Origin of the sequence: Nocardia anaemiae NBRC 100462, assembly GCF_001612725.1 — a bacterium.
In the GTDB taxonomy this organism is placed as follows: domain Bacteria; phylum Actinomycetota; class Actinomycetes; order Mycobacteriales; family Mycobacteriaceae; genus Nocardia; species Nocardia anaemiae.
Genome location: NZ_BDAZ01000081.1, coordinates 1 through 45,299, shown reverse-complemented (window position 1 = coordinate 45,299; position 45,299 = coordinate 1). Strand labels below are relative to the sequence as shown.

Below are 45,299 nucleotides of genomic sequence, written 5' to 3'. Positions count from 1 at the left end.
AAGGATTGCACCGAGGGCGCCCGGATCGCCAACAGCACGTCTTCGCCACCGCGACGGACCGCATCGAATCCCTCGACCTGCTCTGCTCGGGCTGGAACGCCGAAAGCCGCTAACCTTCGCACCTTACCGTTGCGATCGCAACGATTAGATGCACTTCACTGTATATACCTGGATAAGACCGGTGCTATCGTTGCTATAGCGTTGTTAATGACCCGCCGTCGGTGGCTAGCTCGATCGACCTCGCAAGTGTGGTCGTTAACGCTGCGATGGCAACGATAGGAGGGCCTGGTGACACGGCGGAAACCCCGTCGGCGATCTCGGGACGAGACTGGTCCGCTCGCATCCTTCGCAGCCTTCATCGCAGAGCGGCGGCGCACCCTCGGTCTGACTCAACTCGATCTTGCCGACCTAGCCGATGTCGGGATTTCCTCGGTGCGCACCCTGGAGACCGGGCAAACATCACCAACCCTCGCGATCACCCTGCGGATCCTGGACGCCCTCGGACTGACGCTGGTCAGCATGCCGCACACGGATGCTCGCGCCTTAACCGGCAGCGTCGTCGAGCTGCGCACCGCGAAGGCCGATCACCAGTGACCGAACCCCGCGACCTCACCGAACTTCGCACTGTCACCGAAGCCGATGTCTACAAGGCTGGTCGGCTGGCCGGACAATTGCGCCGCGAACGCGATGATGTCGTGTTCACCTATGCCGAGCCCTACCTCGACGACCCGACTACACCACCGCTTGCGTTCAGCTTGCCGAAACCGGCACGGATGGCTCGGGCGACCGGAGGCTCGGTCCCGGCGTTCTTCGCCGGGTTGCTGCCCGAAGGACTGCGCCTGACGGCAATCACGACGGCTGCCCGAACCAGCGAGGACGACCACTTCAGCATTCTGCTGGCAGTCGGCGCCGACACCATTGGCGACGTCCAAGTGCTGCCCGCCGGAACAGCACACACCGACCCACCACCATTGTTCGACCAGACCGACGCCACCACCGCGGATTTCACGACACTGTTCACTCGCGCCACCTCCGCCGACGGCAGCGCCCTCGACCGCACCGCGCTACCCGGAGTCCAGATCAAGGTCTCCGCACAAATGATTTCGACTCCGATTTCCACCACGGGCGGCCCGGCCATTCTCAAACTCAATCCGCCGGAATACCCGCTCATGGTCGAGAACGAGAACTTCTTTCTCGACATGGCCGACGCGTGCGGGATCCGAGTTCCTGACCATCAGCTCGCCACCGACGCAAACGGTCATACAGCACTGTTCATCAACCGGTTCGACCGCACACTCGAGCATGGCGAGATTCGCCGCCTCGCCCAAGAGGATGCCTGCCAGATCCTGGGCCGATACCCCGCCGCCAAGTATCGGATCACCTTGCAGGAAGCCATCGAAGCCCTTGCCGACGCCGTCACCATGGGCCGTGGCTCATCTCGCCTCGCCACCCTGCAAATGCTCGAAATCGCGGCATTCAGCTACCTCATCGGCAACGGCGACCTGCACGGCAAGAACCTGTCGATCCGCCAGAATTCCGACGGCATCTGGGAAGTCACCCCCGCCTACGACCTGCTCTGCACCCAGCCTTACCTGGGCTGGCAGGACCCCATGGCCATTTCGCTATACGGACGCGACGCAAAACTCGCGTACCGCTGGTGGGCGGAAGCGGCCACCCGCCTCGGTGTCACCACGCGGGCCATCAACCGCAGCCTGGCACGGATCGTCGACGCATCGGAATCGTGGACCAACCGGGTCGCAGAAATCGGCTTCGACGACAAAACCACCCGCCACCTGGCAACTCTCATCACGGAACGACGCAAAGAACTCCGACAATCACAGGCGTGATCCTATTGCCTTGCGCCCCAATAAGATCCGGTTCCAAGGCTAGGCTGTTCCGCTCGAGACCGCGAGGAACAGCCTAGCCTTCTGCGGCCAACTGCCCGCAGGCGGCTGCGATCTCCTGACCACGGGTATCACGCACCGTGCACGGAACACCCTGCGCGTTGACGCGCCGAACAAATTCCTGCTCAACGGGTTTCGGGCTGGCATCCCACTTGCTGCCCGGCGTCGGGTTCAGCGGGATGACATTGACGTGCACGCGGGAGCCGAGCGCCTTGTGCAGCTTGGCGCCGAGCATATCGGCACGCCACGGCTGGTCGTTGATATCGCGGATCAGCGCGTACTCGATGGACACTCGACGGCCGCTCTTGTCGGCGTAGTAGCGGGCGGCATCGAGGACCTCGGCGACCGGCCAGCGGTTGTTCACCGGCACCAGAGTGTCGCGCAGTTCGTCATCGGGGGTGTGCAGCGATACCGCGAGGGTGACCGAGAGGTCCTCGTCGGCGAGCTTACGAATGGCCGGAGCCAAGCCGACCGTGGAAACGACCACGTTGCGCTGAGAAATACCGAAGCCGTCGGGCGCGGGTGAGGTGATGCGACGAACCGCGGCGACCACCCGCTTGTAGTTGGCCAGCGGCTCACCCATGCCCATGAAGACAATGTTGGACAGGCGGCCAGGACCGCCGGAGACCTCGCCATCACGCATGGCGGCGGCCGCGGCACGAACCTGGTCGACGATCTCGGCGGTGGAGAGATTGCGATTGAGGCCGCCCTGGCCGGTGGCACAGAACGGGCACGCCATCCCGCAGCCCGCCTGGCTGGAGATGCACAGGGTGGCGCGGTCCGGATAGCGCATCAGCACGCTCTCGAGCAAGGTGCCATCGCCCGCGCGCCACAGGGTCTTTCGCGTCTCGCCGCCGTCACAGGCGACATGCTTGACCACCGACATCAACGGCGGGAACAGTGCCGCGCCGATCTTTTCGCGCACCGCGGCGGGCAGGTCGGTCATCTGGTCCGGATCGGCCTGCAACCTGCCGTAGTACTGGCGCGCGATTTGATCGGCACGGAACTTGGGCAAACCGAGTTCCTCGACCGCGGCCTTGCGCCCGTCGGCATCGAGGTCGGCGAGGTGCCGCGGCGGCATGCCACGGCGCGGAGCATCGAAGACGAGGGGCAGGGAGACGGTCATAGTGTCTCCAGTGTCCCATCTCCCGCTAGTGGCTCTGACCGAAGGTAACCATCACAACCTCCGACGCGACGAAGGTCACGCTCGATCGAACGAACGGCCGCCCTGCGGCCAGATCACGACATGCCGGTCACCGTACCCAAACGCCTGCATCGACGATAGCGATCGGCAATGATCGGAGTATGACCAGCCATGCCGAGTCGCCCGAGCCGGAGCGCACCGGGGAGGTCACACCTCCGGCGTCGACCGGCCGCGAGACGCAGGAGCCGATCGAGCGCCAGACCGTGCAGCCGACCGAGCGCCAAATCGTCGAGCCGAACGGCCGCAAGTCAGTCGCGAAGTCACGCACCGGCGACACCTGGGTCGCCTTGGTGGCCGCCGCGCTGATCGGGATGGTGGTCCTGATCTTCATCCTGCAGAATCTCGAACAGCAGCGGGTCGATCTGTTCTTCTGGGACTTCTCCCTGCCGGTCGGAATCCTGGTGCTGCTGTCGGTGATCGCGGGCGCGCTGGTGATGGCGCTGGTCGGCGGGGTGCGCATCATTCAGCTGCGGCGAGCCGCGAAGCGATAGGTGCATTATTTTTCGCGGCGATCCGCAGATTCCGCACGGGCGCTGAGATGACCTCAGATCAAGGTGGACAGCACCAACCAGGACACGAAAGCCGACGGCAGCATCGAGTCGAGACGGTCCATGATGCCGCCGTGGCCGGGCAGCAGCGTGCCCATATCCTTGATGCCCAATTCCCGCTTGACCTGGGATTCGATCAGATCGCCCACGGTCGCGACGAGCACCAGGCCGACGCCGAGCACCACGCCGATCATCGAATTGGCGTCCAACAGCAGGGTGACCGTCAGCAGACCGCCGATCACGCTGAACACCAGCGAACCGCAGAAGCCCTCCCAGGACTTCTTCGGGCTGATCGCGGGCACCATCGGATGCCGCCCGAACAGCACACCCGCGACGTAACCGCCGACATCGGAGCAGACCACCAGGATCATGAAGGTCAGCACCCGCAGATTGCCGTCGGGCTCGAGCAGCAGCAGCGTCGCGAACGAAGCGAGCAGCGGGATCCAGGCCAGGGTGAAGATGGTGATCGCGGTGTCGCGCAAGAAGTTTCGCGGCGCGGTCTGCAAGCCGTGATCGAAAAGCCGCCACACCATACAGATCAGCGTGGTCGCGGCGAAAGCACCCGCCACGCCGCTGGCCCCCCACGGCCAGCCGAGCCAGAACACCGCCTGACCACCGACGATGAGCGGGATCCTCGGGACAAGGACATCCGCCTCCCGCAGCCGCTTGGCGACCTCCCAGGTGGCGACACCGACTCCGGCGGCCGCGACGCCGATGAATACCTTCGGCACGAACAGCAGGATCGCGATGAGCGAGAGACCGAGGCCGAAGCCGACCGCCAAGGCGGCGGGCAGATTGCGGCCAGCGCGGGAGGCGGGAGTCGCCGGTTCCTCCGAGTTCGCTTGCGGGACGGCGGGATTCATCGGGGCGGTCGAAGATTCCTGGGTCGCCGATCGGTCGCTTTCGGAGCCCGGCGTCGCCGGTCCCCAGGTCGAGGGCGCACCGCTCGCGAGCCCTCGGGTCGCGGGATCACTAGTTGCGGGTTCTGAAGTCGCGGGTCCGTCGGTCGCGGGGCCACCGCTCGCCGGGCCGTCGGTCGCGGGGCTACCGCTCGCCGGGCCGTCGGTCGCGGAGCCGTCGGTGGCGGGTCCGGATGTCGCGGGTCCACCGCTCGCGGGACCGGGTGTCACATATCCACCAGTCGCAGGGCTGGGTGTCACAAATCCACCAGTCGCAGGACCTGGTGTCGCGTCTCCAACTGTCGCAGGGCCGGGTGTCGCGACTCCGGCTGCCGCAGGTCCACCGCTCGGGGGTTCGGGTGTCGTCTGTCCTGAGGGTACGGCGGTCACATCCGCCGGAGTCGCGGGCCGCCCGGTCGCCGCCACCGGCGTCGAAGATCCCCGACGCGCATCGGGCGTCGCGGACTCGGTGCGCACGGGTTCAGGAGGTGCGACTTCGGGAATCGCGGCATTGACCGCGCGCCCGTCCGTCGCATCAACTGTGCCGTTGGCCGGTGTCGGCTCCTCGGCCGCACCGGTCGCGGCGGCGTTCTCGGCCACGATTGTCCCGTCGCTCAACTCGTCGTTCCGTTCGTCCCCCGCCCGGGCGGGCCCGAAAGATCCGGCCTCGGACCTCAGACCTCGAGCAGTTCAGCTTCCTTGTGCTTGACCAGTTCATCGACCTGGCCGACATATTTCGCGGTGGTCTTGTCGAGCTCCTTCTCGGCGCGCCCGACCTCGTCCTCACCCGCCTCGCCATCCTTCTGGATCCGCGACAGTTCGTCCATGGCCTTGCGGCGGACATTTCGAATCGAGACCTTGGCGTCCTCGCCCTTGCCCTTGGCCTGCTTGGCCAGTTCACGGCGCCGCTCCTCGGTGAGCTGCGGGACCGAGATCCGAATGATGTCACCGTTGTTGGTCGGGTTGACACCGAGATCCGAATTGCGGATCGCGGTTTCGATCGCGCCGAGCGTCGACTGCTCGTACGGCTTGATCACCACCATCCGCGGCTCGGGCACGGTAATGCTCGACACCTGCGTAATCGGGGTCGGCGAACCGTAGTAGTCGATGACAATCCGCTGGAACATACCCGGATTCGCTCGACCGGTACGGATGGACCCGAGATCGTCCTTCGCCACCGAGACGGCCTTCTCCATCTTCTCCTCGGCGTCGAAGAGCGCTTCTTCAATCACGACCGTTTCCTCCACAGCGTCGTCATCGTCATGATCCGCGGGCGCGGGGTCAGGACCGAACCAATGTGCCGATCTTCTCACCGGCGACCGCACGGGCGATATTGCCCTTCGTCAACAAATTGAACACCAGGATGGGCATCTGGTTGTCCATACACAGGCTGAAGGCCGTCGCGTCGGCGACCTTCAGGTCACGCTCGATCACCTCTTTATGCGTGATCTCGGTGTACATGGTGGCGCTCTCGTCGACCCTGGGATCCGCGGTGAAGACGCCGTCGACGGCCTTGGCCATCAGCACCACATCGGCGCCGATCTCCAGCGCGCGCTGGGCGGCGGTGGTGTCGGTGGAGAAGTAGGGCATGCCCATACCCGCACCGAAGATGACAACACGGCCCTTCTCCAGATGCCGCTTGGCGCGCAGTGGCAGATACGGCTCGGCGACCTGGCCCATGGTGATCGCGGTCTGCACCCGGGTGTCGATGCCCTGCTGCTGTAAAAAGTCTTGCAGCGCAAGGCTGTTCATCACGGTGCCGAGCATGCCCATATAGTCCGAGCGGGCGCGTTCCATACCGCGCTCCTCGAGTTCGGCGCCACGGAAGAAATTGCCGCCGCCGATCACCACGGCCACCTGGACACCGCTGGAGACGACCTCGGCGATCTGCTCCGCGACCGTCTGCACCACATCGGGGTCGAGCCCGACCTTGCCGCCGCCGAACATCTCCCCGCCCAATTTGAGGAGCACCCGGCGATATCCTGGGCGGTCGGTCCCGGGGTCCGTCATGGGTGTTCGTCTCCTTCGGCGATAGATTTCGGTCTGTCGACACAGCACGTGGGCCGGATGGCAACGCGGAGGCTCAATACCGGAGCGCCCTTATCCTGCCCTACTCGGATTCGATGTAGGTAGAAGACCCCCTCGGACGCAACGAACTCGCCCGGTCAGGCTCGGGAATTGCGGATGAACGGACAACGTCCGGACAGCCGAAACCCCTCGTACACCGTAGCCGGAGCACGAGGGGTTTCACGGTCGTTATCAGGCCTGGCCGACCTCGAAGCGGGCGAAGCGGGTCACGGTGACACCGGCCTCGTCCAGCAGCGCCTTGACGGTCTTCTTCGAATCGGTGACCGACGCCTGCTCCAGCAGGACCACGTCCTTGAAGAAGCCGTTGACGCGGCCCTCGGTGATCTTCGGCAGCGCGGCCTCGGGCTTGCCTTCTTCCTTGGCGGTCTGCTCGGCGATGCGGCGCTCGTTCTCCACCACGTCGGCCGGAACATCTTCGCGGGTCAGGTACTTGGCCTTGAGCGCGGCGACCTGCATGCCGACCGCACGCGCGGCCTCGGCGGCGGCGTCGCCCTCGCCCTGGTACTCGACCAGCACGCCGACGGCGGGCGGCAGGTCGGTGGCACGCTTGTGCAGGTAGACGGCGACAGGGCCGTCGAAGGACGCGACCCGACGCAGCTCGAGCTTCTCGCCGATCTTGGCGGCCAGCGCCTGCAGCGCGTCATCGGCGGTCTGACCGCCCAGGTCCAACGCCTTGAGGGCGTCCAGATCGGCGGGCTTGGCGGCCGCGGCGGCGGTCACGATCTTGTCCGCCAGACCCTGGAATTCGGCGTTCTTGGCGACGAAGTCGGTCTCGGAGTTGATCTCGATCAGCACGCCGTCCTTGGCGGCGACCAGACCCTCGGCGGTGGCGCGCTCGGCGCGCTTGCCAACATCCTTGGCACCCTTGATGCGCAGCACCTCGACGGCCTTGTCGAAATCGCCGTCGGTCTCGACCAGCGCGTTCTTGCAGTCCATCATCCCGGAGCCGGTGAGCTCCCGCAGCCGCTTCACGTCAGCGGCGGTGTATGTCGCCATGGGTGGCGATCCTCCTGTGTGTTGTTTCGGGTGGTAACACCACCTTGCCGACCGCTCCTGTGCAGGAGAGGTCGGCAAGGTGAACAGACGCTCCGCGATGACGGCGACGGGGCCGCAGGCAGTAGCTTGCGTAACCACGCAGGCCCCCGCCGCCATCGCCGTCGAGCACTGCGACGATCAGGCGTCGGCCGGGGTGGCGGGGGCCTCGGCGGCAGCCTCGGCCTCGGCCTCGGACGCGGCGGGGGCAGCCTGCGCGAGCAGCTCCTGCTCCCACTCGGCGAGCGGCTCGCCCGCTCCGGCTTCCGGCTTCTCGTCACCGGAGGAGATACCGGCCCGCGCCTGCACGCCCTCGGCCACCGCGGAGGCGACGACCTTGGTCAGCAGAGCGGCGGAACGGATCGCGTCGTCGTTACCCGGGATCGGGTAGTCGACCAGATCGGGATCGCAGTTGGTGTCCAGGATCGCGATGACCGGGATGTTCAGCTTGCGCGCCTCGCCGACGGCGATGTGCTCCTTGTTGGTGTCGACGACCCAGATGGCCGAGGGCACCTTGGCCATATCGCGGATACCGCCGAGGGTGCGCTCCAGCTTGTTCATCTCACGCGTGAGCATGAGGATTTCCTTCTTGGTGCGACCCTCGAAGCCACCGGTCTGCTCCATCGCCTCGAGCTCCTTGAGGCGCTGCAGGCGCTTGTGCACGGTGGAGAAGTTGGTGAGCATGCCACCCAGCCAACGCTGGTTGACGTAGGGCATCCCGACGCGAGTCGCCTCGGCCGCGATCGACTCCTGGGCCTGCTTCTTGGTGCCGACGAAGAGGACGGTGCCACCGTGGGCGACGGTCTCCTTGACGAACTCGTAGGCCTTGTCGATGTATGTCAGCGTCTGCTGCAGGTCGATGATGTAGATGCCGTTGCGGTCGGTGAAGATGAACCGCTTCATCTTCGGGTTCCAGCGCCGGGTCTGGTGTCCGAAGTGTGCGCCGCTGTCGAGCAGCTGCTTCATTGTTACGACAGCCATGGTGGGCGTATCTCTCTTTCGTTGCCGGTTGCCGCGGCGAATCGGTGATCCGCCGCCCTGGCGCCTCCGAATCATCGGACCCGATCACGAGGATCAGGACCAGCCGATGATTCCCTGCTCCGCATGCACTGCCGATCCACGGAGTCGAGCTCCGGTTCGAACAGCGCCGTTACGAACAAGCACGGGGTGGCGCGCGAAGTCGGTCCGTGCAGGCACAGACCGCTCGACCAGTCTACGGGCTGAGCGGGTGAGTTCCTAAATCGCCCTGTCATGGGTCGAAACGAGCAATCTCCACAACTAAGCAAGTTGTCCACACTCGCCGAAGCGAGGGTACTGCGGGTGCCGCGCGCGACCGACGCTTGAAGCATGAATCGCATAGCAATCTCGATGACGATGCTCATCCCACCGTTGTTCCTGCTGTCACTCGCTCTGGCACAGCCGGTTTCGGCCGCACCGCCGAATGGCGGGGCTGCTGTGGCGCTGCCATGGGGTCCGCTGGCACCCGCCGGGCCTGATGGCGCTGCCCCTGGATCGGAAGTCGTGTTCGGGGAGTGCACGGGTTCGGCTTGTTCGACTCCGCGGCCAGGCAATGGGCTGGCGCGGGTGCCGGATCCGCTCCGGGTTGCACCGCTCGCCACCGACATCGCCCGTGTCGGCGGGTCAGGATCGGCGAGTTCGTTGCCGCGGGTTTTCGGTGATCTGCTGTCGCGGCTGCTGGACCTGGTTCAGCAGGCTCCGCTCCCGTTGCTGCGCTGATCTCGGATGACTCGCCTCGATAGGGTCGACGGGCGCTATCGTCGGCGACTGATTTCGATCGTCCTGGGCGTCATCGCTCTGCTGGAACTCGCTGCGGAACAGTCTGGTTCGGCTGCTCCGCACGGGGAGTTCAGCTGGCCGCTGCAACCACAACCCGCGGTCGTGCGGCAATTCGACAAACCGGCGCAGGACTGGCTACCCGGGCATCGCGGGGTCGATCTGGCAGGCGCGCCCGGGCAAGCGGTCTTCGCGGCCGGAGACGGAATTGTGGTATTCGCCGGAACGGTCGCAGGCAAACCGGTTGTATCGATCGATCACCCCGGTGGGCTCCGAACCACGTACGAGCCGGTACAAGCAGAGGTTTCGGTGGGCCTGCGGGTTGCACGCGGAACGCGAATCGGCAACTTGGCGGCGGGACATGAGGGTTGCGCAGCTGCGGCGTGCCTGCATTGGGGTGCGAGACGAGATGCGAGCGGGCACAGCCGACGTGAGTACATCGATCCACTCGGACTACTGCACCCAACTCCACTACGACTGAAACCGGTGACATGAATCCGCGGCCGAGCAGGAGCTTCGGAGGATGCTCTTCCGTCGTGACGGATCCGGGACGAGGATCGGGTTATGGGATACGCGCTTGGGGATCCGCCGTTCACCTATACCGAGGTCGGCGCGACCAGGGAGGTGCTGCCTGCGGGATATCACCAGTTTCGACTGCGCCGCCGCATCGGATCCGGGCGGGCGCTGTTCGAGCGCGCGGGTGCGGAGATCCTGGCGTATCGAATGCAGAAGGGCACCGGCATCTTTCGGGAGGCAGACACACCGACCGCGGAGCCGGGGACACGGCTGACGGTGCGGTTGGGCATCGGTCCGGTCGGCATCACCGCACCGTGTCGGATCGTGTATGTCCTCGCCGAACCCGACCGGCGCGGCTTCGCCTACGGCACGCTGCCCGGACATCCGGAAATCGGCGAGGAACTGTTCGCCGTCGAATACGACCCCACCGATGACTCCGTCTACGGCATGGTCACGGCCTTCTCCCGCCCCGGGGCCTGGTACGTCCGGCTCGGCGGCCCCGTGGTTCGAACAATCCAGCGCATCATCGCCGGAAAGTACATCGATACGCTCCCGACCTCCACCTAGTTCTGTGTGTCCAGGTAGCTTCTGCCGTATCGCTGCTCGTGCGCCGTGCCGCGGGTTCCGGGTTCCGGGTTCCGGGTTCCGGGTTCCGTCGAAGGTAGCCGAATGGTGATCGCCCACAATGAGTTCGAACGCCATATGACTACGCTCGGCGAGCTGCCGGAAGCGGATAGCGCGGCAAGCAATCCGGACGTGGCACCAGAGCCGCATAGCGCCCGGCTCGGACAGCGGATTCGACTGCAGCACGGCCGAATTCGCCGTACGCAACTCCACTGCGCACCCAGTCAAGCGCGCCGTCGTATGCCGAGGTGCGAGATTCAGACCGGTCAGCACGATTGCCTCGATGGGCGACAATACGAAGCGGTGCGACGATGAATTGCTCGGCGGCAACCAGTGTCGCGCTCCCCCGCACGGGAGAGCTTTCGACGTCGGGTATCGGTGTGTCGGATCTCAACCACCATCCAGGCCCGCTCCAATCTCGGTACGCGCGAGCGCTTTCGGCGTCAGCTCCCACGTGCGACGATGACGCGCACTCGGCCAACCAAGCGGCCCACACCCGTCACGGCACGCGCGAGAGCGCCCGACGACAGGCACCGCGTGCGACTATGACGCGCGCACGACCAGCAACCACGGCGTCCGCACCATCACCGCACGCCCGACGACGGACACCGCGTGCGACGATGACGCGCGCACGACCACCGGCGAGGGCGTCCCGCACCATCACCGCACGCGCAGGAGCGCCCGACGTCGGATACCTAGAGCAGCGCCTCGAGCGCGGCGGCTTCGGCGCGCAACAGGTCGCCATGCTCGGAGCGGCCGAGAGTGTCGTATTCGGCGGCGACCTGCTGCCGGTCGGTGATTTCGGCGCGGACGATCTGTTCGATATCGGCCTCGGTGAGATCGCGGCGGCGAGCTTCGGCGGCGCCGAGGCCGACCGCGCTGGTCTCGATGGCACCGGCCTCGATGTCCACGGTGTCGATGGCTTCGGCGTTATCGATGGCACCGAGGGCCGAGCGCAGTCCGGAGATCGCGCTGCGGTCGCGGGTCTTCATCGCGGCGGACAGCGCCGTGCGCAGGCGCTCGCGCAAAGGTACGGACTTGTCGATGGCTTCAGTGGACATGGTCGCCGACCATACGTGCCAGGACATCACGGGGTCGAGCGATTTAGCCGAGCGCCCTCGCGGCGATATCTCACGGAGTGACGATGGCGAAGTTCGGGTCCGGCGCGTCGATCACACCGACCACCGCGTTCAGCCTGCTGGGATTCCCGGTAATGGCGATATCACCCGCGGCGACCAGTGCGCCGAGATTCTCGCCTGTCAACAAGGCTCGAATCAGGATCGGCCTCGTCAAAGTGAAAGATGCGTCAGGATCGGGTAACTCGGCGCCGTCTGGCTTGTCGTAGTGAACCATCAGGCCGTTGCGCAGTTCGAGACGGTAGGTGCGTTTTTCATCGGTAATGTGCCAGTCGATCATCACGCGCAGATTCCACGCCTTGGGTCCGTCGATGCGCAGCGCTATCGCATCGAAGATCTGCTCGATGGTCAAGGCCTCGAGCATCGTGGGCGCATTGGTCGACGTCGGCGTCCCGAATGAGCCGTTGCGCAGCTCGTAGGCGCCGCTGAGGTAGAAGTTGCGCCAGGTAGCGTTCTCCGCGCCATAGCCGAGCTGCTCGAAGGTTTTGGCCTGCAATGCTTTCGCCGCCTCGTTCGACGGGTCGGCGAAAATGACGTAGTTGACCACCTGCGCGACCCAGCGGTAATCCCCTGCGTCATAGGCGGTTTGCGCCTTACGCAGCACCTCGTCGGCACCGCCCATGAATTCCACATGGCGTCTTGCGGATTCGACCGGCGGATGCTCCCACAGATGCGCAGGATTGCCGTCGAACCACCCCATGTAACGCTGATAGATAGCCTTGACATTGTGGCTGACCGACCCGTAGTACCCGTGCGTATGCCACGCATCGCAGATGGCCGGTGGCAACTCCAGCATCTCCGCGATCTCACTGCCGAGATACCCCTGATTGAGCCTGCGCACCGTCTGGTCGTGCAGGTATCCATACAGGTCCCGTTGCAGCGAAAGGTATTCCACCAGCCGATCGGTACCCCAGGTCGGCCAATGGTGCGAGGCGAAGACCACATCGGAATTGCGGGCGAACAGATTGATCGACTCGGTCAAATACTTGGCCCACACCCGCGGGTCACGCACCAGCGCGCCACGCAGCGTCAGCAGGTTGTGCATCGTGTGCGTTGCGTTTTCGGCCATGCACAGCGCACGCATATCCGGGAAGTAGAAGTTCATCTCGGCGGGCGCCTCGGTACCAGGGGTGAGCTGGAAGACGATCCGAATCCCGTCGACCGTCTCTTCCTGACCGGTGGTGGTGATATCCACTGTCGGTGGAATCAAGGTGACCGTGCCGAGTGACGTGGTCTGTCCGAGCCCGGCCCCGACCTGCCCCTTCGGACCTCGCGGCAGCACCGCGCCGTACATATAGGCCGACCGACGCGCCATCGCCGTTCCGGCATAGATGTTTTCGGCAACCGCATGCTCGAGGAATCCGGCCGGTGCGAGCACCGGGCAGCGGCCCGCGGCAACATCGTCGACCGTCGTCACACCCATCGCACCGCCGAAATGGTCGGCGTGGGAATGGGTATAGATCAATCCGGTCACCGGTCGATCGCCCCGGTGCGCGCGATAGAGCGCCAGGCCCGCCGCTGCGGTCTCGGCCGAGATCAGCGGATCGATCACGAGCACACCGGTGTCGCCCTCGATCAGCGTCATATTCGAAAGGTCGAGCCCGCGAATCTGATAGATACCCGCGGCGACCTCGTACAGTCCCTGCTTGACGACCAGACCGGACTGCCGCCACAGGCTCGGATTGACCGAGGCCGGGCAGCTGCCCTGCAGGAATGCGTAGGAGTCGTTGTCCCACACCAGCTTTCCGTTCGACGCGCGCACCTCACCGGGCTCGAGTGCCGCGATGAACCCGCGGTCCGCATCCGCTAGGTCGTCCATATCGGTGGGCAGTGTGGCAGCCGCTCGTTGCTGCTCGGCGACGATGAATTCGCTCGGCTCGGTCGCTGTGCTCATATCCATCCTCCTGTGCTTGTCAGCCGAACATGTCGGGCCCGCAAAGCATTAGGGCCGTGGATCCGTAAACCCGATTGCGGCCGCGACGCATGCGACGGCCAGCACCGCCAGCACCGTCGCGGCAATGGCTCCCCCGCCGTGGCCGTAGCGTCCATGATGCAAGGCGCGATTGCGCGAAAAGGACAGGGCCGCAACGGCTGCCATGGTGATCGCCGCGCCGGTCGGTGCGATGGCGACGGCCCGCCACCCGTTGCTCGCGGCATGATTGACGAAAAGCGCTGCGACGACCATCGCGGCAATGGCCGTGCGCCGCCACGCCAATGCGGTGCGTTCGGCCGCCAGACTCTTGGCGGTCATCGGAACAACACCACTACGCACGCGAATACCGACACGACGGCGATACCTGCCGACAGAATCGGCACCATGATCGTGTCGGGTAGCGGTTCACCGTTTCGCATGGCCCGACCGACGCGTCGCCAATGTCCGTACGCGCCGACCGCGATGATCACCGCGAGCACGATGCAGCTCATCGCGAGCGTGCGACGCAACCCCGACATCCGCAACGGCTGCACCAGCGTGTGCACCGCGACACCGCCCGCGAGTAGGCCGAGCGAGGTACGCATCCAGGCCAGGAAGGTGCGTTCGTTGGCGAGGGTGAAGCGGTAATCGATCTCCTCTTCACCCTCCGCGGATTCCTCGGCGGGGTTGGGGAGGGTCATGCCGCCTCGGCTCCGGTCGTGGATTCCCTCGCTCGGGGCGATGCCGGTTCGGTCGATGAGACGGTGCCGAAGGTTCGCACTACACCGTGGTCGTCGTCGGAATTCACGGACACCTCTCCATCGCTGGTCGGTTTCCTGCCGCATGCGAACGCTCCGCTAGGTCAGGTTAACGACCGGCGTTGTCGTCGTCACGGAGATCACGATCTCGGGAGGCGGGCGCCCGGTCAGAGGGCGGTGGCGTCGTGGAAGGTCATCGCGAGCCGATCGACGGTCGAGGCCATGAGTGCGCGCTTGGGTAATCCGAGGGAGCGCAATTCGTCGGCCCAGGCGTGCTCGCCGAGGGACAGTTCGGCGCCACCGGGGCGAGCACGCATGCCGGACGGCTCCATCTGCCACTGCGTGCAGCGGGTGATCCCGTCGATATGGGAGTACGCGTCGAAGGAGGAGCCGCCGCGACGCTGCGGGACCGCGAGGCCGGGACGGATGGTGAGATCGACGATCAACTGCCTGTTCTGATGGAGTACGCCACGTCGCAGGCCGCCCTCGTGCTGCGCGTCGAAATCGGCGATTTCCTTGGGGAAACCCCAGATGCCGCGTCCAGCGGCCAAGGTGAATTCACCGTCGACCGGGAGGCGATGGATGAAGACACCCGCGCCCCCGGTGGACAGCGCGCGCAGATCACCGAGCGTGCTTGCGGGCCCAGCAGTGTGGTGGCGGACCATGAACGACACACCGAACTCGTTATACGGCCCCAGATCGCCATCGATGTAGTCGACGAAAACGAGCGTGCACATGGCGCGACCGCCCGGCAGCCGCAGAATCTCCAGCCCGGAGTAGTCGATGAGTCGCTGCGTGGCAGCCGCCGGTACCGAATAGGTCGCCATGAAGGCATGCGCAAGCCGAATCCGCACCGGCATCCGCACTTCTTTGCCCAGCACCGTATGAGTACTCATCGGACCCACCTCGAAGTGGTGGTGCAGCATGTGCCGCCGCCCTCGAACCCGTCGACAAAACGTGCGGCGTTCACTAATCCTCCAAACTAGAACTTGTACCAGAATAGCGGCCATTCCGTGATTGATACAGCACTTACAGCCATGAGAACGCGTTTCAAATTCTCCTCGGCCACGGGCGATGGAGACAATCGATGTCGAGTTCGCACACCACTTGTTTTGCTGCGCCACCCACACAGCGAGGTACAGCCGCACCCAGCGGGCAGGCGATTTCAGCCGATTGCGCCCGGAGACACGTGCGCCCTGACGGCCTCGCACGGCTTGCCGATGATTCCGGCCCGGGCAGCGCACCTCGCTCAGATCGGGCGCTGATCCTCGTCCGCCGATCTGGAGACCGTCAAGCACGCGGGTGGGCTTGGTCGTGCACCTTTTTCAAGCGCTCGATGGAGACGTGGGTGTAGAGCTGGGTGGTTGCCATGCTGGCGTGGCCGAGGAGTTCCTGCACCACGCGCAGGTCGGCCCCGCCCTCGAGCAGATGGGTTGCGGCCGAATGGCGCAGGCCGTGCGGACCCATATCCGGTGCGCCCGGAATTGCGGAAACGACCTCGTGGACAACCGTCCTGGCCTGACGCTGATCGAGCCGTTTGCCGCGACGGCCGAGCAGCAGCGCGCGCCCGGAGTCGGCTGTTGCGAATGCGGGGCGGCCGTATCGCAGCCAATTCGCGATCGCCTCGTCGGCCGGAACTCCGAAGGGCACCGAGCGCTCCTTATTACCCTTGCCGATAACGCGGACCAGCCGCCGTTCCCGATCGATATCGTCGAGATCCAGACCGCACAACTCGCTCACCCGAATGCCGGTCGAGTACAGCAGCTCCACGATCAGCCGATCCCGCAATGCCATCGGATCACGTTGTACCGCACCGGATTCCGCCGCATCCATAGCCGCTACCGCCTGCTGCGTACCGAGTACCGCAGGCAACACCCGATGCGCCTTCGGCGACCCGAGTCGCAACCCCGGATCGATCGACAGCCGCCCGGTACTGGTCAACCACGCGGTGAACGTCCTCGCCGAGGATGCCCGCCGCGCCATGGTCGTACGCGCCGCCCCACCGGCCGACTGCGCCGCCAACCACGACCGCAGCAATGCCAAATCCATTTCCCGCACCGCCGAATCCGACGACCGCGCAACCAAATGCCCCAGCAACGACCGCGCGTCACCCACATACGCCCGCGCCGTGTGCACCGACCGATTCCGCCCGAGCCGCAAATGCCGCTCATACTCCGCCAGCAATGCCTCGAGATCCTCCGGCAACTCCATCCCCCCACCGTCACCGCCCCCACCCCCCTTGGCAAGTAAGCACGCCGCAACGCCGCCGCTTTCCCCGCCGTAGCCATGGCTCTGACGCGTCACTCCATCTCGACGAACGAATACATGTTGCGAAAGCCCCGGTCGCCGAGCGAGCTGGGTCGGCTCGGGGCGTGAGTCGTTCATCGGCTCGGGGGATTTGCGGTTCGGTGCCAACCGTTTTCGTCCATGCCGACCAGGCCCGCGAGTTCGAGGGCGGGGAGAATGGCGCGGACGGTGGGCAGGTCCAGGCCGGAGTTTTCGGCTATGGCGCGGGGTTGGCGGGAGCCGACTTCGGGGAGGACAGCGTAGACCGATGCTTCGTCGCCTTGTAATCGGTCACTGGGGTCGGACGGCTGGGCGGTCGGTAGTGAAAGGCGTAGTGGGCCTGCTTCATCGATGACCTCTTCGGCGCGGGTGACCAGGAGGGCCTCGCCTTCGCGGATCATCCGGTGACAGCCCGCCGAGGCGGCGGCGGTGACCGGGCCGGGGATGGCGAGAGCCGGGCGACCGAGGCGGCGGGCCCATTTGACGGTATTTCGAGCGCCGCTGCGTAGTCCGGCTTCTACGACGAGGACGCCGTCCGCCAGCGCCGCGATCAGGCGATTGCGGGCCAGGAATTGGTTCTTGTGGGCAACCGTGCCCGGCGGGTATTCGCTGATCACCAAACCGGTTTCGGCGATCTCGGCCAGCAGTCGCTCATGCTGGGCCGGGTACGGGCGATCGACGCCGCACGCAAGGACGGCAATCGTCGGAGCACCGACGGCGAGGGCGGCTCGATGCGCCATACCGTCGATACCGAATGCGGCACCGGAGACGATCGTCCAGCCCTTGGCGGCGAGATCGCCGACGATCTCCCCGGTGACATGCTCTCCATATCCGCTGCTGCATCGGGCCCCGACCACCGCGATCGCCCGCTCGCTCGACTCCGACAACGACCGAGGCCCGCGCACCCACAACGCCAACGGCACCGCCCCGTCACGGTCGCGTCCGGGCTCGAGTTGGCGCAGCCCGAGCATCCGCCAGGCAGGCCACTCGGGATCGTCCGGCGTCACCAACCGCCCACCGAGCCGCTCGATCCGCTCGAGATCGCTTGCCGCACTATCGATATCGCGCCGCAGAGCGGTCGGCGCGAGCAACGACTCCGGCAGCTCACACTCCCGCACCGCCCGCGCCGCCTCCACCACTCCTACCGATTCGATCAATGACGACAACGCCGCACACGGCCCCTGAACAACCCGCGACAAATACGCCCACGCCAACCGACGCTCATCAACGTCCCCACTGGAAACCGCCGACTCCGAACCCCCCGAAGCCCAACCATCCAGATCCACAACCCCATGCCCCGAGCGACCCCTGCCACCTACCCCCGCACCGGCATACCCTGCCGCATCCACCCTGCTGACCACGAGTGCGACCGGATACGTATCACGGCCCGCCGACGCACCCGCAGTTCCCGTTGCCGAAGCACCAATCGCTGAGGCGATCGCTCGGCCTGTCCTCGCCTTTCCGCCACCGACGGCAACGTCCGAATCGGCTGTGGCACATGGCCGGTCGCGCTGCAGCGGGACCGCGGCGCGATCACCGCCACAAGCTGCGGCATCTTGGTGATCCGAGCTGTCCATCGTCTCGGCCGCACACCCGGGTGTCGCGGAGGCGTCGCCCATCGCCTCTGGGTGTCTCGAGGCAACGACCGCTCGCGGCGCGCAATGCCCGCTGCCCACCGAGGTGCCCATGGCATCGCATGCGGGACGGTCGCCACGCGCCGTGATTGCCGCACAGTCCGAGGCATCACCCGGACGACCAACGGCGGCAGGACAACTCGCTGCCATTGCCGCGAGATCCGATGCGGTCCCGCCGATATGCGATGCGCCAGCGCGCCCCGAGGCATTTGCACCGCCAACCAGTTCTGGCGCAACGGACCTCGCTTCGATCGGGCGCTCATTTCCCGTCGCCGCGCTCAATGGGAGCCCCGTTGCCGGAAGTTCAAGGCGGCCAGTACGTCTTGGGCGCTGGGTTGGTCGGCGTTGCGGAGGTCGCAGATAGTCCACGCGACCCGGAGGGCGCGGTCGGCGCCGCGGGCGCTGAGGCGGCCCAGACGGAGCGCGGCTTCGATGGGGGCGGTTGCTTCCTGGGGAAGTCGGAAACGTTGGCGCAGGATGTGCCCGGGAACTTCGGCGTTGGTTGCCCAGCCGTAGTCCTTCCAACGTTGTACTGCGGCTTGCCGTGCGGCCGCGACTCGACGGCGCACCACCTCGCTGCTTTCGGCTTCCTCGGCGGCGAACGATGCGCCGGAGTGGCCGTGCATCTGGACCCAGATGTCTATGCGATCCATCAACGGTCCGGACAGCTTGCCCAGGTATCGGCGGCGCGCGAGCGGGGCGCAGATGCAGTCGACATCGCGGGCCGGGGCACATGGGCAGGGATTCGCGGCCAAGACCAGCTGGAAACGGGCCGGGTAGCGGGCCACCCCGTCTCGGCGAGCGATGCGAACTTCGCCCTCTTCCAAGGGTGTTCGCATCGCTTCCAAGACCTTGGTCCCGATCTCCGCGCATTCATCGAGGAACAAGACCCCGCGATGAGCACGGCTGACGGCCCCTGGACGTGCGGTCCCCGATCCCCCGCCGACCATGGCGCTGGCCGAGGTCGAGTGATGCGGAGCGACGAAGGGCGGCATGGTGATCAACGGGGCGTCGTTGGAGAGCGCGCCCGCCACCGAATGGATGGCTGTCACTTCGAGCGCTTCGGATTCGGTGAGCGGCGGCAGCAAGCCCGGAAGACGTTGCGCCAGCATGGTTTTGCCGATTCCGGGCGGTCCGGTGAGCAGCAGATGGTGCCCGCCCGCCGCGGCGACCTCCAATGCCCACCGGGCCTCCTCCTGACCGACCACCTCGCTCAGATCGCCACCACAGCGCACGGTGTCGGGCAGCCTCCCGTCGGGCTCCACCAGACCGCCCTCGCCACGCAGCCACGCGACCACGGTGCGCAGGCTCAGGGCCCCGAAGACCTCGATGCCATCGACCAGACCGGCTTCGGCGAGTACGGATTCCGGCACGATCACCCGCGTCCAACCAGCTTTACGTGCCGCCAGCACGGCGGGCAGGATGCCGCGCACCCGGCGTACGCGCCCGTCCAGCGCCAATTCCCCTAGCAATACGGTCTTTCCGAGCCGATCGGAGGGGACCGCGCCCGCCGCGTCGAGTACCGCGATCGCGAGGGCGAGATCGTAGACGCTGCCGATCTTGGGCAGCGTCGCCGGAGACAGTGCCAGGATCACGCGGCCGTCCGGCCACTTCTCCCCGATATTCGCCACCGCCGAGCGCACCCGATCACGAGATTCCTGCAGCGCAGTGTCGGGCAACCCCACCAAATGAACCGACGGCAGGCCCTGCCCGATATCCGCCTCGATCTCGACCAGCTGGCCGTCCACCCCGCTCACCGCGACCGAATACGCCACCCCCAGCGCCATCAGAACACCGCTTTCAGGTGATCGATGACCGGTCGGTGGCCGCGGTGCAGCAGCACCGAAATAACGTCGAAGCGGATATCGCGCCACGGACCGTCCTGTTCGGCCAGCCACACCAGCGCCAACCGCCTGATCCGTTGCTGCTTATCGAAGGTGACCGCCTCGGCGGGTGTGCCGAACTTCGTTCCGGTTCGCGTTTTGACCTCGACGAAGGCGGTCACGCGGTCGTCCCGGGCAATCAGATCCAGTTCGCCGTATCTGCACCGCCAATTCCTGCTGATGATCTCCATCCCGGCGGCCTGCAGGAATCGGGCCGCCAGTTCTTCCCCTTGTGCGCCGAGCGCCTGGTTTTCTGCCACCGGCTCAGCGTGCCCGGATCGCGCCCGCGGCCGATGACAGTGACCTGCGCGAATAGAAAACCTGTGGATACTCGCTCAGCTGTGGACAACCCCGGCGTCGGGCCCCCGAACTCCACCTAGTTGTCGGTGCCCGATGTTATAGGGACCAACCGCAGCCGAGCCCTACTCCGGCAACCGCAGATCCGGCTTCTCCAGCTCCTCGATATTCACGTCCTTGAACGTGATCACCCGAACGTGCTTGACGAAGCGCGCGGGCCGGTACATATCCCACACCCAGGCATCGCTCATGCGCACCTCGAAGTACACCTCGCCATCGGCGTTCTGCGGCCGCAATTCGACGGAGTTGGCCAGATAGAAGCGGCGCTCGGTCTCCACCACGTACGAGAACTGACCGACGATGTCCTTGTACTCCCGGTATAGCGAGAGCTCCATCTCGGTTTCGTATTTCTCCAGGTCCTCGGCACTCATCGGGTGGGACGTCCTCCTTCTCGCCGCACTGCTTCTGCTGACAACATCATCGCGCATGCGCCGCGTCGGTAGCCACTCGGCTATCCGGTTCGGCGCCATCCAGCAAAACCTCGTCGGCCAGTTCCACGTCGGCGTACTCCGCCGCCGCTACCGGCCGCAACCCCGCTGCCAGCCGCACATTGCGCCAGGAGCGGCGGTGTTCACTGCTCGGTCCGAGCCGCTCCAGCGCGGCCGTGTGCTCGGGCGTGTTGTAGCCCTTGTGCGCGGCGAATCCATAGCCAGGAAACCGCTCGTCCAGTTCGACCATCATCCGATCCCTGGTCACCTTGGCCAGGATGCTCGCCGCCGCGATACAGGCCGCGGCCGCGTCACCGCCGATGACCGGCAGCGACGGCACCGGAATCCCGGGCACCCGGAATCCGTCGGTCAGCACATAACCCGGCGTCTGCCCGAGTCCGGCGACCGCACGGCGCATGCCCTCGATATTGGCGACGTGGATGCCGATCGAATCGATCTCCCAGGCCGGAATGACGACCACCTTCCAGGCCAGCGCCAATCGGGTGATCACCGGGTAAAGCTCCTCGCGTACGGCTTCGGTGAGCTTCTTGGAATCGTCGAGCCCGGCCAGCCTGTCGTATGCCTTGGGAGCGAGCAGACAGGCGGCAACGACCAGTGGTCCCGCGCAGGGTCCGCGCCCGGCCTCATCGACCCCGGCGACCGGGCCGAGTCCACTGCGGATCAGCGCCGCCTCCAGCGTGCGCAACCCACCGGCGCGACGCATCACGACACGCGGCGGCCACCCGTTGCCCGGAGTCGCGCCATTAGCCCTAGCCACTCGACCCTGCCCCACCATCCAATTATCCCGCGGCCCGCGCCGATCAATTCGTCTGGGGATCCTGTGCTTTCACCGGACCGATCCGGGTGGGCGGCCAGATCTTGAAGACGGTTTTGCCGCGCACATTGTCGATCGGGACGGTGCCCTGCAGGTTATCGCTGACATGGGCGCGTGAGTCGGCGGACTGGTTGCGGTTGTCGCCCATCACCCACAGGTTGCCCTCGGGCACCTTGACCGGGCCGAATACTCGGCCCGCCGGGTAGCTCGCGTTCTGCTGACCCGGGTACCACGGGTAGTCGTTCAGGACATACGGCTCGTCCAACGGCTTGCCATCGACCATGACCCGCCCCTGCGCGTCGCAGCACTGCACGGTCTGGCCGCCGACAGCGATCACCCGCTTCACCAGATCGTTCTCATCCGGCGGGACGAGCCCGAAGAAGGAGAAGAAGTTCTGCACGCCGCGCACCACGACATTGCTGGACCGGATCGACTGGTAGCGGGTATTCCAGGACGGTGGGCCGACGAACACCACAACGTCACCGGGCTGCGGCTCGCCCCAGTAGTAGCTCGGCTTCTCGACATAGATGCGGTCGCCGATGAGCAGCGTCTCTTCCATCGACTGGGACGGAATGACGTACGGGCGCCCGACAAAACTGACCATAAGTGCCGCGATGACCGCGGCGATGACAATGAGGACCGGCAGTTCCTGCCAGAAGGGGCGCTGCTTGCGCTTCGAGCGCCGTGAGCGGCGGCTCACACCCTCGTCGTCCGAATCGGAGACCGTCATCGACCCACTTTCGTCTGCCACGCCGAACAGATTAGCCCGGCACCAAGACTGACGTCCGATGCCGGGCTAGCTGAAGAACTTTCGCGCCGAGCGGTACCGCTGACTACCTCAGCGCTTTTCCTTGATCTTGGCGGCCTTGCCGCGCAGATCGCGCAGGTAGTACAGCTTGGCACGGCGGACATCACCGCGGGTCACGACATCGATGTGGTCGATGTTGGGGCTGTGCACCGGGAAGGTGCGCTCCACGCCGACACCGAACGACACCTTGCGGACGGTGAAGGTCTCGCGGATGCCGCCACCCTGACGCCGGATCACGACGCCCTTGAAGACCTGGATGCGCTCCTTCGAGCCTTCGATGACCTTCACGTGCACGTTGAGCGTGTCGCCCGGACGGAAGTCGGGGACGTCGCTGCGCAGCGACTTTTCGTCGACGAAGTCAAGGGTGTTCATTTCATCCTTCTGATGTTCGCGCGAGCAGAGGACCCTGGCGGCACTGGCGTGCTCGACCGGTTCATGCTCCGAATAAGGGGTGCTCCGTGGGCCTAATGCACCCAGGGCAACCTGTGCATTGTGCCAGATCGGCGGGTCGCGGGAAAAATCGGGCCCGGTTCATCGGGTGGCCGCGCGGTGCACGGCGGCCGCGAGGCGGTCGTTCTCCGGTGCACTGAACCCGACGGGTGTTTTCCATGATCGGTTCCTCTCCCGTCAGACCGCAACCGCTCTGGCCGGGCGCAGGGCCCACGACGCGAGGGTGAGCCCGGCGAAACCCAGCGGTCCGAGCCAGGCATTCGGCTTGTCGCCGACGGCGATATGGGACGCGGCCGCGCCACCGTAGACGAAGGTCAGGCCCGCGTACGCCCATTCCTCGGCGCGCGGGAAGCCCGGCGTGACGATCGCGGCGACCGCGGCGGCCTTGGCGATGCCCATGATGGTGGCGAAGTACATCGGGTATTCGAGTCGCTGGAAAACCTCGCGCACGTAGGAGATTCGCGCGAGATCCCAGTAGGACCCGACGGCGGTTTCGGCCAGCACGATTCCGGTGGCGCCGAGGTAGGCCACGCGGGATGTCTTTCGTAGGTTCATAACTGTGTGACGGATGGCGGCCCGACAAGGTAACGGGTTGTCACACTCACGGCCGCGGTTCCGTCATCTCTTCGAGCAACCTCGAGGAGATCCCTGTGAGCGAAGACGATTCTTTGGCAGACCGATTCACGGCGCATCGGGCGCACTTGGTCGCGGTGGCCTATCGCATGCTCGGTTCGCTGAATGAAGCCGACGATGCGGTGCAGGAGGCCTGGTTGCGGCTGGCCGGGGTGGACAGCACCGACATCGATAATCTCGGCGGTTGGCTGACCACGACCGTGGGTCGGGTCTGCCTGGATATGTTGCGGTCGCGCAAGTCCCGCCGCGAAGAGGCCTATCTGCCCGACCCGATCATCACCGCCGATGACGCGACGCAGCCGGAACAGCAAGCGCTACTCGCGGATTCGGTCGGGCTGGCGCTGCTCGTCGTGCTGGACGCGCTGAATCCCGTCGAGCGCGTGACCTTCGTACTGCACGATATGTTCGCGGTGCCGTTCGACCAGATCGGCCCGATCATCGGCAAATCCGCGGCCGCGGCCAAGATGATGGCCAGCCGCGCCCGCCGCCGGGTTCAGCGTGAAGCGCCGCGTCCCGACCGGGATCTGCCGCGCCAACGTCGGGTGGTCGATGCCTTCCTCGCGGCGGCCCGCAGCGGTGAATTCGACGCGCTGCTAGCCATTCTCGACCCCGACGTGGTGCTGCGTGCCGACGCCGGAGCCAGCTTCCCCGGCGGCATGCGCGTACTGCACGGTTCCGCAACGGTGGCCGGTCAACTCGACGCCTTCCAGCGCGCCGCCAATGCCTTTGCTTCGCAACATGTTCTGGTCAACGGCGCACCCGCCCTACTCAACACCGCCAATGGCAGGACGGTCTCACTGATCGCCTTCACCATCGTCGACGCCAAAATCGCCGCCATCGACCTGCTCTCCGACCCATCCCGCCTCCCCCAGGCAGTCCTCGACGCTTGATCACCGTGCAACCGTGCAGGCAAACGCGAGAGCGATCCTGCCCCAGAGCATTCTCGGAGCCCGGGACGCTCTGGGGCTGGCGCTGGCGCGGTTGAGTAGGCGCGAGGGTCAGTCGCGGTGGGAGTGGTCGGAGGCAGAGGGGAGGTGCCAGTGGGTGGGGGCGGAGGCCGAGGGGAGGTGCCAGTGGCTGGGGGCCGGTGGGGCGGGGACCACGGTGCGGGCCAATTCGGCCTCCGCGGCCTCGCGGACGTGGACGACGTCGGGTTTTCCGGCGACGAGGTCTTGTACGAAGATCTTGGCGCGGATTACCGGTCGTCGGTAGCGGCGTTCGCGGACTATCGCCCGATACATGAGCCGTCGCCTGCCTGGGTAACGCCAACGTGCCCATGGTGCGCCGGGTCGGCTCAGTCGGAATGCGCCGACCACGAGTAGGGGCAGGAAGAACATCCCGAACAGGCCGGTCCAGATCTTGCCCTTGGCAATGACGATGGCCGCCAGCCCCAGGTTCACCACCGCGAAGCCGACGATGAAGATGCGGACTTCGGTGCTGGGGTCCCGACGGAAGTCGTTGATATCCAATAACCACAGCGGGTGGAAACCGAGTAGCAGCAGCCCAGTGACCGCCAGCGCGACGAAGACCGCGTCCACCGAGGTGCGGCCCTGCTCCTCCCAGTACACATCGCGCAGGTAGAAGATCAGCGCGAATTCATCGAGGGTCAAGGCCGCGCCGACACCGAAGGCGGCGGCCAGCAGGCTCGCGGTGAGTGTGGTGGCGCTCTGGTACATGGTGACCATCCCGATGCCGGACAGCAGCACCAGGATGACCCCGAACACCATGTGGTGAATGTGCACACCGCCGGAGCGCACATTGCCCGGCCACCAGCGGACTTGCTTGCGGATCAAGCGGACACTGAGCCGGATCAGCAGGAAGCCGACGATGAAACCGAGGAGGAAGCACAGCAGCGGAAGGCGGCCGTGTCCGATCACATCGTCTTCGAGCCACCGTCGCATGGCCGCCTACATACCTCCGCCCGTATCGTCCTACTGGCCGAAACCCGCCCGCCGCAGCGCATCCGCCATCGAACCGCTCGGTGCGGGAGCGTTGCGCCGCTGGTTGCCCTGGTTGCGGCCCTGATTCTGCTGTCGGCCCTGGCCCTGCTGCCTACCCTGACCATTCTGCCGCTGTCCGCCGCGATCCTGCCCGCCCCGGCCACTCTGGCCACGGCCACGACCACCGTCGCCCTTGGTCGTGGCGCCCGGTTCGTCGTCCAGCCGCAGCGACAGTCCGATGCGCTGGCGTGCGACGTCGACCTCGAGCACCTTCACCTTGACGACATCACCGGACTTCACGACCTCGCGCGGATCCTTGACGAAGTTGTGCGACATGGCCGAGACGTGCACGAGTCCGTCCTGATGCACGCCGACATCGACGAATGCTCCGAATGCGGCCACATTGGTGACCACACCTTCGAGCACCATCCCAGGCCGCAGATCCGCGACCTTCTCCACGCCCGCCGCGAATTCGGCGGTCTTGAATTCCGGACGCGGGTCGCGACCCGGCTTCTCGAGTTCGGAAATGATGTCGGTGACGGTGGGGATACCGAACTTCTCATCGGTGAAATCGGCGGGCCGCAGCGAGCGCAAGGCTGTGGTGTTGCCGATCAGTTCCGCCATGCCGCGTCCGGTCGATTCCAGGATGCGCCGCACCACCGGGTAGGCCTCGGGGTGCACGGCGGAGGTGTCGAGCGGATCGTCGCCGCCGCGGATGCGCAGGAAGCCCGCGCACTGTTCGAAGGCCTTGGGGCCCAGGCGAGGCACGTCGAGCAGCGCGGTGCGGCTGCGGAACGGTCCGTGCTGGTCACGATGCGCCACAATGCTTTCGGCGATCGAATTGGCGATACCCGACACCCGCGACAGCAGCGGCACCGATGCGGTGTTCACATCGACACCGACCGCGTTCACCGCATCCTCGACCACCGCGCCGAGTGAGCGGGCCAGCAGCGTTTCGGAGACGTCGTGCTGGTACTGACCGACGCCGATGGACTTCGGGTCGATCTTCACCAGCTCGGCCAGCGGGTCCTGCAGGCGTCGGGCGATGGATACCGCGCCGCGCAGCGAGACGTCCATATCCGGTAATTCCTGCGAGGCGTACGCCGATGCGGAGTACACCGACGCACCCGCCTCGGAGACCACGATCTTGGTCGGCTTGTTCTCCGGAATCCGCGAAATCAGTTCGGCGGCAAGGGCATCGGTCTCGCGCGAGGCGGTGCCGTTGCCGATGGCGATGAGCTCGACGCCGAACCGAGCGACCAGCGCGCCGAGTACGGCCAGGGATTTCTCGGTCTGGCCCTGGGGCTTGTGCGGGTAGATGACCTCGGTCGCGACGACCTTGCCGGTGGCATCAACGACGGCGACCTTCACACCGGTGCGGTACCCCGGATCCAGGCCCATGGTGGTGCGGGTACCCGCGGGCGCGGCCAGCAACAGGTCGCGCAGATTCGCGGCGAAGATTTCGACGGCATCTTTCTCGGCGGCCTGACGCAGGCGCATGCGGGTGTCGATGCCAAGGCTTACTTGCAGTTTCGTGCGCCACGCCCAGCGCACCGTATCCAGCAGCCAGGTGTCGGCGGCCCGGCCCCGATCGGCGATATCGAACTTCACCGCGATGCGGCCCTCGTAGATCGACCGCTCGCCTGGCTCCCCGGGAGCGGAGCCCGCAGAGCGACCAGACGAATCAGTCTCGGTATCCGGCTCGAGCTGCAGCTGCAGTATCTCTTCCTTCTCACCGCGCAGCAGCGCGAGGATCCGGTGCGAGGGCAGCTTGCTGAAAGGCTCGCTGAATTCGAAGTAGTCGGCGAACTTCGCGCCCGCCTCCTCCTTGCCAGGCCGCACGCTCGAGCGGACCTGGCCGCGATTCCACATCAGCTCGCGCAGTTCGCCGACCAGATCGGCATCCTCGGCGAAACGCTCGACCAGAATGGCGCGGGCGCCGTCGAGCTGCTCGGCGGTGTACTGCGCGGGATCGGTGGTCGGATCGCCGATCAGCGCATCGGCGACGGGCTCGTGACCGGCCTCGCGAGCGATCTGCGCCTTCGTGCGCCGCTTCGGCTTGTACGGCAGGTAGATGTCCTCGAGGCGGGCCTTGGTCTCGGCCGTCATCAGCTGCCCGAGCAGCGCGTCATCGAGTTTGCCCTGGCCCTTGATGGATTCGATGATCGCGCCGCGGCGCTCGTCGAGTTCGCGCAGATAGGTCAGGCGCTCGTCGAGCTGGCGGAGCTGGGCGTCATCGAGGCCACCGGTGACCTCTTTTCGGTACCGCGCGATGAAGGGCACCGTGGAACCCGCGTCCAGCAGCTCGACGGCGGCCCGGACCTGGGTCTCGCGCACGCCGAGCTCATCGGCGATGCGTCGGCCCACGCTGGCCAGAGCTGTGGTCGCGGCCGGTGCGGCGGCGGTCGTGTCGGTGTTCGTCGCTGAACTGGCGATCTCGGGCGCTGTCGTCACGCCCGAGACACTACCGTTGTCACCTGACAAACGGCCCACGCCCAGGTAAACCAGGTTGCGGATGACCGAATTGCGCGAAATCAGTCGTCGCGGTCGGAAGCCGCGAGCAGTTGCGCAGCCAGCTCGCGCATTTCGGCTTTGCGGATTTTCCCGGTCACGGTCATCGGGAACTCGTCGACGATGTGCACGTAGCGCGGGATCTTGAAGTGGGCGAGCTTGCCGGTGCAGAACGCGCGGACGGTCTCGGCGTCCAACGGTGTTGTGCCGTCCTTCATTCGGATCCAGGCCATCAGCTCTTCGCCGTACTTCGGGTCGGGGACGCCGATCACCTGGGCGTCGAGAATGTCCGGGTGGGTGTAGAGGAATTCCTCGATTTCGCGCGGATAGATGTTCTCGCCGCCGCGGATCACCATGTCCTTGATCCGGCCGGTGATGGCGAGGTATCCGTCATCGTCCATCACGCCGATATCGCCGGTGTGCATCCAGCGGGCGGCATCGATGGCCTCGGCGGTCTTCTCGGGCTCGGCCCAGTAGCCGAGCATGACCGAGTAGCCGCGGGTGCACAGTTCCCCGGGTTCACCGCGCGGCACGGTCAAACCTGTTGCGGGGTCGACGATTTTGACCTCCAGATGAGGGCCGACCCGCCCGACCGTCGCGGTGCGGCGATCGATGCCGTCGTCGCGGCGGGTCTGGGTGGATACCGGCGAGGTTTCGGTCATGCCGTAGCAGATGCATACCTCGCGCATGCCCATGCGATCGATCACCCGCTTCATCACCTCGACCGGGCAGGGTGAACCGGCCATGATGCCGGTGCGCAGGCTGGACAGGTCGACGTCCCTACCAGAATCCAGTTCCGCGAGTATGGCGATGAACATCGTCGGTACGCCGTAGAGCGAGCTGCAGCGCTCCGCGGCGACCGCATCGAGGGTTGCGACCGGATCGAATGCGGGCGCCGGAATCACCACGGCCGCACCGTGACTGGTGCTCGCCAGGTTGCCCATGACCATGCCGAAGCAATGGTAGAACGGGACGGGCACGCAGATCCGGTCCTGTTCGGTATAGCCGCAGAGTTCGCCGACGAAGTAGCCGTTGTTGAGGATGTTGTGGTGGCTCAACGTCGCACCCTTGGGGAAACCTGTTGTGCCGGAGGTGTATTGGATATTGATCGGGTCGTCCATCGACAGTGTCGCGGCGATCGCCATCAGCCGATCGGCATCGATAGCGGTCTGCGCCAAGGCATCCCATTCGGGCGAGCCGAGTACCAGAACCTGTTCCAGGCCAGGACAATTCGGGCGGACCTGCTCGATCATGGCAACATAGTTCGATGTCTTGAATTCCGGCGCGGCGATCAACATGCGCACACCGGCTTGGCGAAGCACGTATTCCAGTTCGCTGGTGCGGTATGCCGGATTGATATTGACCAGAATCGCACCGAGTTTCGCGGTCGCGTACTGGGTGAGGAACCATTCCGCGCAGTTCGGTGCCCAGATGCCGACCCGATCGCCCTTGGCGATACCACCTTCGGCCAATCCGGTGGCCAGTGCGTCGATCGCGGCCGCGAGTTCGCGATAAGTCCAGCGGCGACCGGATGGACAGTCCACCAAGGCTTCTCGGTCCGCATAGGCGGCCGCCATGCGGTCGAAGTCATCGCCGATGGTTTCGCCGAGCAGCGGGGTTTCCGCGATGCCGGAGGCGTAACTCGCAAGTGCGGACATCACCGAACCCCCTGCTGCCGCAGAATGAACCGCTGCACCTTGCCGCTGGGCGTCTTGGGTAGCGCGTCCACGAAATGCACCTTGCGTGGATACGCGTGCGCGGCGAACTTGCGTTTCACCAGGGTCTGCAATTCGGCCTCGAGTTCGGCATTGCCTTCGAAACCATTGCGCAGCACCACGAATGCTTCGAGCACCTCACCGCGCAATTCGTCGGGCATGCCGACCACCGCTGCCTCGACCACCCGCTCATCGAGCACCAGTACGCTCTCGACCTCGAACGGGCCGATGCGGTATCCAGCCATGATGATGACATCGTCGTCGCGGGCGGAGAAGTGGAAGAAACCGTCCGCATCCTGGGATCCGGCATCACCGGTCAGATACCAGCGCCCGTCGGCGGTGTAGCGCTGCGCGGTGCGTTCCGGGGCGTCGAGGTAGCCGAGGAACCACAGTAGTGGACTGCGTTCGGTATCGATGGCGACTCGGCCCAGTTCGCCGACCGGCGCTTCGACGTCGGCATCCTCGGCGAGCACCGCGCAATGCCAACCCGGCATCGTCCGGCCCATCGAGCCCGCGGGGGCGTCCACCCGCAATGCCTCGTGCCATGAATTGCAGATGAGCATGCCGTGCTCGGTCTGCCCGTAGTGATCGCGCACCGCGACGCCCAGCGTTTCGACCGACCACGTCACCACATCCGGGGTCAGCGGTTCGCCTGCGGACGAGGCGCGCCGCAAGTGGAGATCCGTTGGGGCAGTTGCACTATCGGCACGCAACGCTCGATAGACCGTCGGCGCGGCAGTGAAATTGGTGACGCCGAACCTTTCGAGAACCTGCCAAGTCAGCGGCGCGGAGAATGCGGCATGGAGCAGCAGGCTGCGGATACCGGATGCCAGCGGGCTGAGAATCGCCCAGTACAGTCCGTACGCCCAACCCGGATCGGCCGCATTCCAATAGACGTCGTCCGGCCGCACGTCCAGCGAAAACTCTTGGTACGCATGGAATGCCGCGAGCGCCCGCACCGGAATCGGCACACCCTTCGGCGTACCCGTGGTGCCGCTGGTGAACAACTGCACCAGCAGCCCGTCCCCGCCGACCGCCACGGCAGCCGCGCGCGGGTCGTCGGCGGAGTACACGGCGAGCAGATCCGCGAACCGCAGTGGGGTTGTCCGCGCGGCGATCGGGGGCTTCGCCGCATCACCGTCGGCCTCGGTAGCAGTCGCATTGCCGGAGTCACCCACGTGCCCGGAAGCAGCTCCGACCGCTCGCACATCAGCTCCAGCGGCAGTCGTGTCGGACGCCCGCACGCCAGCGGATACCGGGCCTTCCCCCGCGATGATTACCCGCCACGGCGGATCGGCTGGGATGTCATCGCCGGGTACCAGTTTTGCCGCCTGGTCGACGTCGGCGATGACGATCGTCGCACCGCTCGCGGCCAGTCGGAAGGCGATGGCGGGTGGGGCGAAGGCGGTGAAGAGCGGGACGTGGACCGCGCCGCGGCGCCAGATGCCGAGCAGCGCCACCACCAGGTCGGCGGACTTCGACATCAGTGTGGCGACGCGGTCGCCGGGTTCGACGCCGAGGTCGGCCAAGGCGACGGCGAAGCGTTGGGAGCGTTCGCGAAGCTCACCGTAGGTCAGATCGAGCGCGGTCAGGTCAGGGTCGACGATGGTGAACGCGACCCGATCGGCGGGGTGCCGGTCGCACAGCAGATCCGCCGCGCTGACGGCGGGTCCGTCGTAGGTCTCCAGTAGCTCGCGCACGCGCGCGTTCAGGTCCGCGGTCATCTCGCCTCTCCTCATCGGTGATCCAGGCCACCTCGGTCTCCCATAGGATGTGGGTCACATCACGTTCGGCACTACCCCCGAAAAGGGGTGAGTCTTTTGACCCACACCTCCGCGCTGCTGCGGCCACGCGACGGCGATGCGCTGCGTGCCGAGATCCGCTGGGTGGCCAACAAGGCGGGCGTGCCGGTGGTTTTCGGCGGCGAAGTGCACAATGACGCGCTGCTGCTGACCGAATTCGTCGGCACCGTCACCAATGGCCTGCGCGGACTGACCGTGCTGCGCACCTCCGGGCTGGGAGGCAGGGTGATGGATATGCGCCGCCCCGCCTCGGTCGCCGACTACCGCAATGCCTCCGAGATCACCCATCACTACGACGGTCCCGTCTCCGGCGAACGCATCCGCTCGGTGCTCGCGGTGCCCGTGGTGGTGGACGATCGCTCCCGTGCGGTGCTCTACGCCGCCACCCGGGGCGGCGCACCGCTCGGCGACCGCACCGCCGATCTGGTCGTCGCGGCCGGTCGACGCCTGGCGACCGAGATCACCATCCGCGACGAGGTGGACCGTCGCCTGCGCCTACTGGAAATGACCACTCCGGCAGCCGGGACCGCGCCCGCGGTCGCCGAGGAACTGCGCGAGATCAATGCCGAACTCCGCGGCGCGGCCCAATCGGCCGAGGACGAACGCCTCCGCGAACGCCTGCACTCGGTGTGCGAACGCCTCACCCGAGTCCTCGTCGGCGACCTGCCCGCGGATGCGCCGCGCCTATCCCGACGGGAACTCGACGTGCTCGCCCAGATCGCGCTCGGCTGCACCAATCACGAAGCTGCCCAACGCCTTTCGCTCGGATCGGAGACGGTCAAGAGCTATCTGCGCAATGCGATGACCAAACTCGACGCGCACTCTCGCCATGAGGCTGTGGTCACCGCTCGGCGCTTCGGTCTGCTGCCCTGAGTTCCCCGCGCACAGATTTCGCACTGTCCGAGATTCGTGCGCCGCGGGTGAATTGGTCAGCGCCCGCCGGTGCAGACCCCTTCGGGGGTGTACTGGCACGGACGCTCATTGCGACCCTTGTATTGCCCGTGATTGCTGCTGCGGCCGCGCTGACCTGCGCTGTTGCGGCTACGGCCAGCATCCGGCTCATGCGTGTCCCGATCCGCGGCGACTCTGATTACCTCGATTTCGGGCGCGGCCAGATCCGACAAGACGATCATCGCGCCACCGATGAGAGTCGAGGCCACCGCTCGACGCACCGTTACGAACCGAGCCACTGTCACCATAGCCACCTACCGTTGTTTAACGTGCCGTTAATTAACGATACATTCGATATGGCGAAAAGGTCACGATTTCAGTCGTCGGTAAGTAGATCCGGCCGCCGTTCTCGGGTCCGAGCGAGAGATTGTTCGCGCCGCCACGCGGCGACCTTGGCATGATCGCCGGACAGCAAGATCGGCGGCACTTCGAGGCCGCGCCAGGAGACAGGTCGTGTGTAGCTCGGCCCCTCCAGCAGTCCGTCGGAGAACGAATCCTCTTGGTGGGATTGCTGATTGCCGAGTACGCCGGGTAGCAGGCGGACCACGGCCTCGACCATCACGAGGACCGCGGCCTCACCGCCGATGAGAACATAGTCGCCGATGCTGACCTCTTCGACGCGAACCCGGCGGGTGGCATCGTCGAACACACGTTGATCGATGCCTTCGTAACGGCCGCAAGCGAATACCAGATGTTTCTCGGTGGCCCAGCGCTGCGCGGTGGCCTGGGTGAAGGGCACTCCGGCGGGCGTCGGCACCACGAGCAGGGCGTCGTCGGGGCATACTTCGTCGAGGGCATCGCCCCAAACCGTCGGCTTCATGACCATGCCCGGCCCGCCGCCGTAGGGCGAATCGTCGACGGACTTGTGCACGTCGTGGGTCCAGCGACGCAGATCGTGTACGTCCAGGGCGATCAGGCCCTTGTCGATGGCCTTGCCGAGCAATGCCGTTCGCAGCGGCTCCAGATACTCCGGAAATATCGTGACGACATCGAGTTTCATGCGGTCCTCAAGTCTTCCGATGGTCCGCTACTCCGGATCGAGCAGACCCTCGGGCGGATCGATGACGACCAGTTGATCGGCCAGTGAGACCGTCGGCACGATCGCGGTGACGAACGGAATCAGGATCTCCCTGCCGTCGTCGGCGGCACGCACCGAAAGCAGTTCTCCCGCAGCCGAATGCAGCACCTCGGTGACCTTGCCGACAACGGTGCCATCGGTGAGCTGGACGGTCAGGCCCTCCAACTCGTGGTCGTAGAACTCGTCCGGATCCTCCGACGGCGGCAGCTCCGCACTGTCCACGACGAACAGTGTGCCGCGCAGCGCATCGGCGGCGGTGCGGTCGGAGATCCCGACGAGTTGCACGAGAAGTCGGCCCGAATGCTCTCGGGCCGACTCCACGGTGAACTCACGAACTTCGCTGGATCGCGCCGCCCGCCCGCGCAGCCGCACACCGGGTGCGAAACGCGCATCGGGATCGTCGGTGCGTACCTCGACGACCAACTCGCCGCGCACACCGTGCGATTTGGCGACCCGACCTACGACGAGTTCCATCAAGCGTCGGTATCGACCACGTCGACCCGGATGCCCCGGCCGCCGATTCCGGCGACGAGGGTGCGCAGCGCGGTCGCGGTACGACCGCCGCGACCGATCACCTTGCCCAGATCATCGGGGTTGACGTGCACCTCGACGGTGCGCCCGCGGCGGCCGGTGATCAGCTCGACCCGGACGTCATCCGGATTGGCGACAATGCCGCGAACCAGGTGCTCCACGGCATCGGCGACGACAGCGCTCATTACTCCGCAGCCTCAGTCTCGGCGGCCTCTTCCTTCTTGGCGGCCTTCTTCTTGGGCGTGACGGCCTCGGCGACCGGCTCGTTATCGGCGGCGGCCAGCGCGGCGTTGAACAGGTCCAGCTTGGAGGGCTTCGCGGGCTTCACCTTGAGGGTGCCCTCGGCGCCCGGCAGGCCCTTGAACTTCTGCCAGTCGCCGGTGATCTCCAGCAGCCGCTGCACGGCCTCGGTCGGCTGCGCGCCGACACCCAGCCAGTACTGCACGCGCTCGGAGTTGATCTCGATCAGCGACGGCTCTTCCTTGGGGTGGTACTTGCCGACGTTCTCGATGGCGCGGCCGTCACGACGGGTGCGGGCATCGGCGATGACCACGCGGTACTGCGGGTTGCGGATCTTGCCGAGACGGGTGAGCTTGATGCGAACAGCCATGTGCTGATCTGCCTTTCAGTGGTTGGTCACGGCGCAATTCAGCGACCCGCACGGTCTGCGAGCCCGGTTTTGCGCTTGGAGTGTGTGACCGCCGCGCGGTGCGTAACCGGAGACGGGCTGACACTTGTCCAGGAAGGACGATGGTCCATTCTGCCAGACCGGTCCCCCGCCGCTGAAATCGCGTCGTCGGGGGGAAACGATCGGCCGCAGGTTGCCGAGGCCGCGACCGAAATCGGCGGCGACGCGGCCATGGAATTGTCGGCGCTCGGCCTCGCGCGGGCCGCCGTCGGCGGTATTCGTGGGGGTGATCGGCGGAATCGCCAACCTGTTCAGCTGACGATCAGCTGGTTCGATAGCGCAGCAGCACGACCCCGGACCGGAATTTACGGCTCTCGACCAGTCGCAGGGCAGGTACGTGGGTCGCGTCCTCGAACAGGCGGGCACCCCTGCCGAGCACCACCGGGAAGACGAACAGCCGGTACTCGTCGACGAGATCGGCGGCAATGAGGCCGTGGACCAGGGTGATACTGCCGGTGGTGACGATGTCCTTGCCCGGCTCGGACTTCAGCGCCCGCATCTCATCGGCCAGCGGCCCGCGCAGCACCGTGGTTTTCGCCCACTCCGGTTCGCCCAGTGAGCTCGACATCACGTACTTGTGCACGTTGTTCAGATCGTCAGCGATGCCGGTCTCGTCGTCGGTCTGCTGCGGCCAATAGCCGCGCATCTGCTCGAAGGTGATCCGCCCGAACAGCACGGCATCGCATTCGGCGCTCTGGCGCATGAGTTCATCCAGAACGTCCGATTGGTCGCCTTGCGCGTCATTGCCGACGGTGAACCAGCCCTCGCTCGCATCGATGACGCCATCGAGCGTGATGTTCTCGGTCACGATCAAATCCCGCATTACTGCCCTCTCGGTCGAAGTTACTTCACCTACTAGGACGCGCGGAATGCAGGGAATTCATCGCCCGACGATTCAGCCCTGGTGACGCTAGCGGTTGTCGACATGACGGGTGGTCGCCCATTCCTGAGCACGATTCACCGGAACCTGGCTTCGGCCGCCGCTGCGCACAACGACGGCCGGGGCGCCGGGGACGCGGAATGGGCCTGAGTGCCGCCTCAGCGAACCAGCGGGGCGAGGGTACGACCGGCGAGATCCACCGCACCCGGCTCGTGGCCGTTGGTCACCATGTTGACGATGAGACCTTGCACGCCTTGGTCGAGCACCCTGGTCTGTAGTTGTTCGGCGACTTCGGCTGGGCTGCCGACGAATTGGCGGTCGGCGATGGTCTGCTTGCGCTGGTCCTCCGAGAGTGCGGACAGGTCGACGCCGATGCCGCGCAGTAGATCCTGCTGTTGTTTGCGGGCGCGGTCGCCGTCCTCGTCGATCATCAGGAAACAGAGGTAGCTGACCTCCAAAGTGTCTGGATCACGGTCGTTTTCGGCGCAGCGCTGGTGCAGTGCCTCGATCTTGCGCGGCAGCTCGGAGGCGTTGCAGATGATGTTGATGTGGTCGGCGAAGCGGGCGGCCAGCGCGAAGGTCTTCTTCTCGCCGCCGCCCCCGAGCAGGATCGGCAGGTCATTGCGCAATCGCGGCTCATTCATGGCGTTATCGGTGTGGTACCAGTTGCCGTCGAAGGTCGAGTGTTCACCGCGCAGCATCGGCGTAATGATTCGCAGCGCCTCGTCGAGCCGCTGGAAGCGTTCGGTGAAGGTGCCGAATTCGAAGCCGTAGGACTGGTGTTCGAGCTCGAACCACCCGGCTCCGATGCCGAGTACCGCCCGCCCGCCGCTCACCAGATCCAAGGTGGTGACAGTCTTGGCTAGCAGTGCGGGATTGCGATAGGTGTTGCCGGTCACCAACGCCGACAACTGAATTCGTTCGGTCGACGCGGCGATTCCGGACAGCGTGGTGTAGGCCTCCAGCATCGGTTCGCTCGGCTCACCGAGACCGGGCAGCTGGTAGAAGTGATCCATCACGAAGACCGTGTCGAAACCGGCGGCTTCGGCCTCCCTGGCCTGCGCGACCACGGTCGGAAACAGTTCGCTGACGGGCTGGCCATAACTGAAATTGGGCATCTGATAACCGAGGCGAATGGTCATAACCCGACCCTACGCGCGCCCCACCCCCACCTTCCCCCTCTTCCCCACACCACCCTCCTGACCTGGGGTCTGTCGCACACCCAGTGACAACCTCGCACAAGCTATAGCCTGTGCGCGATGCCCGGACCATATGCGGTGGGTCAGCGGTGGCCGGTGACCGGATTGTGGGTTTCGACGAGGCGGCCGCGCAGGATGACGTACTGGGGGTCGGTGAGTGCGGCGGGGTTGGTGCGTGGGTCTTCCCGGTAGACAACGAGATCCGCTGGTGCACCGGGCTCGATGCTCGGTCGGCCCAGCCAGGTGCGGGCATTCCAGGAAGCAGCGCCGAGGGCGTCGTGTTTGGACAAGCCCGCTCCGGACAGGGCGGCGATTTCGTCGGCGACGCGGCCGTGACGGATGGATCCGCCCGCATCGGTGCCCGCGAAAATCGGGACGCCCGCATCGTGCGCATTGCCGACGGTGCGGCGGACGCGCGCGTGCAGATCGCGCATATGTGCGGCATAAATGGGGAATTTGCCTGCGCTGTCGGCGATTTCGGGGAAGGTATCGATATTGATCAGCGTCGGGACCAGCGCGGTGCCGTGTTCGACCATCAGCTCGATGGTGTCGTCGGTGAGGCCCGTGCCGTGTTCGAGGCAGTCGATGCCAGCGTTGATCAGGCCGGGCAGCGCGTCCTCGCCGAAGACGTGCGCCGTGACCCGCGCACCGTTGGCGTGCGCGGCGTCGATGGCCTCCTTCAGGATCGCATCGCTCCACAGCGGCCGCAGATCGCCTGCCGACCGGTCGATCCAGTCCCCGACGATCTTCACCCAGCCGTCGCCGAACCGAGCCTGTTCGGCGACGATCTCCGGCAGATCACGCTCATCGTCGAGTTCGATGCCGAGCTCGCGGATATAGCGGCGCGGTCGAGCGATGTGGCGGCCCGCACGAATGATCCGCGGCAGCTCCTCATGCTCATCGATGAAGTGCGTATCGATCGGCGAGCCCGCATCGCGCAGCAGCAACGCACCCGCGTCTCGCTCGGTCTCGGCCTGGGCGATCGCCCCCTCGCGATCCTCATGTCCCCCGCCGTACCGGATCCCGACGTGACAGTGCGCATCGACGAGGCCGGGCACGATCCACCCTGTGCCGCAAAGTGTTTCGGCCCCCGCGACGGGCTCGAAAGACACCAGCCCATCCCGCACCCACAGGTCACGCACCTCGTCATCAGGGAGAACCACACCCCGCAGATGCACAGCAACCTCCTCGACGCGATCGGCACCGTCCAACCTACTGCCGACACTCTTCGACAGTCACCCCACCCGCACCCGGCAACGGCTCGCAGCCGATGTTCGGGGACCGACACCGCGTCTTCGAACCGGGCACGCCATGTACACGATGCCCGATCCCAAGAGCGGGTGCCGGTAGAGCGCACATGGGACGCCCTGCCGCACGCACCGGCGAGGGCTCGCAGCCGAGATCCTTCAACCGCGCACCTTCCGGGAACCGGGCAGCCCAAGTAGACGGTGCACGGTCCCCAGCACCGGTGCCAGGGAGAGCGCAGACGGGTCACCCCTCCCGCACACGCTGGCAACGGCTCCCAGCCGACATCGGTCAGCCGCGCAGCTCCATCCTGGGATCGGGCACCCAGCCGGTCTCGAAGACGGACGCACAGCTGAACAGGGCACCCCGCCCGATCACAACGACCGACCCACCGCTGAGCGGGCGCACCGGACGGTCCGCGCCTTGCCCGCAACGGCATCGAGGAAAGCTGCGCCGCTCTACTTCTTGGGGAAGTTCAGCTTGGACAGGTCGAAACCCTCAAGTCCGGGCGGCAACTGGTCGAGCCCAGCGGGCATACCGGACAGATCCGGCATCCCGGCGGGCATACCCGGCATGCCGGGGAACCCGCCGCGCATCTTCGGCGGCGTCGGTCCGCGCCCACCCTTCTTGCCCTTCTTGCCCTTCTTCGCATTGCCGCGGCGCGCACCGGGCAGGCCCATCTGACGGCCCATCATGGCCATCATCTTCTTGGCCTCGAAGAAGCGGTCGACGAGTTGATTGACCTCGGAGACCTGCACGCCGGAGCCGTTGGCGATGCGCAGACGGCGAGATGCGTTGATGATCTTCGGGTTCGCGCGTTCGGCCGGGGTCATACCGCGGATGATCGCCTGCACCCGGTCGAGTTGCTTATCGTCGACCTGGGCCAGCACATCCTTCATCTGGCCCGCACCGGGGAGCATGCCGAGCAGATTGCCGATGGGGCCCATCTTGCGGATGGCGAGCATCTGATCGAGGAAGTCCTCGAGCGTCATCTCGCCGCTGCCGATCTTGCGGGCGGCTTCCTCGGCCTGCTGCTGGTCGTAGACCTGTTCGGCCTGCTCGATCAGGCTCAGCACGTCACCCATGCCCAGGATGCGCGAGGCCATCCGGTCCGGGTGGAAGACGTCGAAGTCCTCGAGCTTCTCACCGGTGGAGGCGAACATGATCGGCGAGCCGGTCACATTCCGGACCGACAGCGCCGCACCACCGCGGGCGTCACCGTCGAGTTTGGTGAGTACGACACCGGTGAAGCCGACACCGTCGCGGAAGGCCTCCGCGGTATTGACGGCGTCCTGGCCGATCATCGCGTCGAGCACGAACAGCGTCTCGTCGGGCTTGACCGCATCGCGAATGCCAGCGGCCTGCGCCATCAACTCGGCATCGATACCGAGGCGACCGGCGGTGTCGACGATGACCACGTCGTATTGCTTGCTGCGCGCCTCCGCGACACCCGCCTCGGCCACCGCGACCGGATCGGCCGCCGAAATGCCGAGCGGATTCTCGCCGCCGCCGATCGAGGTGCCGGGATGCGGCGCGAAGACCGGCGCCCCCGCGCGCTCACCGACCACCTGGAGCTGGGTCACCGCGCCGGGACGCTGCAGGTCACAGGCCACCAGCAGCGGCTGATGCCCCTGTCCTTTGAGCCATTTCGCGAGCTTGCCCGCCAGGGTGGTCTTACCGGAACCCTGCAGACCGGCCAACATGATCACGGTCGGCGGGTTCTTGGCGAGGGTCAGCCTGCGGGTTTCGCCGCCGAGGATGCCGACGAGTTCCTCATTGACGATCTTGACGACCTGCTGGGCCGGATTGAGGGCGGCGGAAACCTCCGCACCCTTGGCCCGCTCCTTGATCTTCGCGATGAAACCGCGCACCACGGGCAGCGCGACGTCGGCTTCGAGCAGGGCGAGGCGGATCTCCCGGCAGGTGGCGTCGATGTCGGCCGGTGACAGACGCCCCTTACCGCGAAGATCCTTGAGGGCACCGGTAAGCCGGTCGGACAGGGATTCGAACACCGATCGCGCTCCTGATCTCGTGGGACGTCACTTGGTATCCCAGGGTAATGGGACGGCCCACTTACGCGCGCAAGCGGTGCTCGGTTATTCCATCGCGCGGCGGCGCGGTTTCGCGGTTTTGCGGTAGTCGTGGTTCTCCTGCGCAACCATGAAAACCGCCTCCCGACCGGTGAGACCGAGCTCGAGGGCCAGGTCGTCGAGCATGGCCCAGTCCGCGCCGGTCGGCACATCGCGGGTGGCAACGGCGGTGGCAATCGTCATAGCAGTCACAGCCTGCTGTCCGGACAGTGTCCGGCCGGGCAGCCAGGAGACCACCCACCGATCACCGCCGACGCAGCGCGCCATATGCGTGGTCTCGTCACTCGTCATCATCGACGCCGAAACGACTTCAATTGCCACCGACCTGCTCCCCTCGCTCGCGATAGCCAGACGCTCTGATAGTAGGGGGCAACGGGCGCGCTGCCTATGCTTTCAGCAAATCATCTGCAAATGTAAATCGGGTCGATCATGAGACCGAGCTGGTACCGGGTGGTCCGACTCCCTCCGGAGGCTTGGGGGCGGGGCGCGGAACCACGGCCAGCACCGCCTTTTCAACGGTTTCGCGACGCTCAGGAATATCGACGCCCAGGTCGAGGCCGAAGGCGTCGACCACCGCGGAACCCATGGTCACCACCTTCGCCCAGCGCACATCGGCGCCGCATTCGGCAAACGCCGCGGCCAACCGGCTGAGCAGGCCGATCCGGTCCTCGGCACGCAATTCGAGGACCACCTGACCGGGGGTCGATGTCGCCGTCCAGATCACCCGGGGCTGTGCCTGCGCGTACTGGCTCGGGCCAGCGCCGATGGCCTCGCGCTCTCGCTTCGCCAGCAGCGCGGACAGATCGAGATCGCCAGCGGTCGCACGGATCAGCTCCTGCCGCAGCAGTCCGCCATCCGGTGGATCGCCGAACTTCGGGGACACCACAAAAGTGTTGACGGCCGAGGAACCTTCGCCGCCGACGGTCGCCGAGAGCACCCGCAGCGAATGTAGAGCCAACACTCCGGCGGCATCCGAGAGCAGGCCCGGCGTATCCGGTGCGATCACGGTGACCGTGTAGGTGTACTTGCCCTCGCCCGGCCGCAGATCGACGTGCACGCCACCCGCCGCGGCCTTGGCCAGCAGTTCCGGTGCGATCGGTTCCGGCTTCGGCAACTGGTCCCCCGCCATGACCAGGCGGCAGCGGCGCACGAGTTCGCCGATCAACGACGCCTTCCAGTCACCCCAGACACCCGGGCCGGTGGCCAGCGAATCGGCCTCGGCCAAGGTGTGCAGCAGTTCGAGCAGTTGCACATCGCCGCCGAGGGCGTCGACGACGAATTGCACGGTGTCCGGATCGGCCAGGTCGCGCCGAGTCGCGGTGTCGGGCAGCAACAAATGGTGGCGCACGATGGCGCTGAGCGTGCGCACGTCCGATGGCCACAGCGCGAGACGCCGTCCGATATGGGTGGCCAGTTCCGCCCCGACAATGCTGTGGTCACCGGCCCTGCCCTTGCCGATATCGTGCAGCAGCGCACCGAGCATCAGCAGGTCGGGACGGGCGACGCGGGTGCTCAGCGCGCTCGCATACGCGACCGTCTCCATCAGGTGCCGGTCCACGGTCCAGGTGTGCAGGGCATCGCGCGGCGGCAGGTCGCGCACCGCACCCCATTCGGGAAGGAGCCTGCCCCACAAGCCCGTTCGGTCAAGTGCCTCGACCGCATCGATGGCACCGCGACCCGCTCCGAGCAGGATCAACAGGTCGTTGAGCGCGTCCTTTGGCCAGGGTTCGCGCAGCTCCGGCGCATCCTCGGAAAGCCGATTCAGCGTGGTCGCGGACATCGGCAGCCCGGTCTGCGCCGAGGCCGCGGCCACTCGCAGGATCAGGCCCGGATCGCGCTGCGGGCGCGCATCCCGCGCCAACACGACCTCCCCCGCGTGTTCGACCACCCCCTCATCGAGTGGTCGGCGAACCGGCATGCGCCGCAGTCGGGCGAGGCCGCGTCGCGGTAGCGCATTGGCCGCGGTGCGCAGACCGACATCGACGGAATAACTCACCGTCCGTGCCGAATCGCTCAGTGTGCGAGCGAGATCGAAACGGTCGCCGATGCGCAAGGCCGCGCCGATCTCGTCGGCATCCTGGGCTCGCAGTTGATCGCGGGCCCGACCCGCCACCCGATGCAACTCCGTGCGAACGTCCAGCAAACGTCGACGCGCCTGCTTCAGACCGCCGCCCGGCACATCCGGGCCGAGACCCGGCATGGCATCGGTCAGCTGGGCGATGGCCAGCGCGTCGAGCAGTTGGATATCGCGCAATCCGCCGCGCCCGTTCTTCAGATCGGGTTCGGCGCGATGGGCGATCGCACCGCTGCGCTGCCACCTGGTCTCGGCCTGTTCGATCAATTCATCGAAGCGCGAACGGATTCCGGTTCGCCACTCCCGGCGCACTCCGCCGATCAACAGATTGCTCAACTCCATATCGCCGACGATGTGCCTGGCCTCGAGCATGCCGAGTGCGGCGATGAGATCGTCGGAGGCCACGCGCAATGCCTGCGGCACGGTGCGCACGCTGTGGTCGAGTTTGATATGCGCGTCCCACAGCGGATACCAGAGCTGATCGGCCACCTCGGCCACGCGCGCGGGATCGACGTCATCGTGCAGCAACACCAGATCCAGATCGGAATACGGCAGCATCTCCTTGCGCCCGAGTCCGCCGACGGCAACCACGGCCAGACCGCTGTCGCGGCCGATGCCGAGATCGGTGCCCTTGGTGGTCAGCCACAATTCGAACAGATCGACCAGCGCCGACCGCAGGGATTCCGCGTCCAGCCGCGGATTACGGGGCAGTCCGCCCTCGAGCAATTGATTGCGTGCCCGGACCAGGTCGGTCGCGCCATTGGAGACGTTAGTCCCGACATCCTCGGTTCCCTGTCTGCCGTCTTGCTCGTGACTACCCACAAACCACCGTCCATCCAAATGCGTACGGCCCCGCCCCGACCGGGCTATCCGGTGGGAGCGGGGCCGCCGCTCGATTTCGATTCTCCGTTTAGAGAGCGTCGGTACCGCGTTCGCCGGTCCGCACTCGGATGATCGACTCCACCGGGGTCACCCAGACCTTGCCGTCACCGATCTTGCCGGTGCGGGAGGCCTCGACGATCACCTCGACGACCTTGTCGACCGAGGCATCGTCCACGACCACCTCGACCCGAACCTTCGGAACGAAATCCACCGAGTACTCGGCGCCGCGGTAGACCTCGGTATGCCCCTTCTGGCGGCCGTAGCCCTGCACCTCGCTCACGGTCATGCCCAGCACACCCGCCTGCTCGAGCCCGGATTTGACGTCCTCGAGAGTGAACGGTTTGACGATTGCGGTGATCAGTTTCATGTCGTCATGCCTCCTTGACGGCGGTACGTGCCGTGCCACCCACAGCAGCGAAATCGTATGCCGTTTCAGCGTGCTCGGACTCGTCCATGCCCACCGACTCGGCTTCCTCGCTGGCGCGCAGCCCAATGGTGAACTTCACGATATAGGCAATGATCAGGGTCGCGATGAAGGAGAACGCAAGTACCGCACCGGCACCGACGGCCTGCCGCCACAGCTGGTCGAAACCGCCGCCGTAGAACAGGCCGGTCTTGCCCGCGCCCGCCTCCGGAGCGGCGACCAGGCCCACCATCAGGGTGCCGATGATGCCGCCGACGAGGTGCACACCCACGACGTCGAGCGAGTCGTCGAAGCCGAACTTGAACTTCAGGCCGACCGCCAGCGCACAGACCGCACCGGCCACGAAGCCGATCACCAGGGCGCCGACCACGTTGACCGAGGAGCACGACGGGGTGATCGCGACCAGACCGGCCACCACACCCGAGGCCGCGCCCAGCGAGGTGGGCTTGCCGTCGCGGAACTTCTCCACCAGCAGCCAGGCCAGCATCGCCGCACAGGTCGCGAGGGTGGTGGTGATGAAGGTCGAACCGGCCAGACCACCGGAGGTGACCGCGGAACCGGCGTTGAAGCCGAACCAGCCGAACCACAGCAGACCGGCACCGAGCATGACGAACGGCAGGTTGTGCGGACGGAACGGGGTGCTGGGCCAGCCCTTGCGCTTACCGAGCACAAGCACCAGGGCCAGGCCCGCCGCACCGGCGTTGATATGGACCGCGGTACCACCGGCGAAGTCGACCGCGAGCAGTTTGTTCGCGATCCAGCCGCCCTCGTGCACGACATTGCCGTCGGCATCCTTGACATCGAAGTCGAAGACCCAGTGCGCGACCGGGAAGTAGACGACAGTCGCCCAGATACCGGCGAACAGCAGCCAGGAGCCGAACTTCAGGCGGTCGGCGACCGCACCCGAGATGAGGGCAACCGTGATGATCGCGAACATCAACTGGAACGCCACGAACACGGTCGCGGGGATCGTGCCCGCGAGTGGGATGTTCACTGCAGCAGTGGTGACAGCGCCGCTCGCGTCCTTGACCTCGGCAACCGAATTGCCGCCGATCAGGCCCTTGAGACCGAAGAACTGCGCGGGATCGCCGATCACGCCGAACTTGTTGTCGCCGAACGCGGCCGAGTATCCGTATAGCGACCACAGCACGCCGACCAGGCCCATGGCGCTGATGCTCATCATGATCATGTTGAGCACGTTCTTGGAGCGGACCATGCCGCCGTAGAAAAACGCCAGGCCGGGCGTCATCAACAACACGAGCGCTGAACTGGCCAGCATCCAGGCGGTGTCACCGGTGTCCGGTGCACCGGTAAGGGGAAAAGCCACCTTAATGTCCTCCTCATCTCGGGCCCAGCCGACTCCGGCAATTGGACCTGCACAGAAGGGTCCTCATTCGGTGTTTCATCCGTGATGATGCTGCGTTTCGCCTAAGTGAACGCGTGGGGCAGTTGTGTTGCTACCACGTTTCCTGGCGTACACCGACGTTTCATCGCAGCTGTGCGATGTGTGTCGGAGCAAACCGACAGCTGTTTTCGAGGAGAAGGATCGGTGGGGCGCGA

At 66.0% G+C, this 45,299-nt stretch carries 45 protein-coding genes; 8 read left to right on the top strand and 37 right to left on the bottom strand.

Features of this window, described 5'->3' with window-relative positions:
- Positions 1-288: 288 nt before the first annotated feature.
- Together NA5_RS38895 and NA5_RS35745 are read left to right on the top strand one after the other, a co-directional pair.
- Entirely contained in the window at positions 289-594 is a 306-nt protein-coding gene (locus NA5_RS38895; RefSeq protein WP_063813790.1) for a helix-turn-helix domain-containing protein, read from the top strand.
- The gene (locus NA5_RS35745) at positions 591-1,847 is read left to right on the top strand and encodes a type II toxin-antitoxin system HipA family toxin (RefSeq protein WP_062993456.1); all 1,257 of its coding nucleotides are present in this window, start codon (positions 591-593) and stop codon (positions 1,845-1,847) included. The genes NA5_RS38895 and NA5_RS35745 overlap by 4 nt, the downstream gene beginning before the upstream one ends.
- A 73-nt stretch (positions 1,848-1,920) precedes the next feature.
- Here the strand turns inward: NA5_RS35745 and rlmN are convergent, their stop codons facing one another.
- Positions 1,921-3,030, bottom strand: a complete 1,110-nt coding sequence (gene rlmN / locus NA5_RS35740; protein ID WP_062993455.1) for a dual-specificity RNA methyltransferase RlmN — start codon at positions 3,028-3,030, stop codon at positions 1,921-1,923.
- Positions 3,031-3,209: 179 nt separating this feature from the next.
- On the opposite strand from rlmN, the gene NA5_RS35735 reads away from it, so the two are divergent.
- Positions 3,210-3,599 carry a LapA family protein gene (locus NA5_RS35735; protein ID WP_084484672.1) on the top strand — a complete coding sequence of 130 codons (390 nt, stop codon included), beginning with the start codon at positions 3,210-3,212 and terminating at the stop codon, positions 3,597-3,599.
- A gap of 53 nt (positions 3,600-3,652) precedes the next feature.
- On the opposite strand, the gene NA5_RS35730 is transcribed toward NA5_RS35735, so the two are convergent.
- From NA5_RS35730 to rpsB, 5 genes are all read right to left on the bottom strand, one after another.
- Entirely contained in the window at positions 3,653-4,519 is an 867-nt protein-coding gene (locus NA5_RS35730; protein WP_062993454.1) for a phosphatidate cytidylyltransferase, read from the bottom strand.
- Between the two features lie 710 nt (positions 4,520-5,229).
- Positions 5,230-5,787, bottom strand: coding sequence for a ribosome recycling factor (frr, locus tag NA5_RS35725; protein ID WP_040693344.1), 558 nt, complete (start codon positions 5,785-5,787; stop codon positions 5,230-5,232).
- 49 nt (positions 5,788-5,836) lie between these two features.
- Entirely contained in the window at positions 5,837-6,565 is a 729-nt protein-coding gene (gene pyrH, locus NA5_RS35720) for a UMP kinase (RefSeq protein WP_062993453.1), read from the bottom strand.
- Positions 6,566-6,814: 249 nt separating this feature from the next.
- Entirely contained in the window at positions 6,815-7,639 is an 825-nt protein-coding gene (gene tsf, locus NA5_RS35715) for a translation elongation factor Ts (protein WP_062993452.1), read from the bottom strand.
- A gap of 177 nt (positions 7,640-7,816) precedes the next feature.
- Positions 7,817-8,656, bottom strand: coding sequence for a 30S ribosomal protein S2 (rpsB, locus tag NA5_RS35710; protein ID WP_062993451.1), 840 nt, complete (start codon positions 8,654-8,656; stop codon positions 7,817-7,819).
- Between the two features lie 366 nt (positions 8,657-9,022).
- Between rpsB and NA5_RS40975 the strand changes: the two genes are divergently transcribed.
- The 3 genes from NA5_RS40975 (at position 9,023) to NA5_RS35700 (ending at position 10,552) form a co-directional block, all read left to right on the top strand.
- Positions 9,023-9,412: a hypothetical protein gene (locus NA5_RS40975; RefSeq protein WP_157110828.1), complete on the top strand. Its 390-nt coding sequence runs from the start codon at positions 9,023-9,025 to the stop codon at positions 9,410-9,412.
- A gap of 6 nt (positions 9,413-9,418) precedes the next feature.
- Positions 9,419-9,964 (top strand): M23 family metallopeptidase, encoded by a 546-nt coding sequence (locus NA5_RS35705; RefSeq protein WP_084484671.1) that lies wholly within the window; start codon positions 9,419-9,421, stop codon positions 9,962-9,964.
- 69 nt (positions 9,965-10,033) lie between these two features.
- Positions 10,034-10,552, top strand: a complete 519-nt coding sequence (locus NA5_RS35700) for a DUF1990 domain-containing protein (protein ID WP_062993450.1) — start codon at positions 10,034-10,036, stop codon at positions 10,550-10,552.
- Between the two features lie 752 nt (positions 10,553-11,304).
- On the opposite strand, the gene NA5_RS35695 is transcribed toward NA5_RS35700, so the two are convergent.
- The 14 genes from NA5_RS35695 to NA5_RS35630 all read right to left on the bottom strand — a co-directional run bounded on the left by NA5_RS35695 (position 11,305) and on the right by NA5_RS35630 (position 23,627).
- Positions 11,305-11,670, bottom strand: coding sequence for a GatB/YqeY domain-containing protein (locus NA5_RS35695; protein ID WP_062993461.1), 366 nt, complete (start codon positions 11,668-11,670; stop codon positions 11,305-11,307).
- Between the two features lie 70 nt (positions 11,671-11,740).
- Positions 11,741-13,639, bottom strand: coding sequence for an alkyl/aryl-sulfatase (locus tag NA5_RS35690; protein ID WP_062993460.1), 1,899 nt, complete (start codon positions 13,637-13,639; stop codon positions 11,741-11,743).
- A 48-nt stretch (positions 13,640-13,687) separates the two neighbouring features.
- A complete protein-coding gene (locus tag NA5_RS35685) occupies positions 13,688-13,996 on the bottom strand; it encodes a DUF202 domain-containing protein (protein WP_062993449.1) in 309 nt (102 codons plus the stop codon).
- Positions 13,993-14,358 (bottom strand): YidH family protein, encoded by a 366-nt coding sequence (locus tag NA5_RS35680; protein WP_062993448.1) that lies wholly within the window; start codon positions 14,356-14,358, stop codon positions 13,993-13,995. The genes NA5_RS35685 and NA5_RS35680 overlap by 4 nt, the downstream gene beginning before the upstream one ends.
- A 224-nt stretch (positions 14,359-14,582) precedes the next feature.
- Positions 14,583-15,311, bottom strand: coding sequence for an acetoacetate decarboxylase family protein (locus NA5_RS35675; protein WP_062993459.1), 729 nt, complete (start codon positions 15,309-15,311; stop codon positions 14,583-14,585).
- Positions 15,312-15,705: 394 nt separating this feature from the next.
- Complete coding sequence (locus NA5_RS35670; protein ID WP_062993447.1) at positions 15,706-16,626, bottom strand: tyrosine recombinase XerC; 921 nt, start codon at positions 16,624-16,626, stop codon at positions 15,706-15,708.
- Positions 16,627-16,796: 170 nt separating this feature from the next.
- Positions 16,797-17,981, bottom strand: a complete 1,185-nt coding sequence (dprA, locus tag NA5_RS35665) for a DNA-processing protein DprA (protein WP_218020236.1) — start codon at positions 17,979-17,981, stop codon at positions 16,797-16,799.
- A gap of 632 nt (positions 17,982-18,613) precedes the next feature.
- Positions 18,614-20,122 (bottom strand): YifB family Mg chelatase-like AAA ATPase, encoded by a 1,509-nt coding sequence (locus NA5_RS35660; protein WP_062993445.1) that lies wholly within the window; start codon positions 20,120-20,122, stop codon positions 18,614-18,616.
- Positions 20,122-20,478: a YraN family protein gene (locus NA5_RS35655; RefSeq protein WP_062993444.1), complete on the bottom strand. Its 357-nt coding sequence runs from the start codon at positions 20,476-20,478 to the stop codon at positions 20,122-20,124. The genes NA5_RS35660 and NA5_RS35655 overlap by 1 nt, the downstream gene beginning before the upstream one ends.
- 162 nt (positions 20,479-20,640) lie before the next feature.
- Entirely contained in the window at positions 20,641-20,946 is a 306-nt protein-coding gene (locus NA5_RS35650; RefSeq protein ID WP_011210678.1) for a DUF2469 domain-containing protein, read from the bottom strand.
- 46 nt (positions 20,947-20,992) lie between these two features.
- Positions 20,993-21,727 carry a ribonuclease HII gene (locus NA5_RS35645; protein WP_062993443.1) on the bottom strand — a complete coding sequence of 245 codons (735 nt, stop codon included), beginning with the start codon at positions 21,725-21,727 and terminating at the stop codon, positions 20,993-20,995.
- A 97-nt stretch (positions 21,728-21,824) separates the two neighbouring features.
- Positions 21,825-22,568, bottom strand: a complete 744-nt coding sequence (gene lepB, locus NA5_RS35640) for a signal peptidase I (protein WP_062993442.1) — start codon at positions 22,566-22,568, stop codon at positions 21,825-21,827.
- A gap of 108 nt (positions 22,569-22,676) precedes the next feature.
- Complete coding sequence (gene rplS, locus NA5_RS35635; RefSeq protein WP_011210681.1) at positions 22,677-23,018, bottom strand: 50S ribosomal protein L19; 342 nt, start codon at positions 23,016-23,018, stop codon at positions 22,677-22,679.
- Positions 23,019-23,273: 255 nt separating this feature from the next.
- Complete coding sequence (locus tag NA5_RS35630; protein ID WP_245672596.1) at positions 23,274-23,627, bottom strand: DoxX family protein; 354 nt, start codon at positions 23,625-23,627, stop codon at positions 23,274-23,276.
- Positions 23,628-23,746: 119 nt separating this feature from the next.
- Between NA5_RS35630 and NA5_RS35625 the strand changes: the two genes are divergently transcribed.
- Complete coding sequence (locus tag NA5_RS35625) at positions 23,747-24,619, top strand: sigma-70 family RNA polymerase sigma factor (RefSeq protein WP_062993440.1); 873 nt, start codon at positions 23,747-23,749, stop codon at positions 24,617-24,619.
- 108 nt (positions 24,620-24,727) lie between these two features.
- Here the strand turns inward: NA5_RS35625 and NA5_RS35620 are convergent, their stop codons facing one another.
- From NA5_RS35620 to NA5_RS39890, 4 genes are all read right to left on the bottom strand, one after another.
- Positions 24,728-25,630 (bottom strand): hypothetical protein, encoded by a 903-nt coding sequence (locus tag NA5_RS35620; RefSeq protein ID WP_062993439.1) that lies wholly within the window; start codon positions 25,628-25,630, stop codon positions 24,728-24,730.
- Positions 25,631-25,660: 30 nt separating this feature from the next.
- Positions 25,661-28,105, bottom strand: coding sequence for a Tex family protein (locus tag NA5_RS35615; protein ID WP_062993458.1), 2,445 nt, complete (start codon positions 28,103-28,105; stop codon positions 25,661-25,663).
- 98 nt (positions 28,106-28,203) lie between these two features.
- Entirely contained in the window at positions 28,204-29,838 is a 1,635-nt protein-coding gene (locus NA5_RS35610; protein WP_062993438.1) for an AMP-binding protein, read from the bottom strand.
- Positions 29,838-31,619, bottom strand: a complete 1,782-nt coding sequence (locus NA5_RS39890) for an AMP-binding protein (RefSeq protein ID WP_062993437.1) — start codon at positions 31,617-31,619, stop codon at positions 29,838-29,840. The genes NA5_RS35610 and NA5_RS39890 overlap by 1 nt, the downstream gene beginning before the upstream one ends.
- A gap of 96 nt (positions 31,620-31,715) precedes the next feature.
- Between NA5_RS39890 and NA5_RS35600 the strand changes: the two genes are divergently transcribed.
- The gene (locus tag NA5_RS35600; RefSeq protein WP_062993436.1) at positions 31,716-32,570 is read left to right on the top strand and encodes a helix-turn-helix transcriptional regulator; all 855 of its coding nucleotides are present in this window, start codon (positions 31,716-31,718) and stop codon (positions 32,568-32,570) included.
- A gap of 56 nt (positions 32,571-32,626) precedes the next feature.
- Here NA5_RS35600 and NA5_RS35595 read toward each other — a convergent pair whose 3' ends face one another.
- From NA5_RS35595 to NA5_RS35530, 13 genes are all read right to left on the bottom strand, one after another.
- Positions 32,627-32,893, bottom strand: a complete 267-nt coding sequence (locus tag NA5_RS35595; RefSeq protein ID WP_157110827.1) for a hypothetical protein — start codon at positions 32,891-32,893, stop codon at positions 32,627-32,629.
- 71 nt (positions 32,894-32,964) lie between these two features.
- Positions 32,965-33,648: a tRNA (guanosine(37)-N1)-methyltransferase TrmD gene (trmD, locus tag NA5_RS35590; RefSeq protein ID WP_062993434.1), complete on the bottom strand. Its 684-nt coding sequence runs from the start codon at positions 33,646-33,648 to the stop codon at positions 32,965-32,967.
- 27 nt (positions 33,649-33,675) lie between these two features.
- Positions 33,676-34,200, bottom strand: a complete 525-nt coding sequence (gene rimM / locus NA5_RS35585; RefSeq protein ID WP_062993433.1) for a ribosome maturation factor RimM — start codon at positions 34,198-34,200, stop codon at positions 33,676-33,678.
- A complete protein-coding gene (locus NA5_RS35580) occupies positions 34,200-34,442 on the bottom strand; it encodes an RNA-binding protein (RefSeq protein WP_040693288.1) in 243 nt (80 codons plus the stop codon). The genes rimM and NA5_RS35580 overlap by 1 nt, the downstream gene beginning before the upstream one ends.
- Entirely contained in the window at positions 34,442-34,867 is a 426-nt protein-coding gene (gene rpsP / locus NA5_RS35575; RefSeq protein WP_062993432.1) for a 30S ribosomal protein S16, read from the bottom strand. Before rpsP ends, NA5_RS35580 begins: the two co-directional genes overlap by 1 nt.
- A gap of 340 nt (positions 34,868-35,207) precedes the next feature.
- A complete protein-coding gene (locus NA5_RS35565) occupies positions 35,208-35,753 on the bottom strand; it encodes a dihydrofolate reductase family protein (protein ID WP_307188893.1) in 546 nt (181 codons plus the stop codon).
- A 230-nt stretch (positions 35,754-35,983) separates the two neighbouring features.
- Positions 35,984-36,967, bottom strand: a complete 984-nt coding sequence (locus NA5_RS35560; protein WP_062993429.1) for an LLM class F420-dependent oxidoreductase — start codon at positions 36,965-36,967, stop codon at positions 35,984-35,986.
- 140 nt (positions 36,968-37,107) lie between these two features.
- Entirely contained in the window at positions 37,108-38,202 is a 1,095-nt protein-coding gene (locus tag NA5_RS35555) for a metal-dependent hydrolase family protein (RefSeq protein WP_062993457.1), read from the bottom strand.
- Between the two features lie 525 nt (positions 38,203-38,727).
- Entirely contained in the window at positions 38,728-40,281 is a 1,554-nt protein-coding gene (ffh, locus tag NA5_RS35550) for a signal recognition particle protein (protein WP_062993428.1), read from the bottom strand.
- Between the two features lie 84 nt (positions 40,282-40,365).
- The gene (locus NA5_RS35545) at positions 40,366-40,680 is read right to left on the bottom strand and encodes a hypothetical protein (protein WP_245672594.1); all 315 of its coding nucleotides are present in this window, start codon (positions 40,678-40,680) and stop codon (positions 40,366-40,368) included.
- Between the two features lie 106 nt (positions 40,681-40,786).
- Positions 40,787-43,255 carry a [protein-PII] uridylyltransferase gene (locus tag NA5_RS35540; RefSeq protein ID WP_084484673.1) on the bottom strand — a complete coding sequence of 823 codons (2,469 nt, stop codon included), beginning with the start codon at positions 43,253-43,255 and terminating at the stop codon, positions 40,787-40,789.
- An 88-nt stretch (positions 43,256-43,343) separates the two neighbouring features.
- The gene (locus NA5_RS35535) at positions 43,344-43,682 is read right to left on the bottom strand and encodes a P-II family nitrogen regulator (RefSeq protein ID WP_040868325.1); all 339 of its coding nucleotides are present in this window, start codon (positions 43,680-43,682) and stop codon (positions 43,344-43,346) included.
- 4 nt (positions 43,683-43,686) lie between these two features.
- The gene (locus tag NA5_RS35530; RefSeq protein ID WP_062993425.1) at positions 43,687-45,066 is read right to left on the bottom strand and encodes an ammonium transporter; all 1,380 of its coding nucleotides are present in this window, start codon (positions 45,064-45,066) and stop codon (positions 43,687-43,689) included.
- Positions 45,067-45,299 lie beyond the last annotated feature (233 nt).

Bases quoted from the DNA above. Each gene is read 5' to 3' on its own strand.
- rplS (WP_011210681.1), bottom strand. From the start codon at position 23,018: ATGAACACCCTTGACTTCGTCGACGAAAAGTCGCTGCGCAGCGACGTC.
- NA5_RS39890 (WP_062993437.1), bottom strand. From the start codon at position 31,619: ATGACCGCGGACCTGAACGCGCGCGTGCGCGAGCTACTGGAGACCTAC.
- NA5_RS35695 (WP_062993461.1), bottom strand. From the start codon at position 11,670: ATGTCCACTGAAGCCATCGACAAGTCCGTACCTTTGCGCGAGCGCCTG.
- rpsB (WP_062993451.1), bottom strand. From the start codon at position 8,656: ATGGCTGTCGTAACAATGAAGCAGCTGCTCGACAGCGGCGCACACTTC.
- NA5_RS35660 (WP_062993445.1), bottom strand. From the start codon at position 20,122: ATGGCGCTGGGGGTGGCGTATTCGGTCGCGGTGAGCGGGGTGGACGGC.
- NA5_RS35645 (WP_062993443.1), bottom strand. From the start codon at position 21,727: ATGCGTCGCGCCGGTGGGTTGCGCACGCTGGAGGCGGCGCTGATCCGC.
- NA5_RS35560 (WP_062993429.1), bottom strand. From the start codon at position 36,967: ATGACCATTCGCCTCGGTTATCAGATGCCCAATTTCAGTTATGGCCAG.
- NA5_RS35685 (WP_062993449.1), bottom strand. From the start codon at position 13,996: ATGACCGCCAAGAGTCTGGCGGCCGAACGCACCGCATTGGCGTGGCGG.
- NA5_RS35670 (WP_062993447.1), bottom strand. From the start codon at position 16,626: ATGGAGTTGCCGGAGGATCTCGAGGCATTGCTGGCGGAGTATGAGCGG.
- rpsP (WP_062993432.1), bottom strand. From the start codon at position 34,867: ATGGCTGTTCGCATCAAGCTCACCCGTCTCGGCAAGATCCGCAACCCG.
- NA5_RS35610 (WP_062993438.1), bottom strand. From the start codon at position 29,838: ATGTCCGCACTTGCGAGTTACGCCTCCGGCATCGCGGAAACCCCGCTG.
- NA5_RS35620 (WP_062993439.1), bottom strand. From the start codon at position 25,630: ATGCGACGGTGGCTCGAAGACGATGTGATCGGACACGGCCGCCTTCCG.
- NA5_RS40975 (WP_157110828.1), top strand. From the start codon at position 9,023: ATGAATCGCATAGCAATCTCGATGACGATGCTCATCCCACCGTTGTTC.
- NA5_RS35690 (WP_062993460.1), bottom strand. From the start codon at position 13,639: ATGAGCACAGCGACCGAGCCGAGCGAATTCATCGTCGCCGAGCAGCAA.
- rimM (WP_062993433.1), bottom strand. From the start codon at position 34,200: ATGGAACTCGTCGTAGGTCGGGTCGCCAAATCGCACGGTGTGCGCGGC.
- NA5_RS35700 (WP_062993450.1), top strand. From the start codon at position 10,034: ATGGGATACGCGCTTGGGGATCCGCCGTTCACCTATACCGAGGTCGGC.
- NA5_RS35705 (WP_084484671.1), top strand. From the start codon at position 9,419: ATGACTCGCCTCGATAGGGTCGACGGGCGCTATCGTCGGCGACTGATT.
- lepB (WP_062993442.1), bottom strand. From the start codon at position 22,568: ATGACGGTCTCCGATTCGGACGACGAGGGTGTGAGCCGCCGCTCACGG.
- NA5_RS35650 (WP_011210678.1), bottom strand. From the start codon at position 20,946: ATGAGTGCCGAGGACCTGGAGAAATACGAAACCGAGATGGAGCTCTCG.
- NA5_RS35730 (WP_062993454.1), bottom strand. From the start codon at position 4,519: ATGAATCCCGCCGTCCCGCAAGCGAACTCGGAGGAACCGGCGACTCCC.
- rlmN (WP_062993455.1), bottom strand. From the start codon at position 3,030: ATGACCGTCTCCCTGCCCCTCGTCTTCGATGCTCCGCGCCGTGGCATG.
- NA5_RS35675 (WP_062993459.1), bottom strand. From the start codon at position 15,311: ATGAGTACTCATACGGTGCTGGGCAAAGAAGTGCGGATGCCGGTGCGG.
- NA5_RS35535 (WP_040868325.1), bottom strand. From the start codon at position 43,682: ATGAAACTGATCACCGCAATCGTCAAACCGTTCACTCTCGAGGACGTC.
- NA5_RS35580 (WP_040693288.1), bottom strand. From the start codon at position 34,442: ATGAGCGCTGTCGTCGCCGATGCCGTGGAGCACCTGGTTCGCGGCATT.
- NA5_RS35735 (WP_084484672.1), top strand. From the start codon at position 3,210: ATGACCAGCCATGCCGAGTCGCCCGAGCCGGAGCGCACCGGGGAGGTC.
- NA5_RS35680 (WP_062993448.1), bottom strand. From the start codon at position 14,358: ATGACCCTCCCCAACCCCGCCGAGGAATCCGCGGAGGGTGAAGAGGAG.
- trmD (WP_062993434.1), bottom strand. From the start codon at position 33,648: ATGAAACTCGATGTCGTCACGATATTTCCGGAGTATCTGGAGCCGCTG.
- tsf (WP_062993452.1), bottom strand. From the start codon at position 7,639: ATGGCGACATACACCGCCGCTGACGTGAAGCGGCTGCGGGAGCTCACC.
- pyrH (WP_062993453.1), bottom strand. From the start codon at position 6,565: ATGACGGACCCCGGGACCGACCGCCCAGGATATCGCCGGGTGCTCCTC.